This is a genomic window from Allgaiera indica (genome assembly GCF_900106675.1).
Lineage (GTDB): Bacteria > Pseudomonadota > Alphaproteobacteria > Rhodobacterales > Rhodobacteraceae > Acidimangrovimonas > Acidimangrovimonas indica.
In genome coordinates this window covers 1-57,311 of the sequence record NZ_FNOB01000003.1, presented here as the reverse complement: position 1 = coordinate 57,311, position 57,311 = coordinate 1, and the positions used below count along the sequence as shown (strand labels likewise).

Below are 57,311 nucleotides of genomic sequence, written 5' to 3'. Positions count from 1 at the left end.
GGCGCGGTGGCGGCGGCAACCGGTCCGAACGCCGCGGCGGGCAGGGTGGCCAGCATCATACCAAGGGCAAGCGGCTTGAGTGACTGGGTCATTCGTGGGTCTCGCTTCATCTGTGGTCGGTTGCGCCCCCCGGATATAGCGGTAACGCGCGCCACTTGCATCCCGCCGCGGAAAATCCCGCCACGACATTCGGCAAGAAGCCGCCCGACGATCACGTTTTCGTCATTTCGCCCCAAGACATGTCCTTTTGGCGACGGAGGCGGGCGCGCGACGCGTAGAACGCTGATCGGCGGGCGCGGTAGTCCCGGTGCGAACCATGATGAATTCCAGGGGGACAGGTGCCTGATATGTTGTTGACCCGCCGTCACGCGGCGCTGTGTGGCCGCGCCGCGGTTGTGTTTCTGTGCGCGGCCTCGCCCGTCCTGGCGCAGCAGCGTCCCGGCGGCCCCGGCCACCCTGTGGGGCCGACCAAGGTGGGGGTAGTGACATTGGCGCGATCCGATGTGCCCTATCGCGTCACCCTGCCCGGCCGCGCCGTGGCCTATGAACAGGTCGACATCCGCCCCCGGGTCGAGGGCGTGGTACAGGCGATCCCCTACGGGCCCGGGCATCGGGTGCAAAAGGGCGAGGTGCTGTTTCGCATCGACGGCGACGACTACAAGGCCCAGGCGGCCGCCGCCCAGGCCGCGGTGGCGCAGGCGCAGGCGTCCCTGGCCAATGCCCAGGCCACGCTGAACCGCTACAAGGCCTTGGAAAACAAGGGGATCACCGCAGAGCAGGTCAGCACGGCCCAGGTCGCGGTGGTGCAGGCGAAGGCCAGCCTGCTGTCGGCTCAGGCCAGCCTGCAAACGGCGCAGCTGAACCTTGACCGCACGGTGGTGCGCAGCCCGATCACCGGCGTCGCCGGGGTCGCGACGGTGTCCGTGGGCGCGCTGGTGACGGCGAACCAGACCACAGCGCTGACCACGGTGACGCGGCTGGATCCGATCTATGTCGATGTCGAGGAATCGATCCGCCGCATCAACGAAGTCCGCGACGCGATCGCCGCAGGGCGGCTGAAGGCGGGCGACAAGCTCGAGGCCAGCCTCGAATTCGATAGCGGCCAGGTGTTCAAGGGCAAGGGCACGCTGGTGTCGCCGGGGGCGACGGTCTCGGCCTCGACCGGCACCACGACCTTCCGCTTCCAGTTCGACAACCCCGACCGCCGGATCCTGCCGGGCATGTTCGTGCGGGTGAACGTGACGCTTGGCAGCGTGCGGGCGATCCTGGTGCCGCAGGGGCCGACGACGCGTGCCTCGACCGGGGCGCTGACCGCCTTCATAGCCCGGGACGGCACCGCGCATCAGGTGACCCTGACCACCAGCGGCACCTATCATAACGCCTGGATCGTGACCGGCGGGGTGAAACCCGGCGACGAGCTGATCGTCGACGGGCTGTCGCGGCTGCGCGCCGGCGCCAAGATCGCGCCGACGCCGGTGGCGATCACACCCGACGGGGTGGTCACCGACAAGGCCAGGCCTGCGGCCACGGGCGCGGCGGGCAACGGCGTGGCGGGCAAGGGCGTGGCGGGCAAGGGCGTGGCGGCCACGGCCCCGAAAGAGGCGCCTGCAAAGGCCGGGAATTGACGATATGGGCACGTTCTTCATCAGCCGACCAATCTTTGCCTGGGTGCTGGCGATTCTGACGGTTCTGGCCGGGGTCGCGGCGATCCGGCTTCTGCCGGTCACGCAATACCCCTCGATCGCCCCGACCGAGGTCCATATCAGCGCCAGTTACCCCGGCGCCTCGGCCCAGACGGTCGAGGATTCGGTGACCCGGGTGATCGAGAACGCGCTCACCGGCCTCGACGGCATGATCTACATGGAAAGCACCTCTTCGCAGGGCGCATCCGCGATCACGGTGACCTTCGACCAATCGGTCGATCCGGTCACCGCGCAAAGCGACGTGCAAACCCAGGTGGGCCAGATCGAACGGCAATTGCCGACCTCGGTGCAGACCCTGGGCGTATCAGTCACGCGGCGGTCGTCGTCGATCCTGATGGTGGGCTCGCTGGTGGCGGAAAAGGGCGGCTACAGCTCGGCCGAGCTGGGCAATATCCTGACCAATGTGGTGCAGCAGCCGATCGAGCGCACCCCGGGCGTCGGCGGCATCCATATCTTCGGCTCGGGCTATGCGATGCGGATCTGGCTGGATCCGATGGCGCTGCTGCGCTACCAGCTGACGCCCAACGACGTGGTCAGCGCGGTGACGGCGCAGAACACCAACGTCTCGGTCGGCGCGCTTGGCGACCAGCCGACGGTGAAGGGCCAGCAATTCACCGCCACGATCACCGCGCAAAGCCAGCTTCGCACCGTCGCGCAGTTCCAGAACATCCTGCTGAAAACCACCTCGGGCGGCGCCACCGTGCGGCTGGGCGACGTGGCGCGGGTGGCGATCGGGCAGGCAAGCTATGGCGTCAGTTCGCGCTATTCGGGCAAGCCCGCCGCGGGCTTCGGCGTGCAGCTGGAAACCGGCGCCAACGCCATCGCCACATCGGCCGCGGTGAAGGCGACGCTGGCCAAGCTGGCATCCGCCCTGCCCCCGGGGACCGCCTTTAAGGTGGCCTACGACACCTCTCCCTTCGTCGAGCTGTCGATCCAGCAGGTCTATCACACGCTGATCGAGGCGGTGGTGCTGGTGTTCCTGGTGCTGCTGGTCTTCCTGCACACCTGGCGCGCCACGCTGATCCCGCTGATCGCCGTGCCGGTGGTGCTGATGGGCACCCTCGCGGTGCTCTATGTCGCGGGCTTCAGCATCAATACGCTGACCATGTTCGCGCTGGTCCTGGCCATCGGCCTGCTGGTCGACGATGCGATCGTGGTGGTGGAAAACGTCCAGCGCCTGATGGAAGAGGAACATCTGTCGGCCATGGCGGCCACCCGCAAGAGCATGGGGCAGATCACCTCGGCGCTGCTGGGGATCAACGTGGTGCTGTCGGCGGTGTTCCTGCCGATGGCCTTCTTCGGCGGCGCGACGGGGGTGATCTACCGGCAATTTTCCATCACCATCGTCACCGCGATGACGCTGTCGCTGGCGGTGGCGATGATCCTGTCGCCGGCTCTTTGCGCGCGTCTCTTGAAATCCCATGGCGCCGCGCCGCGCTTTGCCCCCGCGCGCTGGTTCAACCAGGGCTTCGACGGGTTGCGCAATTTCTATCGCGGCACTGCCCGCAGCCTGGCGCGGCGGCTGATCGTCATGCCGCTGATCCTGGCGGTGATCCTGGGCGGCGCCTGGATGATCTACAGCCGGATGAATTCCTCCTTCCTGCCGACCGAGGACCAGGGCGTCTTGATGACCATCATCACCCTGCCCGAGGGTGCCACCAGCCAGCAGACCCTGGCCACCGTGAAGCAGGTCGAGCAATTCTATCTTACCAAGGAAAAGGACGCCGTCGCCTCGACCTTCGCGGCGCTGGGTTTCGGATTTTCGGGGTCGGGGCAGAACCACGCGATGCTGTTCGTGCGGCTAAAGCCGTTCTCGGTGCGCGCCGGCCACCCGGCGATGGCGGCGCCCGCGCTGGCGCGGCGCGCCAACATGTATTTCCACACGCTCCGCGCCGGCGAGATCTTTGCGGTTCAGCCCCCGGCGATCCGCGGGATCGGCAATTCCGGCGGCTTCGACATGTACCTGATCGATCAGGCCGGCAACGGCAGCGCCGCCCTTCAGGCCGCCGCCAAGTCCCTGGCGGACGAGGCCAACCGCGATCCCATGCTGTCCTCGGTGCGCGCCGACGCGACCGGCGATCAGGCCGCGCTGCAGATCAACATCGACCAGCAGAAGGCCGAAAGCTACGGGCTGTCGCTGTCGGATATCAACAAGATGCTGTCGGTGATCTTCGCCGGCGACACGGTGAACGATTTCCTGCTGGGCACCCAGTTGAACCCGGTGATCGTCGAGGGCGACGCGCCCTACCGGATGCAGCCCTCCGACGTGATGAACTGGTACGCGCGCAACACGACGGGAGAGATGGTGCCGTTCTCGGCCTTCGTCACCACCTCGTGGAAGCCGGTGCCGCCGCGGCTGGAACGCTATGACGCGGTCTCGGCGGTGCAGATCTCGGGCTCGGCGGGGGCGGGCTATTCCTCGGGGCAGGCAATGGACGAGATACAGAAGCTGGTGCAACGGCTGCCCGGCGGCTACGGCACCGCCTGGACCGGGATCAGCTATCAGGAACGCCAGTCCGGGGCGCAGGCGCCGCTGCTTTACGCGCTGTCGGTGCTGGTGGTGTTCCTGGCGCTGGCGGCGCTTTATGAAAGCTGGTCGATCCCCTTCGCGGTGATGCTGGCGGTGCCGGTGGGGATGCTGGGCGCGGTGGCGGCGGCCTATTTCCTGGGCCAGTCGAACGATGTCTATTTCAAGGTGGGCGTGCTGACCACGATCGGCCTGGCCTCGCGCAATGCGATCCTGATCGTGGAATTCGCCGAACGCCTGCGCCACGAAGGGCGCGACCTGTTGTCGGCGGCGATCGAGGCCGCCGGGCTGCGGCTGCGGCCAATCCTGATGACCTCTTTCGCCTTCATCCTGGGGGTGCTGCCGCTGGCCACCGCCACCGGCGCGGGGGCGGCGGCGCAGAACGCCATCGGCATCGGGGTGGTCGGCGGCATGATCGCCTCGACGGTGATCGGCGTCTTCCTTGTGCCCGCCTTCTATGTTCTGATCCGCAAGCTCACCCAGGCCCTGTCTTTCAAGCGCCCATCGGAGACCTCATGACCCCCACGCGACCTCTTGCCGCCCTGACGATGCTTGTGCTCGCCGGCTGCGCCGCGGGGCCACAGTTCAAGGCGCCCACGATCGCCCTGCCGGCCAGCTATGTCGGCGGCAGCGCCCGGACGGTGGGCGATGTCAGCACCCAGATGTGGTGGCGCGACTACCGCGATCCCATGCTCGATGGGCTGACCGCGCGGGGGCTGGCGCAGAACCTGTCGATCCGGACCGCGCTGGAGCGCGTCGTGCAGGCCGAGGCCACGCTGCGCACCACCGGGGCAGCGTCGCTGATCGGCGGCGGGGTGTCGGCCTCTGCCACGCGGGGGACGAACCTGACCGGCGGGGTCTCGAACACCGACAAGGCCAGCTTCAGCCCGTCGCTGGTTTTGGACCTGTTCGGCGGGGCGGCGCAGGCGCGCGAACAGGCGCTGGCCCAGCTGCAGGCGGCCAGGCTGGACGTGGGCACCGCCAGGCTGACCTTCCTGTCCAGCCTGGTGTCGAACTACATCAACGCCCGCTACTATCAGAACGCCGCGGCGATCACGCGCGCCACCATCGCGTCGCGCCGCCAGACGCTGCGCATCGTCCATGCCCAGCTGGACGCCGGCACCGCGACCGAACTGGACGTGGCCCAGGCCGACGCCGCGCTGGCGCAATCGCGCGCCACGCTGCCGGCGCTGGAAAATGGCTATGACGGCGCGGTCTATGCGCTGGCCACGCTGCTGGCCGAACCCGCGGGGCCGCTTCTGAAACAGTTCAGCCGCGGTGGCGCGCAGCCCGCGCCGCGCACCCATGCCGCGCCGGGCGTGCCCGCCGACCTGCTACGCAACCGCCCCGACGTGCGTTCGGCCGAACGCAGCTATGCCGCCGCCATCGCCGCGGTGGGCGTGGCCGATGCCGCCCGCCTGCCGCAGATCAGCCTGACCGGCACGATCACCACCGCCAGCACCCAAAGCTGGGGCTTCGGCGCCTCGCTGCTGGCGCCGATCCTGAACCAGCCCGCCCTGGCCGCCGCCGCCGCCGCCAAGCTGAGCGCCGCCAGACAGGCCGAACTGGCCTGGAAAAGCACGGTGCTGAGCGCGGTGCAGAACGTGCAGGCGGCGCAATCCTCCTATATCCGCGCCGGACAATCGGTCGCCCGCGCGCGCGATGCGGTTCGCGCATTCCAGAAGGTGGTTTCGCTGTCGCGCCAGACCTATCAGGCCGGCACGACCACCCTGATCGACCTGCTTACCAACGAGCGCTCGCTGGCCAGCGCCCAGCTCTCGCTGGCCAGCGCCCAGCAATCCCGCGCCGCCGGCTGGGCGCAGTTGCAGATTGCGGTCGGGCGCGGCTGGCGGATCGCCGCCCCGGCCGCCAATGGCCCCGCCGGCACCATCAAGACCAGGGCCAAGGATGGAACCAGGCCCGGATCGGCCGATTGACCCGCCCCACGCCAAAACGGATCCGCCCTTCGCGCGTCGCAATCTGCCGGGGCGGCTTGGCCTGTCGCTCCATTTCGGTGATCGCCGCCGATACCGAGCGCGGACGGCCATTCGCCACGCGCCGTACCCTGACGGCAAGCGAAACTCGAAGGGCTTGAAAATTTGCACTTGGCTGGCGCGGCACCGATGCACGATCCGGTCGCTGCGGGGGCCGGTCCGACCTGCCGCCGCGCCAGGCCGTGCCGCACGGCCGATCTGCCCCTGCCCCCCCGAAGGCCCGCCAGATCGTCCTTGCCGCAGCGCACAAGGTCGAAGTCCGTCACCGGTGGCCACATATATTTGGCCTGAAACGGGCCCCTCTTGTTTACCAATTTTTTACCAATTGGATACAAGCATGTATATTAAGCCAGCATTGACGCCAATTCGGAGACAATTAAATAGATATTGCAGCGCGAGACTCGCGAAGGGGTTGAAAACACGGCAATTGCTGTGCTTGAGTGGAACGAATTCCGGGATCACGCGTTATTCCCGTCAAGCAAGGGCGCGGCCATAGGTTTCGGCACCACGCTGAAAAATCTGTCGACCGCTCGGCTTGCAAGGCAGGTTCATATCGAGGCGCTGGGAACACAGCGCGTGAGCAGGTTTAGCTATGACAGATGCGAGCATGGTTCTGAGCAGGGATGAGGCGATCGGGACAAGCCTGGGCGTTCTTGTCCTCGAGGACGAGGCGATCGTGGCCCTCGACCTACAATTCATTCTGGAAGACATGGGGCTGGCGGTGATCGGCCCCTATCCATCGGTGGCCTCCGGGTTTGCGGCGATGGCAGGGCGCAAGCCCGACGTCGCGATCCTCGATGTCCAGTTGACCGATGGCGAGGTTTACGATTTGGCCGATGCGCTGCATGCCGCCAATGTGCCGATCATCTTCCATTCCGGCCACGCGGACCCCGGCGCGCTGGCGCGCCGCTATCCCGGGGCGCGAATCTGCCCCAAACCGTCCTCGCCGCTGGAAATCGAACGCGCCGTGCGCGCGGTGATTTCCTAACAAGGCCCCGGCGAGGGCGAGACGCGCGCCAGTCGGGGCGCGCGCCGGTCAGGACGCGCGCCCGATGGGTTCCAGACCTCAGCCCAATACTTCGCTCACGGCCTCTTGGGTCGCGGCGACGATGCGGTCGGCCTCGTCCTGAGTCAGACACAGGGGCGGCGCGAAGCCCAGGATGTCGCCCTGCGGCATCGCCCGGCCGATCACGTCGCGCTTCAGCAGTGCCGCGGCGATCTGCGGCCCCACCTTGCGCTCGGCCCCGAAGAAGCGTCGCGCGTCGCGGTCCTCGACGAATTCCACGGCGCAAAGCATGCCCTCGCCGCGGATGTCGCCGACGTGGGCGTGATCGCCCAGCGCCTCTTTCATCGCGCGGTTCAGGTAGGCCCCCACCGTCCCGGCGTTCTCGACCAGGCCAAGGCTATCGATCAGGCGCAGGTTGGCGACACCCGCCGCCGCGCCGATCGGATGGGCCGAATAGGTCCAGCCATGGCCGATGGCGCCGAATTCATCGGTGCCCTGCTCCAGCACCTTCCACACCTTGTCCGACACGATCGAGCCCGACAACGGCGCATAGGCCGAGGTCAGCCCCTTGGCGATGGTGATGATGTCGGCCTCGATCCCGTAATGGTCCGAGCCGAACATCGTGCCCAGACGGCCAAAGCCGGTGACGACCTCATCGGCGATCAGCAGGATGTCGTGCTTCTTCAAGACCTTCTGGATCGCTTCCCAATAGCCCGCGGGCGGCGGCACGATGCCGCCCGTGCCCAGCACCGGCTCGCCGATGAAGGCGGCGATGGTGTCGGCGCCCTCGGCCTCGATCAGTTTTTCCAGTTCGGCCGCGCAATGGGCGGTGAACTCGGCCTCGGTCATCGCGGCATCGGGGCGGCGGAAGTAATAGGGTGCCTCGGTATGGATCACCTGGGTCAGCGGCAGGTCGAACTTCTTGTGAAACAGCTCCAGCCCCGTCAGTGATCCGGTCATCAGGCCGGATCCGTGATAGCCGCGCCAGCGCGAGATGATCTTCTTCTTCTCGGGGCGGCCGAGGATGTTGTTCATGTACCAGACCAGCTTGATGTTGGTCTCGTTCGCGTCCGACCCGCCAAGGCCGAAATAGACCTTCGACATGTTCGCGGGCGCGCGGTCGAGGATCATCTTCGCCAGCGTGATCGAGGCCTCGGTGCCATGGCCGACATAGGAGTGGTAATAGGCCAGTTCCTTTGCCTGCGCGGCGATGGCGTCCGCGATCTCGGTGCGCCCGTAGCCCACGTTCACGCAGTAGAGGCCGGCGAAGGCATCCATCAGCTTATTGCCGTCACGGTCCTCGATGAACACGCCCGAGCCGCCGGTGACCACGCGCTGGGGCAGCTCGCCGCGGGCGAACTGGGCGAGATGGGTCGACGGGTGGAAGAAGTTCTCGCGGTCCCAGCTTTCAAGTTGATCGTTTCTCAGCATCTTGCGTCCTTTCGTTGAATTCGGTGTCAGGCCCAGTTGCGGCAGACGTATTTGACCTCGGTGAAGGCCTCCATCCCCAGCCGGGCGCCTTCGCGGCCGATGCCGGACTGCTTCATGCCGCCGAAGGGGATCGGCGCGCCGGTCACCTTGGTGCGGTTGACCGCCACCATGCCGAATTGCAGCGCCCGGCTGACCCGGTAGATCCGACGCGGATCAAGGCTGTGCAGATAGGCGACCAGCCCGTATTCGGTGGCGTTGGCGCGGGTGACGACCTCGTCCTCGGTATCGAACGGCAGGATCGCCGCGACGGGGCCAAAGGTTTCCTCGGCCAGGATCAGCGCCTCCTCGGGCACGTCGGCAAGCACCGTGGGCTGATAGAAAAGCGGCCCCAGCGGATGCCGCGCGCCGCCGCAGACAAGGCGCGCACCCTTCGCCAGCGCGTCGGCGACGTGTTCCTCCTGCTTGGCGACGGCGGCTTCGTTCATCAGCGGGCCGATGTCGGGGTCGTCCATCCCGGGACCGACGGTCAGCGCCTGCGTGGCCTCGGCGAAGCGCGCGCAGAAGGCGTCATAGATGCCGCGCTCGACAAAGATCCGGTTCGCACCCAGGCAATCCTGGCCCGAGGTGGCGAACTTGGCCTTCATCGTCTCGGCCACCGCGTGGTCGAGATCGGCATCGGCGAAGACGATCACCGGCGCGTGGCCGCCCAGTTCCAGCACCAGCCGCTTCACCGTCGCGGCACTTTGGCGGTAAAGAAGCTGCCCCACCCGGGTCGAGCCGGTGAACGACAGCGCGCGCACGCGGGTGTCTTCGGTCCACGGCTTGACGATCGTCGGTGCGTCGCCGGTGACCACGTTGAAGACACCCGGCGGAAAGCCCGCGCGTTCGGCAAGCTCCGCCAGCGCCAGGGCCGAGAACGGGGTCTCGGCCGAAGGATGCGCGACCACGGTGCAGCCCGCGGCCAGCGCCGCGGCGGCCTTGCGGGTCAGCATGGCGGCGGGGAAGTTCCACGGCGTGATCAGTGCCGCCACCCCCACGGGTTCGCGCCAGACCTCGACCTCGGCGTCGTGCAGATGGCTGGTGACGCCCTCGATATTGGGGCGCTTCGCCTCCTCGGCGTAGAATTCGATGAACGAGGCCGCATAGTCGATCTCGCCCCACGCCTCGGACAGCGGCTTGCCCTGTTCGAGCACCATGATGCGGGCCAGATCCTCGCGGGTTTCGCCCATCAGTTCGAACCAGCGGCGCAGCAGGGCCGAACGATCCTGCGGCAGCAGCGCCGACCAGGCGGGAAAGGCCGCCTGCGCCGCGTCCACCGCGTCGCGCGCCTGGGCCGCGGTCAGCGCCGCCACCTCGCCCACCTGGGCGCCGTTGGCAGGGTCGGTGACGACGAAGGTGGCGCCGTCCGCCGCCGCCGTCCACTTGCCGCCAAGATAGGAGAAATTGCGCACGAGGCGCTTGTCGGTGATGTCGCCGCGAAGCGAGAGGGCTGTATCGAGCATGGGAATCATCCTGATCGTTCGGCGCAAGACTGCGCCAAGGCGGTCAGACGATCGGGCCAAACTTGGGGCGCCAGGCAGGCGATTTCATCGCCCCACCCCGGGGTCAGGCAGAGGAATCCTCTGCCGCCCCCAGCCCCGCGATCAGCGCCAGCGGCGGCACGCCCGCGCCCTTCACCGGCTTGGTCACGATATAGGTGAAATATCGCGCCAGCCCGATATGGGCCTCTAGCAGATCATCGACCAGCCGCTGATAGGCGTCGATGTCGCGCGCGATGACCTGCAGCAGGTAATCATAGCCGCCGCCCAGCGCCCAGCACGCGGTGATCTCGTCACGCCGGCGCACCTCGTCCTCGAAGATGCGAAAGCGCGCGGCGGTGTGGTCGGCCAGTTCGGCGGCCATGAAGACGGTGACATGGGGGCCGATCCGCTTCAGCGCGATCTCGGCATGATAGCCCACGATGATGCCGGCACTCTCCAGCTTTTTCAGCCGCTCCCAGCAGGGCGTGGGCGACAGGCCCACCTTTTCGGCCAGCGCCGTCTTGGTGATCCGCCCCTCGCGCGACAGCACGCGCAGGATTTCGATATCGCGCCGGTCAAGCTGCATGGTTCACGCCCTGATCACGCTGCCGGCGTCCCCCAGCCGGGGAAGCGCGTGGCAGGCGATGGCGGTGTCCTGCACCCCGGTGCCGGTGAGGTCGGCGATGGTCACCTGATCCTCCGAACCCCGCCCCGGCGAGCGGCCCAGAACCACCGCGCCCAGCTCCGGCGGTGTGGCCCCGGTCCAGTCACCCGAGGCACGCGCGCTACGCAACTCTCCCAGCGTTTCACACTGGCTGACCCGGTCGCAGACATAGAGATCGGCAGCGGCCAGCGCGGTCGGCTGGATCTCGTTCTTGCCCGCCTGGTCAGCACCCATCGCGGTGATATGCAGGCCCGGATGCAGCCATTCGGCGCGCAGGATCGGTGTCTTCGCGGGCGTGGTAGTGACGACCAGCTGGCTGTCGCGGACCAGACGCGCCGGATCGGCCTCGGCCCGGGCCTCGACGCCCAGATCACGGGCGATGTCGGCCGCACAGGCCTGCGCGCGGGCAAGATCGCGGCCCCATACAAGGACGCGCGCGAAGGGCCGCACCAGATGCGCGGCGGCGATCTGCAGGCGCGCCTGCACGCCGGTGCCCATCACCCCCGCCGTCGTTACCCGCGAGGGCGCCAGATGCCGCGCGGCCACGGCGCCGGCGGCGGCGGTGCGCAGGTCGGTCAGATAGCCGTTGTCGAGAAACAGCGCCTGCACCAGACCGGTCCGCGCCGAAAACAGCACCATCAGCCCGTTCAGGCTGGGCAGCCCCAGCTTCGGGTTGTCGAAGAAACCGGGGCTGACCTTGATGGCGAAGCCGTCGTAGCCCGGGATATAGGCGGTCTTCACATCGACTTCGCCATGCGCGGCCGCCAGATCCATGGACATGACCGGCGGCATCACCACGCCACCCTTCGCCAGCGCGGCAAAGGCGCCCTCGACGGCCTCGACGGCGGCAAGATCCAGCGGCAGGGCCTGGCGTAGCTGGGCCTCGGTCACGATCCTTATGTCCTGCGCCATGGCGCCCCCTTCACGATCTTGCCGTCCAGTTCCACATCCGCCCCCGTCACGATCCGCGCCAAGACCCCCATGTCGAGGTTGCGCCCGGTCAGGATCGTGGCCACCGGCGCGCCCGCGTCCAGCTGGCCCGCCAGCTTGCCCGACAAGAGCGCCGCAATGCCGACGACAGCGGCACCTTCGGCAACCAGCCGGTCTTCATGGAAAAGCGCCTGCAGGGCGCGGTAGATCTCCTCTTCGGTGACCAGGACCACCGCGTCAAGCAGATCACGGCAAAGCGCGAAACTCAGCCGGTTGTCCAGCCCGATGCCGCCGCCCAGGCTATCGGCCAGGCTGGCCACTTCCTGTACCGCCACCGGGCGGCCCGCGGCGATCGAGGCCGCCATCGCCGCGCCGCGATCCATCGAAACGCCGATCACCCGGACGTCGGGCTTGATCGCCTTCGCCGCCAGCGCCACCCCGGCAGCCAGCCCGCCGCCCGACAGCGGCACCAGGAGCGTGCCGATATCGGGACGCTCGGCCAGGATCTCCAGCCCAAGCGTGCCTTGCCCCGCGATCACGGCGGGGTCGTCGAAGGGCGGGATCTCGGCCAAGCCCGCCTCGGCCATCAGACGGGTGGCCTCGGCCTGGGCGTCGTCCTGGCTGCGGCCGACGATGCGCAGCTCGGCGCCCAGCGTGCGAATACCCGCAAGCTTGGCCTCGGGCACCAGCGCAGACAGGCACACCACCGCACGAAGCCCGCGCCGCGCCGCCGCATGGGCGACCGCCCGGCCGTGATTGCCGGTCGAGCAGCACACGACACCAGGCGCGCCATCGGGCACGGCGGCGATGGCATTGGCCGCGCCGCGCAGCTTGAACGCGCCGATGGGCTGGGCGATCTCCAACTTCAGCAGAAAATCGGCGCCCAGCCGATCGGTGAGGAAGGGCGAAGGTACCAGTGGCGTGCGCGCCGCGATGCCAAGGATCCTTTGCGCTGCGGCCAGCACATCGGCCAGGCAGGGAACGCCGGTCTGGAATGTCATCTGTCGGCCTCCGTCACCCTTCGCATCCAACCGGGTCAGCATGGTCGGATCGGGCGGCACTGCCAAGGGGCGGATGGCCCAGGTAGCGCGGCCCCGGCATAGCCGGCCCGATGATTCCCCGGGCCCGGGTGGGCTCAGAGCTTGGCGAGGGCCTTGGCCGCGACAAGCGGCAACTGCACCTCTGCGGCGAAGCCGTCGGACCGGCCCGGCGCGGGCGAGACCAGGCGCAGCGCGCCACCGCTTTGCCCGACGATCGTCTGCACGATCGCCAGGCCCAGCCCGGCGCCGCTGGCCCCGGTCCGGCCACGCGCGAAGCGCCGGGTCAGCGTCGCGAGGACCTTCGCGGGCAGCACCGGGCCGCCGTTCTCGACACGCAACAGGCCGCCGGGGTCCAGCGTGACCTGCACCGCCCCGTCCCGGGGTCCATGGGCCAGGGCGTTGTCCAGCAGATTGCGCAGCACCAGCGCGAAAGCGTCGGGATCCATCGCGGCCCAAAGGCTTTCCACGCCCCCCGCCGCCACCTGCACCCGGGTGGCGGCGTTCCAGTGGGCCGCCGTGTCCATCACCACCACGTCGAAGATCGGTTTCAGATCGACAGGCGTGGTATGCAGCCCGATCCCGGCGTCGGCTCGCGCCAGTTGCATCAGCTTGTCCGAAAGACGGGCCAGCCGTTTCAAGGTGGCCTCGATCTCCTGCCCGCGCGCGCGCGCCGGGGGGTCCTGTGTCTCGGCCAGCAGACGCTGGGTCTGCGCCAGGGCGCCGGCGATGGGGGTGCGCAGTTCATGCGCGCTGTTGGCCGAAAGAGCGCGCTCGGCGTCCAGCGCGCGGGCAAGACGCTCGATCAGCCGCGCGACGGCATCGGCGATCGGCCGCAGTTCCCGCGGCTGGCCGGATTGGTCAAGGGGGGCGAGGTTGCGGCCGTCGCGGGCGGCGATATCGGCGCGCAGCCGCTCGATCGGGCGCAGCGCCCCGCGCACCCCCAGCCAGATCGCCAGGATGTTCAGCGGCACCAGCAGCAGCAAGGGCCCCAACATCGCGGTGATGCTGTCGTAAAGCGCGCGCCTGCGGTCGCGCATCGATTCGACGATGGTGATGGTCAGCCCCTTCACCGGATCGCGGCGGGAATAGATCCGGTAGCCGTGGGCAGTGGAAAACCCCGGCCTGCGGTCGTTCGAAAACGGGATCTGCGGCGCGCCGCGTTCGCGCAGCAACACCTTGCCGCTGTCGTCGCTGAGGACATAACTGATGTGCACCGCGCCACCGTCCATCATGCGGGCGATATCGCGCGCGTCGTCCGCCTCGTGCGAAATCGCGTCGTCGGCGGCCAGCGGCAGAATGCGCAGCGCGGTCTGGCGCAGCGCCGCGTCGAAGGCCGCGCTGACCTGCCGGTAAGAGGCATAACTGGCGTAACCCGCGCCCAGGCACCACATCACCACCGTCGCCAGCGTCAGGCTCAGCACCAGCCGCCGTGTGATCGAGGGTTCCGGCCGAAGCCCGCGCCGAAGATGCCCGGGCATGGCCCGGCTCAAGGCTCGACCCGGTAGCCGGCACCGCGCACGGTGGCGATGGCGCCGTGGCCCAGCTTCTTGCGCAGCCGGCTGATATAGACCTCGACCGCGTTGCTCTCGATCTCTGCCCCGAAGGCGTAAAGGGAATCCTCGATCTCGGGCTTGCCGACGATGGCGCCCGGATGGCGCAGCAGCCGCTCGAGCACCGCCCATTCGCGCGCCGTCAGGTCGACACGCGCCTCTCCCCTGCGCAGGATCCGCCGCGCGATGTCCACCTCGACCTCGCCGATCCGGGCCAGCGGATTGGGATTGCCGCTGTAGCGCCGCAGGACCGAGGCGATCCGTGCGGTCAGCTCATCCAGGTCGAAGGGCTTGACGATGTAATCGTCGGCACCGCTATTCAAACCCTCGATCCGCCGCGCGATCTGATCCACCGCGGTGACGATGATCACCCCCAGCTCAGCCCCGGCGCGGCGCTGGCGGCGCAGAAGGTCCAGCCCGTCGCCGTCGGGCAGGCCAAGATCGAGGATCAGCATCTCGTAACCGACCATGCCCAGCGCGGCCTCGGCCTCTTCCAGCGTCGGCGCCAGATCCACGCCATAGCCGAGGCTTGCGATGTGTTCGCGCACCGCCCCCCCCAGAGCGGGATCATCCTCAACCAACAGAACGCGCATCTGCCCCTCCCGCTTCACGCCCGGCGACGGCGGCCTTCCGCCCGATCACGCCGGTCTGATCGCCACGCCGCACCGCTTTCAGCTTCACGTCAGGCCAGGACGGTACCCGAAGCCCACGCAAAGCACGAAAAGATATGAGCCTATCATGAGCAGATGGAAAGAGAGTTGCCGAATTCTTGGCGCCGCCCTCGCGGTCAGTGCCGGCCTGGGGCTGGCCCCGGCCGTCGCGCGGGGGTTGCGCGACGGCGCCTATACCGGGCGCAGCTACAGCGCCTATTACGGCAGGGTGCAGGTCCGCGCCATCATCCGCCACGGCCGCCTTGCCCGGGTCGAGGTGCTGCGCGCGCCCCACGACCGGTCGACCAGCCGCTATATCGCGCGCCGCGCCCTGCCCCGGCTGGAACGCGAGGTGATCGCCGCGCAAAGCACCCATGTGCGCCACGTCTCGGGCGCCTCGCTTGACAGCCGCGCCTATCTGGAATCGCTGCAAAGCGCGCTCGACCGGGCGCTTTGACAAGATGCCTCGTCATGTCTGCCAGATCATGGGCATGCCCGTGATCGTCGAGATCCGCGACACCGCCGATTTCGCCCCCTTTGGTGCGGTCTTCAAGCTGCTTCAGGCGGCCGACGCGCGTTTCAGCCCCTATCGCCGGGACAGCGAATTGTGCCGCTTCGACCGCGGCGAGATCTCCGCCGGGGACCTGAGCGCCGAGATGCGCGACGTGCTGGACCTGGCGGACATGACCAAGACCCAGACCCACGGCTATTTCCGCATCCGGCGCCCAGACGGCGCGCTCGACCCGTCGGGCGTGGTCAAGGGCTGGGCGCTGAAGCGCGCGGCCGATCTGCTGCGTGGGCTGGGGCACCGGCATTTCTGCGTCGAGATCGCCGGCGACATGGAGCTGTCGGGCCTGGATGCCGAGGGCGGGCCTTGGCGCGTCGGCCTGTCGAACCCCTTCGCCCGGGACGAGATCATCAAGGTCCTGGGGCTAAGCGATTGCGGCATCGCCACCTCGGGCACCGCGGCCCGAGGCCAGCATATCTACGATCCCCACGATCCGGGCCGCGAGATCACCCGCATCGTCAGCTTGACCGTGATCGGCCCAGACGTGCTGGAGGCCGACCGCTTCGCCACTGCCGCCTTCGCCATGGAAGAGGACGGCATCACCTTCATCGAGGAAACCCCCGGACTCGAGGGCTACATGGTTGGCGCGGATGGCGTCGCGACCATGACCTCGGGCTTCAACGAATTGGTTGTGACATGACTGGATTTCTGGACGCGGCCTTGAACCGGATAACGATGTACCGCCTGGTGCTGTACTACGTCGCGGCGCTGGTCGCGGTGGCGCTGATCGGCGGCTTCTGGGGGCTCAGCCCCGCGGATCCGGCGCAGCTGGCGCTGTCGGTGATGATCGTCACCGCCACCTGCTGGGCGGTCAACCGCGCCTTTGCCTGGGCCTTACGGGTGCCGGTGAATACCGACTCGGTCCATATCACCGCGCTGATCCTGGTGCTTCTGATGCCGCCGGTGGCGGCGCGGGACCATATCGGCGTGCTGGGGCTGATGGTGGCCTCGGCTGCCGCGATCGCGTCGAAATTCCTGCTGACGGTGCGGCGCAGGCACCTGTTCAACCCGGTCGCGCTGGGTGCGGTCGCGGCGGCCCTCGCGGTGGGCCAGCCCGCAACCTGGTGGGTGGACGGCAGCCCGCTTTTGCTGGTGGTCGTCGTGATCGGCGGCGTGCTGGTGGTGCGCAAGATGCAGCGCTTCGACATGGTTGGCGCCTATCTTCTGACCAGTCTGGGCCTTGCGCTGGCGACTTCGCCACTGGCGATGATCGGCCAGACGCTGCAATTCTCGGTGCTCTATTCGCCGCTTTTCTTCGCCGGCTTCGCCATGCTGACAGAGCCGCAGACCGCCCCCCAGGCCCGCGCCCCACGCATCCTTTACGGCATTCTCGTGGGCGCGTTGTCATCGCCCAACACCCATTTCGGCAGCTTCTACCCGACGCCCGAGATGGCCTTGCTGGCCGGAAATCTGTTTGCCTTCGCGATCGGCCACAAGGGCGGCTACCGGCTGCGCCTGAAGCGGATCGAGCGCACCGCCGAGGCCTGCTATGATTACGTCTTCTCCCCGGACCGGCCGCTGCGCTTCCGACCCGGGCAATATCTGGACTGGACGCTGGACGTCCCGACCCCCGACAATCGCGGCAATCGGCGAACCTTCACCATCGCATCGGCGCCCGGCGACGCCGAGATTCGGCTGGGAGTGAAATTCCACCCCGCCCCCAGCGCCTTCAAACAGGCGTTGGCGCGGATGCGACCAGGTGACATGATCCATGGCGCGCGCGTTGGCGGCGGCTTCACCCTGCCGCCGCGCCGGACCGAAAAGCTGGTCTTCATCGCCGGCGGCATCGGTATCACGCCGTTTCGCAGCATGATCCAGCACATGATGGATACCGGCGACCTTCGCCCCGCCGTCCTGCTGTACGGCGCGACGCGGGCCGCCGACATCTCGTATTCCGAACTCCTCGACGATGCCCGCGCCCGGATCGGCCTGCGCACCGTCTACGCCCTGTCCGATCCGGAGCCCGAGGTCGACCCCGGTCATGCTGGCCGGATCGATTGCGCCTTGATCGCGCGGGAAGTGCCGGATTTCCGCGACAGGATCTTCTATGTCTCGGGGCCCCGAAGCATGGTGCGGCATTTCCAGAAATCGCTTGCCGAACTGGGCGTCGCCCGCCGCCGCATCCGTGTCGACTACTTTCCCGGCTTCGCCTGAAGCGCCCTGCGATGGCGGCTTGCACCGGCGCCGGCGCCCCCCCGGCCGTGGGCCCGCGCCCTTGATCGGCGTTTTGACAAACGGCTTCATTCTGCCGGATTGAAAGCGCCGGCCAGGCGCGGCATGCTGCGCCAACCGATGGGAGGGGCAGGTGACGTTTCCGACGCAGGCAAGGGCCGTGATCATCGGCGGCGGGGCAGTGGGGGCCTCGTGCCTCTACCATCTGGCGAAGGCCGGCTGGACAGATGCGCTGCTGCTGGAGAAGAGTGAACTGACGGCCGGGTCGACCTGGCACGCGGCCGGCAACGTGCCCACGTTTTCATCGTCCTGGGCGATCATGAACATGCAGCGCTATTCGGCCGAGCTTTACCGCGGCCTGGGCGAAGCGGTCGATTATCCGATGAATTATCACATCACCGGATCGGTCCGCCTGGGCCACACGCGCGAGCGGCGGCTGGAATTCGAGCGCGTGCGCGGCATGGGCCGCCATCAGGGCATGGAACTGGAGGTTCTGGGCCCCGAGGATCTGCGCGCGCACTACCCCTTCGTCGAGACGCATGACCTGACGGCGGCGCTGTATGATCCCCATGACGGCGATATCGACCCGGCGCAGCTGACGCAGGCACTGGCCAAGGGCGCGCGCGACCTCGGCGCCCGGGTCGAGCGCTTCTGCCCGGTGACCGGCGTGCGGCGCGCGGGCGGCGAATGGGTGATCGAGACCGCGAAGGGAGAGATCCGCTGCGAGGTGGTGGTGAACGCCGCCGGCTATTACGCGCGCGAGGTGGGCGCCATGTTCGGCCGCGCCGTACCGATGATGGTCATGAGCCATCAATACATGCTCTTCGACACGATCCCGGAACTGGAAGAATGGTCGAGATCCGAGGGCCGCAAGCTGCCGCTTCTGCGTGATGTCGACAGCTCCTACTACCTGCGGCAGGAGAAGATGGGTTTCAATCTGGGACCCTATGAGGCCGATTGCCGGGCGCATTGGACCGGCGGCGACGATCCCTTCCCCGACGATTTCAGCTTCCAGCTGTTTCCCGACGATCTGGACCGGCTGGAATGGCATATCGGCGACGCCATGGCGCGGGTGCCGCTGTTGTCCGAGGCGAGGCTGACCCGCGTGATCAACGGCCCGATCCCCTACACCCCCGATGGCAACCCGCTGATCGGACCGATGCCGGGCCTGCCCAACGCCTATGAGGCCTGTGTCTTCACCTTCGGCATCTGCCAGGCCGGGGGCGCGGGCAAGGTGCTGGCCGAATGGGTGACCGCGGGCGCGACCGAATGGGACATGTGGTCTTGCGATCCGCGCCGCTTCACCGGCTTCGAGGACGAAGATTACTGCATTGCCAAGGGGATGGAGGTTTATGGCCATGAATACGCCATCCACTTCCCCCATCACGCCTGGCCCGCCGGGCGCGGCCGCAAGCTGTCGCCCGTGCACGACCGGATGGCGGCGCTTGGCGGCGTCTTCGGCGCCTACAACGGCTGGGAACGGGCGAACTGGTATGCACGGCCGGGCGACAACACGTCCGAGGTCGCAAGCCGGACCTGGGACCGCGAGGGGCCGTGGTTCGGCGCCGTGGCCGAGGAATGCACCGCGGTGCGCGATGCCGCGGGGATCCTCGATCTGCCCGGCTTCTCGCGCTTCCGGCTGTCGGGGCCGGGCGCCGCGGCGTGGCTGGCGCGCCAGACCACCGGGCGGGTGCCGGGGGTTGGCCGTGTGGGCCTTGGCTATTTCGCCGACGATCGGGGCCGGATCGTCACCGAGATGTCGCTGGTCCGGCTGGCCGAAGACGAGATCTGGCTGATCACCGCCGCCGCGGCGCAATTGCATGATTTCGAGTGGCTGCGCGGCCATCTCGACCCCGGGCTGACGCTGGTCGACGAAACCGGGGACTGGACCTGTCAGATCGTCACCGGCCCGGCCTCGCGCAGGGTCCTTGCGGCGGCGAGCGACGCCGATCTGGGCCTGCCCTGGCTGAGCTGGCAGGCGGCCGCGATCGCCGGGGCGAAGGTGCGGCTCTTGCGCGTCTCGTTCGCCGGAGAGCTGGGCTGGGAGGTGCATTCGCGCCCTGCCGACACACCGGCGGTCTGGGATGCGCTGATGGCGGCGGGCGCCCCCCACGGCCTGCGCCCCTTCGGGATGTTCGCGTTGAACAGCTTGCGGATCGAGAAGGGGTACCGCGTCTGGAAGGGCGATCTTTCGACCGATTACACCATGTTGCAAGGCGGGCTGGAGCGGTTCGTGGATTTCGGCAAGCCCGACTTCCGTGGCCGCGCGGCGCTGCTGGCCGAGGCCCGGGCGGGCGTGGCGAGGCGCTTCGTGATCCTGCGGGTGGCGGCCGGGGCCTTTGACGCACCCTACATGTCGACGCTCTGGCAGGGCGAGCGCGTGGTCGGCGAGACCACCAGCGGGGCCTGGGGGCACCGGGTCGGCGCCTCGCTGGCGCTGGGGATGGTGCAGGCGGATCTGGCGGCGCCGGGGATGCGGCTGGAGGTGGAGATCTTCGGAAAGCGGTATCCGGCGGAGGTACTGGACGGGGCACCGTGGGATCCGCGGAACGAGCGGTTGCGGGGATGAGAGGGCGGGGCCGGGGCGCTGCCCCGGACCCCGGAGTATTTTTGCCAAGATGAAGGGCTGAAGGATGGAGCTTCCGAGACAGGCGCGGGTGGTGATCATCGGAGGCGGGGTTTCCGGCTGCTCGGTCGCCTATCATCTGGCGAAGCTGGGCTGGACTGATGTGGTTCTGCTGGAGCGCAGGCGGCTGACCTGCGGCACCACCTGGCATGCGGCGGGGCTGGTGGGGCAGTTGCGCGGATCGCAGAACATGACGCGGCTGGCGAAGTATTCGGCCGATCTCTACGCCGGGCTGGAGGCCGAGACGGGGGTGGCCACCGGCCTGCGGCAGGTGGGGTCGATCTCGGTCGCGCTGACGGCGGAGCGGCATGAGGAATTGCTGCGGCAGGCGAGCCTGGCGCGGGCCTTCGATGTCGAAGTGGCCGAAATCGGGCCTGCCGAGGTGAAGGCAATGTATCCGCATCTGGAGGTGGGCGATGTGGTGGGTGCGGTGCATCTGCCGGGCGACGGGCAATGCGACCCGGCCAATATCGCCATGGCGCTGGCCAAGGGCGCGCGGATGCGGGGCGCGCGCATCGCCGAGGGCGTGAAGGTGACCGCCGTGACGCAGGCGGGCGGCCGGGTCACCGGCGTCGACTGGCAGGCGGGCGAGACGCGTGGCCATATCGCCGCCGGGATGGTGGTGAATTGCGGCGGCATGTGGGGCCGCGATCTGGCCGCCAGCTCGGGCGTCAGCCTGCCGCTGCATGCCTGCGAGCATTTCTATCTGGTGACCGAGCCGATCGCGGGCCTGGGCCATCTTCCGGTGCTGCGGGTGCCGGACGAATGCGCCTATTACAAGTCCGACGCGGGCAAGATGATGCTGGGGGCCTTCGAGCCGAAGGCCAAGCCCTGGGGCATGGCCGGCATCCCCGAGGAATTCGAATTCGACGCCCTGCCAGAGGATTTCGCGCATTTCGAGCCGATCCTGGAGATGGCGACGGCGCGAATGCCGATGTTCCAGACGGCCGGCATCCATACATTCTTCAACGGGCCCGAAAGCTTCACCCCCGACGACCGCTATTATCTGGGCGAGGCGCCGGAATTGGGCGGCTACTGGGTCGCGGCGGGCTACAATTCCATCGGCATCGTCAGTTCAGGCGGCGCCGGGATGGCGCTGGCGCAATGGATGGAAGACGGGGTGCCGCCCTTCGATCTGTGGGAGGTGGATATCCGCCGCGCCCAGCCCTTCCAGCGCAACCGCCGCTATCTGCGCGAACGGGTAAGCGAGACGCTGGGCCTGCTTTACGCCGATCACTGGCCGAACCGGCAGATGGCGACGGCGCGCGGCGTGCGGCGATCGCCCATCCATGAACACCTGAAGGCCCGCGGCGCGGTGTTCGGCGAGGTCGCGGGATGGGAGCGGGCGAATTGGTTCGCGCGCGACGGCCAGGCCGCCGAATATCGCTATTGCTGGGGCAAGCCGAACTGGTTCGAGAACCAGCGCGCCGAGCATATGGCGGTGCGCGAGGGCGTGGGTCTGTTCGACATGACCTCGTTCGGCAAGATCCGGGTCGAGGGGCCGGGCGCGCTGCGCTTCCTGCAGCGGCTTTGTGCAAACCAGATCGACGTGGCGGCGGGGCGGATCGTTTATACTCAGATGCTGAACCTCCGTGGCGGGATCGAGAGCGACCTGACGGTGACGCGGCTATCCGAGGCCGCCTTTCTGCTGGTTGTGCCCGGCGCCACCTTGCAGCGCGATCTGGCCTGGCTGCGCCGGCATCTGGGCGGGGATCTGGCGGTGATCACCGATGTTACGGCGGCCGAGGCGGTGTTCTGCCTGATGGGTCCCGGGTCGCGCGAGGTGCTGGCCCGGGTCAGCCCCGACGATCTATCGAACGCCGCCCATCCCTTCGGGGTTGCACGCGAGATCGAGATCGGCATGGGGTTGGCCCGGGCCCATCGGGTTTCCTACGTCGGCGAGTTGGGGTGGGAGCTTTATGTTTCCACCGATCAGGCCGCGCATGTGTTCGAGGCGCTGATGGAAGCCGCGCCCGAGCTGACGCTTTGCGGGCTTCATGCGCTGGACAGCTGCCGGATCGAGAAGGGCTTTCGCCACTTCGGCCATGACATCACCGACGAGGATCATGTGCTGGAGGCCGGGCTGGGCTTTGCCGTGAGGGAGGACAAGGGCGATTTCATCGGCCGCGAGGCGGTGCTGCGCAAGCGCGCGGCGGGGCTGGGGCGGCGGCTGGTGCAGTTCCTGCTGGAGGATCCCGAAGCGATGCTGTTCCACAACGAGGCGCTGGTCCGGGACGGACGGATCATCGGCGTGGTGAGTTCGGGCAATTACGGCCATGCGCTTGGGGGCGCGGTGGGGCTGGGCTATGTCCCCTGTGCGGGAGAGAGCGCGGCGGAGGTGCTGGCCTCGGCCTATGAGATCGAAATCGCGGGGCGGCGGGTGGCGGCAACAGCAAGCCTTGCGCCGATGTATGACCCCAAGGCCGAACGGATGCGGATGTAGCAGGCCTCGGCGGCGGGGGCCTGCCCCCCGTCGTCATTGTCGCTCGGACCGCTGGCGCGACGATGCGCGCGCCCCCGTGGAGTATTTTTGCCAAGATGAAAGGGCAATCGGACGGAAGCGGCGAGCGGGTGCCGCGTTTCGCTCCGGGCGCGGCGGACCCACGGCAGGCGGCGCGACGCGATCCTGGCGCGGGCGCCCTGCATGGTGCCGCCCGATATCGACGCGCAGGTGCGAGCAGGCAGGAAGATCCACGTCGCGGGGTACGCCCCTGCCCGTTCAGGTCTTCGGGGCAAGGTGCTTCAGCGCGGCGCGGATCAGAGCGGCGGCCTCGGCCTCGGGGTCGGCGTCCGAGGCCAGCGCCACCGCCTCGGCCGCGTCGGACTGGTTGTACCCCAGGTTGACCAGCGCCGAGAGCGCATCCGCCGCCTGGATCGCCCGCGCCTGCGCCGCCGAGGGCACCGCCGGGGCCTGACGCGCAGGCTTGGCCGTGGGGGCCGCGGGCTCGATCACCTCGCCGTCGTCTGACGGCGCGGCCGCCGCCGCCAGCCCGCCCGCGCGCGCCATGACCGAAGGCGCCTTGGTCTTCAGCTCCATCACCACGCGCTGCGCGATCTTTGGGCCGACGCCAGGCGCGGCGGTGATCGCCTTGGCATCCCCCAGCGCGATCGCCCGCGCCGTGCCTTCCGCCCCCAGCGCCCCCAGGATCGCCATCGAGGCCTTGGCGCCGATGCCCTGCACGCCCATCAACAGGCGATGCCATTCCTTTTCCAAAAGCGTCGGAAAACCGAAAAGCTGCAATAGCTCCTCGCGCACCAGAAGGTCGGTATAAAGCGCGCAGGCCTCTCCCACCCCAGGCAGAGCCGCAAGCGTACGATCCGAAACATGGACGATATAGCCCACGCCGCGCACGTCGATCAGCACATGGTCGGTGCCGCGATATTCGATCCGCCCGGCGATGCGGCCGATCATCGCCCAGCCTCCGCCTTGGCCAGTGCGGCCACCAGACGGCCGGCAGATTGCAGGTGATGGGCGTGGCAGATGGCGATGGCCAGCGCATCCGCCGCGTCCGGCCCGTCGATCTGCACACCGGGAAGCTGCAGCCGCACCATGTGGTCGATCTGCGCCTTGGCAGCATGGCCGACGCCGACGACCGCCTTCTTCACGGCGTTCGGGGCGTATTCGCCCACCTCAAGGCCGAACTGCGCCGGCACCAAAAGCGCGATCCCCCGCGCCTGCCCCAGCTTCAGCGTCGCCACCGCGTCCTTGTTGACAAAGGTATGTTCCACCGCTGCATGGCCCGGCCCATATCGGTGCAGCACGTCGGAAAGCTGGGTATGCAACGTCAGCAGCCGCGCCGACAGATCGCCCGAATCGGAATGGCAGATGCCGTTCGCGACATGGCTGATACGGGTGCCGGCCACGTCGATCACCCCCCAGCCGAGGTTGCGAAGGCCGGGGTCGATCCCCAATACGCGCATTCTGCCCCCTCGATTTGTGTCTTTTTTCACGCACTAGCACGAATGGCGAACACCCGCCAGTGCCGCGCCATGCCGCACCGCCGATATTCGCAATGCCGCATCGCAGCATAAAGGAGGAGAAATACGCCGCTCCAACGCCTGTATGCGACTGTTTTGGAAGGCTACTGCTCGAATTGCCGCAGGTGCAAGAAACCGACCTGCGGGGGCATGCGAAAATTGCATAGAAGCCATGCGATTGCCCCGCTTGCCGCATCAAATCGGCTCGACTAATTGGCAGCCATCCAAAGGAGATGCCCGCTTCTCGGGCAGTTTGTGAAAGGAAACCGTCATGGCCGCCTATGAGACGACCCGCCCGGCGCCCCTTGGCGCCATCACCACCTTCCACCTGGTTCAGAGCATCTGGACCCTGGTGCATAAGCTGCGCGACTGGAATGACGTGCGTCTGACCCGCCACGCGCTGGACAAGCTGAGCGATCGCGAGCTGGAAGATATCGGCCTGTGCCGCGGCGATATCGACGGCCTCGGCAAGCAGCGCCTGTAAATCCTTCTTTCCGGCCTTCCATGCGCCGGACCATCGAACGCCGCACCGCAAGACCGGGGCGGCGTTCCGCATTTCAGAAGCCCGGCTCCAGCCCCCGGAACGGTAGCGACCGCAGGCCCCTGCCCGGCGTTCGCATTGCCACGCCGGCCCTCTTGGCGGCTGCGGCGCCAGTTCCCGCCCGGTCCCGATTAGTGCATATGTCCTTGAGGCTGCGGCACCACCCCCCGGAAGACCCCAAGGTCGGGCGGCCTGCCGGCCCCCGCCCGCCTAGCGCAGCAGTCGTTTCGTCGACGCGGCCAGAAAACGGGTGACCGGATCCGCCTGCATCAGCACCGCGCCATAATGCGTGAAACCGGTGGCGGCGCGCATCTCGGTCACGCGGGCCTGATAGGCGCTGGCGCCCAGATGGCTGTAAATCATGGTCTTGAGCCCGAAGACCGCCACCAGCACGATCAGCAAGGGCCGAAGGAGCGCCCCCCAGGGCCGGCGCGCCCGATGGCGGCGCTGATGACGGGCGGTGTCGGCGGTCTCGAACCTTGCACCGCGCTGATAGGCGTCGTGGATACGTTTCAGACGGCCATTGAAATTGGCAAGATTGGGATCTGCCATTCGTCAACTCCCGAAGCAGGCCCCATCCACAAGGACTGTTCTGCGTCGGGAAAGTGGCGGAATTAGGGCAAATTTCCCCTATTTTCCCCGCTTCAGTGTCAACGTGGTCCAATCCCCCAGGATTTGCCGCGTTTCGAGAACAATGCCCTGCTCCTGATAGGCATTGATCACCGTTTCGGCCTGGGTGTTGAGCAGCCCCGACAGAATCACCCTTCCGTCGGGGGCGACGTGATCGGCCATCGCGGGCGCCAGCGCGACCAGCGGCCCCATCAGGATATTGGCGAAGACAAGGTCGAACGGCGCAGCGGCGGCCAGGCGCGGATGGTCGAAGCCGGTGGCCTCGAGGCACAGAACCCGCCCGCCAAGCCCGTTCACCGCCACGTTGGCCTGCGCCACCTCGACCGCGACCGCGTCGATATCCGAGGCCAGCACCGGGTTCGGCCAGATCGAGGCCGCCGCCATCGCCAGCACCGCCGTGCCGCAGCCGATATCGGCGACGTTGCGGCCCACGAACCCCGCCCGGTCGAGCGCGCCGAGCGCCAGCAGGCAACCCAGCGTGGTGCCGTGATGCCCGGTGCCGAAGGCCATCGAGGCCTCGATCATCAGCGCGATCTTGCCCTGGGGAACCTTGTCGGCATCGTGGCTACCGTAGACGAAGAAGCGCCCGGCCTCGACCGGGGCCAGTTCACGCCGCACCTTGGCCACCCAATCGACATCGGGCAGTTCGGACACGCTGAAGGGCCTGGCGTCGAAGGCCGCGGCCAGAAGGGCAAGGTCGGCCTCGGACGGCGCGGCGTCGAAATAGGCGCCCACCTCCCACAGGCCCGACCCGTCCTCGATCTCGAAGACGCCGACGCCGGTGGGCGCGGGCTGCATCCGCTCCATCGCCTCCGAAAGCGCGGTGGCCGGGCCCTCTCCGGGCAGGGTGGTCAGGGCGGAAAAGGTGGGCATGATCGGTCACTCCTGGGTCGCCCCGGGGGTAAGGCGCGGCGGCACAGCGGTCAAGCGCAATGCCCCGGCGCAAGCGCCGCGGCGGCCCTAGCCGCCCTGCATGTAGGGCATCAGCACCACTTCGCTGTCGGGCTTGATCGGGGTGAACCAGGCTTCGCGGTAGATCTTGCCATCCACCGCCAGCGACACGCCGCGTTCGATCTGCGGCCCAAGGCCGGGGTAGTCGGCGGAAAGCCGGTCGAGCAGCTGCTTGAAATTCGTAGCCTCGACCTCGACCTCCGCCGCCCCGTCGGTGGCGTGGCGCAGGCTGCCCCAGATCGCCACCTTCACCATCGTCCTAGCCCTTCGCCATCATCGCCTTGAGGATCTTCGGCGGCGACATCGGCAATTCGCGCAGCCGCACCCTGGCCGCGCGGCTGACCGCATTCGACAGCGCCGCCAGGGGCGGCACGATCGAGGTCTCGCCCACCCCGCGCACCCCATAGGGATGGCCCGGGTTCGGCACCTCGACGATCACCGTGTCGATCGGCGGCAGATCCGAGGCCACGGGGATGCGGTAGTCCAGGAAGCCCGCGTTCTGCAGCCGCCCGTCCTCGCCGTAGATATATTCCTCGTTCAGCGCCCAGCCGATGCCCTGGGCGGCACCGCCCTGCATCTGGCCCTCGACGTAATCGGGATGGATCGCCTTGCCCGCGTCCTGGAACACCGTGTAGCGCAGCACCTTGGTGAAGCCGGTCTCGGGATCCACCTCGATGTCGCACAGATGCACGCCAAAGCTGACCCCCGCCCCATCGGCGGTGGATTCGCAATGGCCCGCGATCGGCCCGCCGGTCTTGAGGCTGGTGGCGGCGATCTCGGCCAGGCTCATGGGCGGGAACTTTCCGGCGTTGGGTCCGGCGGGCTGCGCCGCGCCATCGACCCATTCCACCGCGTCGGGTTCGATCCCCCAGATCTTCGCCGCCCGGGCGCACATCTTCTGGGTCGCCTCGCGCGCCGCGCGGATCGTTGCAAGGCCGACCATGAAGGTCACGCGGCTGCCGTCGGTGGTGTCGGAATGGCCGATGCTGGCGGTATCGGCCACCAGCGTGCGCACCCGCTCATAGGGGATGCCCAGTTCCTCGGCCGCGATCATCGAAATGGACGCGCGCGAACCGCCGATATCGGGGTTGCCTTCGGTCACGCTGACCGTGCCGTCGGTGTTGACCGACAGCGTCACCGAGGAATTGCCGCCGAAGTTGAACCAAAAGCCGCACGACAGCCCCCGGCCCTGGTTCGGACCAAGGGGGGCGCTGTAATGCGGATGTGCCTTGGCGGCCTCCAGCGCGGCCTTCAGGCCGATGTCCTGGAACGTCACGCCATAGCTTGACTTGGTGCCCTTGTCGGCGGCGTTCTGCAACCGCACGTCGATCGGGTCGAGGCCCAGTTCCTGGCACATCTCGTCGATCACGCTTTCCACCGCGTAGATCGCCGTCGGCGCGCCCGGCGCACGGTAGGAAATTTCCTTCGGGCGGTTGGTCAGCGCATTCCAGCCGACCGTCTTCACCGCCTCCAGATCGTAGGGGGCGAAAGCCGCCTGCGCGCCCATCATGCAGGTCGAGTTCGGATAGCAGCCGCCCGAATAGCGCAGCGTCGCCTCGGCGGCGGTGATGCGGCCGTCCCTGGTCATGCCGATCTTCACGTCGGTCGAGCTTTGGATCGTCGGGCCCGAGGCGCGGAACACCTCATCGCGGGTCATCACCAGCTTTACCGGGCGCCCGGCCTTGCGGCTTAGCGCCAGCGCCACGGGTTCGATGAACACCGTGGTCTTGCCGCCAAAGCCGCCGCCGATCTCGGAGGGCGTCACCTTCAGCTGGCTCGCGTCCATTTCCAGGATGCCGGCGCAGGTCTCGCGCACCATGTACTGGCCCTGGGTGCAGCACCACAGTTCGCCCCGCCCGTCGGGGCCGACCGAGGCCAGGCAGGCATGGGGTTCGATATAGCCCTGATGCGTCGCCTCGGTCTTGAAGCTGCGCTCGACGATCAGGTCGGCCTTGGCAAAGCCGTCCTCCAGATCGCCATGGCCGAATTCGCAATGGTTGGTGACGTTTTGCGACCAGCCTTCGGGCACTTCCTCATAGGCGCGGCCCTCCAGCACCACCGGCGCGTCGGCCTTCATCGCCGCGTCCACGTCGGTGACATGGGGCAGCTTCTCGTAGGTCACCTCGATCGCGGCCAGCGCGGCCTTGGCGGCCTGCGCGCTGGTCGCCGCCACCGCCGCCACCGGGTGCCCGTCGTAAAGCACCTTGTCATGGGCAAGGCAGTTGTCCTGCGTGTCGCGCAGCGCCTCGTCGGCGGGGCGGCCCAGATCGGCCGAGGTCACGACCGCCTTCACGCCGGGGATCTTCTCGGCCTTGGAGGTGTCGATCCTGACGATCCTGGCATGGGCATGGGGGCTGCGCAGCACGCGCGCCACCAGCATGCCCGGCGCCGACAGGTCCGCGCCATACATCGCCCGGCCGGTGACCTTGTCGATCCCATCGGGGCGCACCGGGCGAGTGCCGACAACCTTGAAGTCACGCTTCTTCTGTTCGTCGAAGGCCATGTTACGCACTCCTCAGTTTCTGGGCGGCATCCTGCACGGCGCGGATGATCTTGTCATAGCCGGTGCAGCGGCAAAGGTTCCCCGCCAGCCAGTAGCGTACCTCCTCATCCGTGGGCTCGGGGTGCTTTTCCAGCAGCGCCTTCGAGGCCACCAGGATACCCGGCGTGCAGATCCCGCATTGCAGCGCGGCATGGTCAAGGAAACTTTGCTGCAGCACATGCAGCTTGTCGCCGTCGGCGATGCCCTCGACGGTGCCGATCTCGGCGCCTTCGGCCTCGGCCGCCAGCACCAGGCAGGAACAGACCAGCCGGCCATTCAGCGTAACGCTGCAAGCGCCGCAATCGCCGGTGCCGCAGCCTTCCTTGGCGCCGGTCAGGCCCAGCCGGTCGCGCAGGGCGTCCAGCAGGGTCTCATCCGGGGCGCAGACGAAATCGGCCTCGTCGCCGTTTACCCGGGTCGATACATGGATCTTCTTCATGCGCGGCCTCCTGCGCGGTCATAGGCGATGCGAGCGGCGCGCTTGGCCAGCACGCCAGCCACATGGGTGCGGAACTCGGCGGTTCCGCGCTTGTCGTCGATCGGCTTGCACGCGGCCTCGCAGGCCCTGACAAGCGCGGCCAGCGCCGGCTCTTCCAGCTTGGAACCCACCAGCGCGGCGCCGGCCTCTTCCACCAATATAGCGGTCGGCGCGACCGCGCCCAGGGCAACGCGCGCCTCCTTGACCGTGCCGTCCTCGGCCAGCACCAGATTCACCGCGGCGCCGGCGACAGCGATGTCCATCTCGGTGCGCGGGATGAAGCGCAGATAGGCGTCACCCGACCGATCGGGCCGGGCCGGCAGCAGGATCGAGGCGATGAACTCTCCCCGGCCCAGAGAGGTCTTGCCAGGCCCGGTCGGGATCTCGGCCACCGGACAGTCGCGCTCGCCCTCGGGGCCTGCGATCCGCGCCACCGCCTGCGCCGCGATCTGCGCCGGCACGCCATCGGCGGCGGGCGATCCGTTGCACAGATTGCCCGCCATCGTCGCGCGGCCCTGGATCTGGGTCGATCCGATCAGATTCACCCCCTCGACGACGCCCGGCCAGGCCGCGACCAGTTCCGCATCTTCCTGCATCTCGGCGCCGGAAACGGCCGCGCCGATGCGAAAGCCCCCGCCTTCGCGGCTGATGTCGCGCAGCCCGGGCAGATGCTTGATGTCGACGATCACCTCGGGGCTGCGCACCCCGGATTTCATCTGCACCAGCAGATCGGTTCCACCGGCGAGGACGCGCGCGGCCTCCTCCATAAGCAAGGACGCGGCCTCGGCCGCGGTTTTGGGTATGGCGTATCGCATGAATCCGTTCCTCTCTGGCCCAAGCCGGGGCCGGTACGCGCAAAGCCTATCAGCGCTTTCAGGGGAAGAGCAACCGGGGCTGCGACATTTTGGCGAAGCCCCGCGCAGCCCTTTCATCGTTCGCCAAATACGCCGCGGCCCGTCGGGTCAGGCGCCGCCCCCGCCGCCTTCCAGCAGCGCGCGGATCTCGGCCACCTTGGTCGCCACCAACGCCCGGTCGCCACGCGATTCCACGTTCAGCCGCACCACCGGCTCGGTGTTGGACGAGCGCAGATTGAAGCGCCAATCCGCAAAGCTCACGCTGATCCCGTCCATCTCGTCGCGCGCTTCCGCGTCGCGTTCATAGGCCGCCACCACCCGCGTGATCGCCGCCTTGGGATCGTCGAGGCGAAAGTTGATCTCTCCCGAGGACGGAAAGGCCGCCATGCGCGCCTCGACCAGCGCCGCCAGCCCCTGCCCGCGCCGGCCGATCAATTCGGCCACCAGCAGCCAGGGAATCATCCCGCTGTCGCAATAGACGAAATCGCGGAAATAATGATGCGCCGACATCTCGCCGCCATAGATCGCGCCCGCGTCGCGCATCGCCTGCTTAATGAAGGCGTGGCCAGTGCGCGACTGCACCGCCTGCCCGCCCGCCCTGGCCACCATGTCCTGCGTGTTCCAGATAATCCGCGGATCATGGATCACCGTCTCGCCCGGGTTCTTTTCCAGGAAGGCCGCGGCCAGAAGCCCCACGATGTATTCACCGTCGATGAAGCGCCCATTCGCATCGAAGAAGAAGCATCGGTCGAAATCGCCGTCCCAGGCCACGCCCAGGTCGGCGCCCGCGGCGCGCACCGCATCCGCCGTGACCGGCTGGTTTTCAGGCAAGAGCGGGTTCGGGATGCCGTTCGGAAAGCTGCCATCGGGCGCATGATGCACGCGCACGAACTCCAGCGGCGCGCCCCGCTCGACCAGCGCCGCGGCGATCGCGTCGAACGTGGGGCCCGCCGCGCCGTTGCCCGCGTTCACCACGATCTTCAGCGGCCGCAACGCCCCGATGTCTACGAAGGACAGGCAGCGTTCCACATAGGCCCTGCGCGCGCCCTCGGCCGGGCGCCGCGTGCCTTGCCGCGCAGGGCCGAACTCGGCCCGCTCCGCCGCCGCCTTGATCGCGGCCAGCCCGTTTTCCGCGCCCAGCGGGGCCGAGCCGGCACGCACCATCTTCATGCCGTTGTAATCCATCGGATTGTGCGAGGCCGTCACCTCGATCCCGCCATCCGCGCCGAAATGGGTCGTCGCGAAATACATCTCTTCGGTGCCGCAAAGACCCAGATCCAGAACCTCGGCCCCGGCCGCCAGAAGGCCCCGCACCGCCGCCTCGGTCAGCGCCTCGGACGAGGCGCGGCAATCGCGCCCGATCACGACGCGCCGCGCGCCAAGCACCTGGGCAAAGGCCCGCCCGATGCGCTCGGCGATGCCCTCGTCCAGATCCACGCCAAGCCGCCCGCGGATGTCATAGGCCTTGAAACAGGTCAGTTCGCTCATCGCCGCCCCCTCTGCTGCCGGATGGCCCTGTTCTTGCATGCACGACGGCCCCGCACCAGCCTTCGGGCTTGCGGACGGGGCGGCAATCTTCATCATGGCCGCGAAAGGACGCGCCATGCCCGATGATGACCGCCTGATCTCCACCTGAAACCGCGCCCTCATCCGCAACACCGCCGGCCGCCCGGCGCCGCGCGCCGTCTCTAGCATACGCCAGCCGTCGCCCCGATCACCGCCGCCCTCACTGCCCTCGTCCAAGGAAAGATGCCATGAACGCCCCAACCGACCCCGCCAACATCACCCATTGGGACGCGCGCTGCGATCTGGCCGCCGCCTTCCGCTGGACCGCCCGGCTGAACCTGCACGAAGCCGTCGCCAATCATTTCAGCTATGCCGTGGATGACAGCGGCACCCGCTTCCTGATGAACCCGAACCTACGCCACTTCGCGCTGATCCGCGCCTCGGACCTGCTGGAAATCGACGCCGAGGATCCCGCGACGCTGACCCGCCCCGATGCCCCCGACCCCACCGCTTGGGGCCTGCACGGCGGCATCCACCGCGCCTGCCCGCAGGCACGCTGCGTGATGCATGTCCATTCGATTCACGCCACCGTCCTGGCCAGCCTCGCCGACTCGCGCCTGCCGCCGATCGACCAGAACTGCGCGATGTTCTTCAATCGCACGGTGATCGACAGCGCCTACGGCGGCCTGGCGTTCGAGGACGAGGGCGCCCGCTGCGCCCGCCTGCTGACCGACCCCAAGGTCAAGACGATGATCATGGGCAACCACGGCGTGCTGGTGATCGGCGACACGATTGCCGAAACCTTCAACCGGCTCTATTATTTCGAACGCGCTGCCGAAACCTACATCCGCGCCCTGCAAACCGGCCGGCCGCTGCGCATCCTGCCCGACGAGATCGCAGAAAAGACCGCGCGCGAGCTTGAGGACTACCCCGTCGACAGTGCAGCCGCCCATCTGCGCGACCTGCGCGAGATCCTCGACCGCGAAGGCAGCGACTACGCTACCTGATCCCCCTTTCATTGTTCCCAAAATACGCCGGCTGCACCCGCAACCAAAGCCCCAACTTCGCCTACGAAGGCCACGCCGCCTTGCAGCCGCTCGCGGCGCGCGGCCGAGGCGTCAGTGGCCCGCGCTTTCCATCCTGCGATGCGCGATCACCTCTTCCAGCCAGCCCAGCTTCATCTCGGGCACCGAAGACAGCAAAAGATCAGTGTAATCGTCGAACGGAGGCGCCAGCACCTCGGATTTCGTGCCGTAACGCACCACCTCTCCCTGATACATCACCGCGATCGAATCCGCGATCGCGCGCACCGTCGCCAGATCGTGGGTGATGAACAGATAGGCCACCTGCTCGATCTTCTGCAGGTTCAACAGCAGCTTCAGGATCCCGTCCGCCACCAGCGGATCAAGGGCCGAGGTCACCTCGTCGCAGATGATCATCTTCGGCTTGGCCGCCAGCGCCCGGGCAATGCAGACGCGCTGCTTCTGGCCGCCCGACAGCTCGGCCGGGTAGCGGTCGATGAAGCCCTCGCCCATCTCGATCTCGTCCAGCAGTTCCTGTACGCGGCGCCGCTTCGCCGCGCCTTTCAGGCCGAAGTAGAATTCCAGCGGCCGGCCGATGATCGTGCCGACCGTGTGGCGCGGGTTCATCGCCGTGTCGGCCATCTGGTAGATCATCTGCAGTTCGCGCAGATCCTCGCGCGTGCGGGACTTCAGATCGGGGCCGAGCCGGCGCCCGGCGACGACGATCTCGCCCTGCGAAGGCGGCAGCAGCCCGGTGATCACCCGCGCCAGCGTCGACTTGCCAGAGCCGCTTTCGCCCACCACCGCCAGCGTCTGGCCCGGCGACAGATCGACCGAGATGTCCCTGAGCACGTCGAAACGGGTTCCGCTGTAGCGCGCGGTCACGCCCTTCACGCTCAGCACCGGCTCGGCCGTGGGGGTCTTCTCTTCGTGCTCGACGCCGCGCACCGAGACCAGCGCGCGGGTGTATTCCTGCTGAGGCGCCTCGATGATCTGACGCACGGGGCCGTATTCCACCGTCTTGCCGCCGCGCAGCACCATGATGTCATCGCTGACCTGCGCCACCACCGCCAGATCGTGGGTGATATAAAGCGCCCCGACCCCGGTGTCGGCGATCGCCTCCTTGATCGCGGCCAGCACATCGATCTGGGTGGTCACGTCCAGCGCGGTCGTGGGCTCGTCGAAGATCACCAGGTCGGGTGCGGGACACAGCGCCATCGCCGTCATCGCCCGCTGCAACTGCCCGCCCGATACCTGGTGCGGATAGCGCCGGCCGAAGGTTTCGGGATCCGGCAGGCCCAGCTTGGCGAACAGCTCCACCGCGCGTGCCTCTGCGGCCGCGCGCGGCATCAGCCGATGCTGCAGCGTGGTCTCGATGACCTGATCCATCAGCCGTTTCGCCGGGTTGAAGGCCGCCGCCGCCGATTGCGCGACATAGGTGACCTCGCGCCCGCGCGCGGCGCGCATTCCCGCCGGGCGCAGCTTGCGCAGATCGCGCCCGTTCAGCACGATCTCGCCCCCGGTGATACGCACCCCGCCCCGGCCATAGGCCATGGCCGAAAGCCCGATGGTGGACTTGCCCGCGCCGGATTCGCCTATCAGCCCCAGCACGCGGCCCTTTTCCAGCGCGAGGGACACGTCATCGACAATGACGATCTCCTGCGGGGGCTCTCCGGGCGGGTAGGCGGTGGCCTCGATGCGCAGGTTTCGGATTTCCAGAAGCGTGTCAGCCACCGCGGCCCCCTTTCAGGCTGGTCGTGCGATTGAGGATCCAATCGGCCACCAGATTGACCGAAATCGCCAGCGCGGCGATCGCCACCGCCGGATACAGTGCCGCCGTCACCCCATAAACCAGCCCATCCTTGTTTTCCTTCACGATGCCGCCCCAGTCGGTCAGCGGCGGCTGCACGCCAAGGCCCAGGAACGACAGTGTCGACAGCAGCAGCACCTGGAAGATGAAGCGCAGCCCCATCTCGGCCACCAGCGGGCTCAGCGCGTTGGGCAGCACCTCGCGGAAGATGATCCACAGCCGGCCTTCACCGCGCAGGCGGGCGGCCTCGACGTAATCCATCACGGTGATGTCCACCGCCACGGCGCGCGCCACCCGGTAGGGGCGCGTGGCGTCGAGAAAGCCCATCACCAGGATCAGCACCGTGGTGCTGGGCGGGATCACCGTCAGCACCACCAGCGCGAAGATCAGCGACGGGATCGACATGACCAGATCGACGAAGCGCGAGATCGCCTGATCGACCCAGCCGCCCATGACGGCGGCAATGAAGCCCAGCGTGGCACCGGTGCCGAAGCTGAGGATGGTCGCGACGGTGGCGATCCAGATCGTGGTGCGCCCGCCCCAGATCATCCGGCTCAGCACATCGCGCCCGATGCCGTCGGTGCCCAGCCAGTGGCTGGCCGAGGCCGCCTTCCAGACGCCGCCCACCGCGGCGCCCAGGGGATAGGGGGCGATCCAGGGCGCAAGGATCGCGGCCAGGAAGAAGCCTGCGGTTATGATCAGCCCGACCAGGGCCGAAAGGGGGATGTTCCTCATTTCGGGTGCCTCAGCCTGGGATTGGTCAGGATCGAGATCACATCGGCCAGCATATTCAGCCCGATATAGACTGCCGCGAAGATCAGCGCGCTGGCCTGCACCACCGGGATGTCGCGCTTGGCGACGTGATCGACCAGGTACTGGCCCATGCCGGGATAGGTGAAGACGACCTCGGTCACCACGATGCCGACGACCAGATAGGCGAGGTTGATCATCACCACGTTGACGATCGGAGAGATGGCGTTGGGGAAGGCATGGCGCGCGATGATCAGGAAGGGGCGCAGGCCCTTCAGCTCGGCCGTCTCGATATAGGCCGATTGCATCAGGTTCAGCACCGCCGCGCGGGTCATGCGCATCATCTGGCCCTGCACCACCAGCACCAGCACCAGGGCCGGCAGGATCACCGCGTGAAGTTTCTGAAAAAGGCTCATCCCCGGATAGATCGTCGCCACCGAGGGCGCGATGCGCAGCTGCACCGCCAGGAAATAGATCACGATATAGCCCAGCAGGAATTCCGGCAGCGAAACCGAGGTCAGTGTCACCGCTGAGATCAGCTTGTCGGGCCAGCGATCGCGGTAGCGCACCGCGATCAGGCCCAGTGTCACCGCCAGCGGCACCGCGATCACCGCCGCGACCGAGGCCAGGAACAGTGTGTTCGCCAGCCGCCCCGCGATCGCGGTCGCGATATCTTGGCCATTGGTCAGCGAATGGCCCAGATCGCCGTGCAGCACACCCCCCAGCCATTCGAAATAGCGGATATAGGCCGGCTGGTTCAGCCCCAGCTCGGCCCGCAGGTTGGCCAGCGCCTGGGGCGTGGCCGATTGCCCCAGGATCGCCTGGGCCACGTCGCCGGGCAGGATGTTGGTGCCCACGAAGATCAGCACCGATGCCGCAAGCAGCAGCAGCAGGCCCAGCGCGATGCGCTGGGCAACCAGTTTCGCGACGACATTCATCGGCTTACGTCTGATAGCACAGCACGCCGGCCAGGCCGTTCATCATGTCGCCGTTGGGGTTCGCTTGCCACCCCGCGATCCTGGTATTGTCATAGGCATTGAGGAACTGATTGAACATCGGGTTGATCAGCCCGCCCTTGTCGCGGATGATCATGCCCGCCTCGCGGTAAAGCTCCTTGCGCTTCGCGCGATCCAGTTCCCCACGCGCCTCGACGATGATCTTGTCGAACTTCTTGTCGAAGAAACGCGTGTCATTCCAGGCCGCCGAAGAGATATAGGCGGTGGAATACATCTGGTCCTGGGTCGGGCGCCCGGCCCAGTACGAGGCCGAGAACGGCTTCTTGTTCCAGACTTCCGTCCAGTAGCCATCGTTCGGGGCGCGCTGCACCTTGATCTTGAGGCCCGCCTTGGCCGCGCTTTGCTGGAACAGCTGCGCGGCGTCCACCGCGCCCGAGAACGCGCCATCCGCGGTGATCAGCACGATCTCACCGTCATGACCCGATTTCTTCAGGTGGTGCCGGGCCTTGTCGGGATCATAGCTGCGCTGCGGAATGTCGTCCGAGAACAGCGGATAGGCCTTGTTCACCGGCATGTCGTTGCCGACCGAGCCATAGCCCGCAAGGATCTTCTTCACCAGCTCCTCGCGGTCGATGCCCAGCTTCAGCGCCAGGCGCAGGTGATTGTCCGAGAACGGCTTGGTGTTGCAGAACATGTTGAAGCAGTAAAAGCCGCGACCGCTGGTCACCGCCACCTCCAGATGCGGCGCCCGCTTCAGCAGATCGGCCACGCGCGGCTCGACCGAGTTGACCATCTGCACCTGCCCCGATTGCAGCGCCGCGTTGCGGGCGGTGGAATCGTTGATCACCAGCATCTGGATCTGGTCGAAATGCCCCACGTCCTTGTCCCAGTACTCCTGGAACTTCTCGAACTGGATCCGCACGCCGGGTTCGAAATGCGCGATCTTGTAGGGTCCCGCGAAGATCCCCGCGCCGGGATCGCCCATGCCGCCGCCGGGCTGGATGACAAGGTGATAATCGGACATCAGATAGGGCAGGTCGGCATTCGCGGTATTAAGCTCGACGATGAAGTTGTCGCCATCGACCTTCATCGACGCGATCCCCTTCATGATGCCCAGCGCACCGGATTTCGATTTCTTGTCCGAATGGCGCTGCATCGTCTTCATGACGTCATCGGGGGTCAGCGGCTTGCCGTTGTGGAACGTCACCCCCTTGCGGATCTTGAAGGTCCAGGTCTTCGCGTCCTTGGAGCTGGAAACCTCTTCGGCCAGCTTCATCATGACGGAGCCATCCGGCGCCACATCCGTCAAACGATCACCCGCCGTCTGCAGGTACATGTAGGGCACCTGGCTGGCCGCCAGCGCGGGATCCAGCGAATCCGTGCTTTGCCCGCCGCCAAGCCCCATCGTCAGCATGCCGCCGTTCTTCGGCCCCGCGGCTCGGGCGGCCCCGGACAGCATCGTGTTCGCAGCCACCGAGGTGACCCCCAGCGCGGCGGCGCGGCCCAGGAAAGCGCGGCGGTTCAGCCGGCCGGCGGCCGCCCGGGCCGCAAGGTAACGCAGTTCGTCGTTCATCTGAAAGTCCCTCCCATGGTCGAATTCGTTTTTTGTTGACTATCCGATCAATAACCCGCCTGGCGGCGTTGCGGCAACGATTTCCTCCCCCCCGACTGCCAGGGCGCGTTGCACGGGCCGAGCCATCGGGCCGCGCGGGGCTGGATCAAGGTCAACATGGTGTGGCCGCACTATCGGGGCCTCATCCCTTCATGTCCACAGTACCGGACGCATTTTTTACCAAAGCTTCACGCTCGGCCCCGGAAGTCGACGGCGCGCAAAGCGGCATTTCCGCCCCGCGGCGCCCGGCGGCGAAAAAAGCCCTTCGTGTCGGCGAACGGGCCCGGCCGCCTGACGCGTCTTGCAACGCCGCCCGAACCCTGCGGCCCCTTCCCTTCGAAGGGCTTTGCGCCTATAGGGGCCGCGAACCGAAGGAGCCGGACGATGAGCACGCAGCAGGGCAGCGCCAACCTCAACCTGATGATCAAGGCCGCGCGCCGTGCGGCCCGCAGCCTGGTCAAGGATTTCCGCGAGGTCGAAAACCTGCAGGTGTCCTCGAAAGGCCCGGGCGATTTCGTCAGCCGCGCCGACATCGCCGCCGAGAAGATCATCCGCGAGGAGCTGATGGGAGGCCGTCCCACCTATGGCTGGGTCGGCGAGGAAAGCGCCCCGGTCGAGGGCGAGGACCCGACCCGGCGCTGGATCGTCGATCCGTTGGACGGCACGACGAACTTCCTGCATGGCCTGCCGCACTGGGCGATCTCGATCGCGCTGGAGCACAAGGGAGAGATCACCGCCGGCGTGGTCTACGACGCCGCCAAGGATGAACTGTTCTGGGCCGAGAAGGGCGCCGGCGCCTGGATGAACGACCAGCGGCTGCGGGTCTCGGGCCGGCGCAACATGCTGGAATGCATCTTCGCCACCGGCGTGCCGTTCGGCGGGCGCTCGACCCTGCCGGCGACGCTGGCCGACCTGGGCCGCCTGATGCCGGTCTGCGCCGGCGTGCGGCGCTGGGGGGCGGCAGCGCTCGACCTCGCCTATGTCGCGGCGGGACGGTATGACGGCTATTGGGAGCGCGGGTTGAACAGCTGGGACATGGCCGCCGGGCTGATCCTGGTGCGCGAAGCCGGCGGCATGATCGGGCCGCTGCGCGAGAGCGACGACATCCTGGGCAAGGGCGCGGTGATCGCCGCGAACAACCAGATCTTCGCCCCCTTCGCCAAGGTGCTCCGCGCCGGCTGACCGCGCCGTGCGGTCAGCGCTTCCCCTCAGCAAGGTTACCGCCGCAGAGACGCGCGCCAAAGCTGTTATGCGGGCAGGAATGGCACCAGCACCCCGACCCTACCCCCCCTGCCGGAACATTCCCGGCAGGTGCGCCAATCGTCAGGAAGCGATCACCGTACACCCTTTCCTGGCCCAAGCGAATGCAGTTGGGTGGCGGCCACGAGCAGCTTGCGGGGCCCGCTTCTGGCCCCGCCGCAGCGGTCACAGCTGCGCGGCCACCTCTTCGGGCACGTCGAAATTCGCCGTGACGTTCTGCACGTCGTCGTCGTCTTCCAGCGTGTCGATCAGCTTCATCAGCTTTTGCGCGGTCTCCAGATCCACCTCGGTCCGGGTCTGCGGGCGCCACACCAGCTTGGCCGTGTCGCTTTCGCCAAGCGCGGCCTCCAGCGCGGCCGACACGTCGTTCAGATCGGTATCCGCACAGTAAATGTAATGACCCTCGGCGTCGCTCTCGACATCCTCGGCCCCGGCCTCGATCGCGGCCATCATCACGGTATCCGCATCGCCGGCCTCGGGCTTGTAGACGATCTCGCCCACCCGGTCGAACATGAAGGAAACCGATCCGGTCTCGCCCAGATTGCCGCCATGCTTGGTGAAGTAGCTGCGCACGTTCGACGCGGTGCGGTTGCGGTTGTCAGTCATCGCCTCGACGATGATCGCGATGCCATTGGGGCCGTAGCCCTCATAGCGGATCTCGTCGTAGTTCTCGGCATCGCCCCCTGTCGCCTTCTTGATGGCGCGGTCGATCACGTCCTTGGGCATCGAGTTCGACTTGGCTTCCTTCACCGCAAGACGCAGGCGCGGGTTCTTTTCGGGATCCGGGTCGCCCATCTTGGCGGCCACGGTGATTTCCTTGGCGAATTTCGAGAACAGCTTCGAGCGCGCGGCATCCTGCCGACCCTTGCGATGCTGGATATTGGCCCATTTGGAATGGCCTGCCATGACCTTCTCCGTCCCACGACTTCATGAATTCGGGCTTCTATACGGCAGGCCCGGGGGGCGGGGCAAGCCCGGGCGCCCGGGCTTGCCGGAGCAGGGCGCCCTCAAAGTCTAGCCGCGCGGCGCGGCGGCGCGGCGCAGGCGGTCGTTGATCGCGCGGCCAAGGCCATGATCGGGCACCGGCGCCACGGCGATGGTGCGCCCCTTCGCCATTGCATCAGCGCGGTGCAGCAGATGGAAAAGCTTTGCCGCCGCCTCGACCATGTCCCCCAAGGGCGACAGGTTCAGCGCCGCGCCCGCGCAGTCCGGGCCAAAGCCAAGCCACAGCTCATCTTCCGCCGGGGTGGTCACGTTCAGCCGCACCGCCGCCCCCGGCGCGTAATGCGAGGCCAGCTGGCCCGGCGCGTTGGGCCTGTCGCCGGCGCCCTCGGCCCCGATCAAAAGCGCCGCGCCAAGGCAGGCCTCCAGCGCCTCCAGCGGCAGCCCACCCGGGCGCAGCAGGCGCGCAGCCCCCAAAAGGCTCACGATGGTCGATTCCACCCCCACCGGGCAGTCGCCGCCATCCACCACCGCCTCGATCCGGTCTGACAGGCCCGCCAGCACATGCGCGGCGCGCGTCGGGCTGATCCGCCCCGAGGGATTGGCCGACGGCGCCGCCACCGGCCCGCCGAAGGCGCGCAACAGGGCCCGCGCCGTGGGATGTTCCGGCACCCGCAGCGCCACGCTGTCCAGCCCCGCCGTGACCAGCGGCGACAGCCCCGCGCCCGCGCGCAGCGGCAGCACAAGCGTCAGCGGTCCGGGCCAGAAGGCATCGGCAAGCCGCTCGGCGCGGTCGTCGAAGACGGCGATCTCGCGCGCCGCGGCGATATCGGGCAGATGGGCGATCAGCGGATTGAAGCGCGGACGGCCCTTGGCCTCGAAGATCCGCGCGACCGCTTGATCCGAGCGCGCGTCACCGCCCAGGCCATAGACCGTCTCGGTCGGGAAGGCGACGAGGCCGCCCTCGGACAACAGCCGGGCGGCATGGGCCAGCCCCTCGGGGGTGTCGGGCAGGGTGTGGGTGGCAATCGGGTCGGACATGGCGCGAAAACTTGACGGGACGGCGGGGCGACGGGGCGGCTGTGACGTGGCGTTGGGCTTGAAGGCCGCTGCCCTTGCGTTAGGTTGGCGCGGCACTGCCCACATACGCGTGCGGCGCGCCCATCACAAGCCGCACCGCGGTCCGCACCAAGGAGAGCCCCATGCCCTATCGCGCGCCGGTCAGCGAATACCGCTTCATCCTGGACCATGTCGCGGGCTTCGGCCGCGTCGCCGCGACGGACCGCTTCTCCGAAGCCGGCGGCGACACCGTCGAGGCCATCCTGACCGAGGCCGGCAAGCTGTGCGAAACCGCACTTGCCCCCCTGCAACGCACCGGCGACCTGCAGCCTGCGGTGCTGGAAAACGGCGTCGTGCGCACCACCCCGGGCTTCGCCGAGGCCTATGCCCAGATCGCGACGGGCGGCTGGGTCGCGATCTCGGCCGATCCTGCGCATGGCGGCATGGGCCTGCCGCTGACCGTGACCACCTGCGTCAACGACATGATGAGCGCAGCCTGCCTGTCGCTGCAGCTCAACCCGCTGATGACCCAGGGCCAGATCGAGGCGCTGGAACACCACGCCTCGGACGCGTTGAAGGCGATCTACCTGCCCCGGCTGGTGTCGGGCGAATGGTGCGGCACGATGAACCTGACCGAACCGCAGGCCGGATCGGATGTCGGCGCGCTTTCCACCAAGGCGGTGCCGAATGGCGACGGGACCTATGCGATCACCGGGCAGAAGATCTTCATCTCCTGGGGGGACAACGACTTTTCCGGCAATGTTTGCCACCTGGTGCTGGCCCGCCTGCCCGACGGCGCGCCGGGCACCAAGGGGATCAGCCTGTTCATGGTGCCGAAGTTCATCCCCGACGAAAACGGCAATCCGGGCAAGCGCAATTCCCTGTCGGTGGTCAGCCTGGAACACAAGATGGGCCTGCACGGCAGCCCCACGGCGGTGATGGCCTACGAGGGAGCGACCGGCCGGCTGGTGGGCGAGGAACATGGCGGCATGAAGGCCATGTTCACCATGATGAACAACGCCCGGCTCGGCGTCGGCGTGCAGGGCATCGGCGTGGCCGACGGCGCCTATCAGCATGCGCTGGCCTATGCGGGCGAACGCCGTCAGGGCCGCACACCGGACGGCAGCGCGACGATCCTGGGCCATGCCGACGTGCGCCGGATGCTGGCGACAATGAAGGCCCAGACATTCGCCGCCCGCGCCATCGCGCTGAACTGCGCCGTCGCGCTGGACATGGCGCGCGCGACGGGCGAGGCCGACTGGGCCGCCCGCGCGGCCCTGCTGACCCCGATCGCCAAGGCCTTCGGCACCGATACCGGCATCGAGGTGGCAAGCCTGGGGATGCAGGTCCACGGCGGCATGGGCTTCATCGAGGAATCGGGCGCGGCGCAATATCTGCGCGACGTGCGAGTGACGGCGATCTATGAGGGCACCAACGGCATCCAGGCGATGGATCTGGTGGGCCGCAAGATGATGGACGGGGGCGAGGCCGCCTTCCACCTGATCGAGGAGATCCAGGAAGGCGTGGAAGCCGCCCGCGCCGCCCTGCCCGAACTGGCCGGCGCCGTCTGGGAGGCCGCGGAATCGCTGCGCGAGGGGGTCGAGGCGCTGATCGGCGCGGACATGCAGGACCGTTTTGCCGGCGCCGTGCCGTTCCTGCGCGCCTTCGCGCTGGTGCTGGGGGCCGATGCCCATCTGCGCGCCGCGATGGCCGAGGGCGCAGACGGGCCGCGCCGACGCCTGGCGCGGGTCTTCATCCGGCGGCTGTTGCCCGATCACGCCGCGCTGCTGGCGCAGGCCGGCGCCGGGGCCAAGGATCTGTACGCGCTGAGCGCCGAGGATCTGGGTGCATGACCGATCTGCAGCCCCTGCAGATCCGCACCCCCTGGCAAGATCCGCCCGCGGACGGCGGCGCGATCGAGGTTGCCGAGGGCGTGCTGTGGCTGCGCCTGCCGCTGCCGATGCGCCTCGATCACGTCAATGTCTATGCACTGGACGAGGGCGACGGCTGGACCCTGGTCGACACCGGCTTTGACACGCGTCACGCGCGCAAGATCTGGGCCCGGCTGCTGCAAGGGCCGCTGGCCGGGCGCCCGGTGCGCAGGGTGATCGCAACCCATCACCACCCCGACCACCTGGGCCTGGCGGGCTGGTTCCAGACCGAACACGGCGCGGAACTGGCGATGCCCCGGCTGGGCTGGTTCATGGCGCGGATGCTGCTGCTGGACGAAGAGGCCCTGCCCAGCCCGCAGACCCTGGCCTTCTGGCGCGCGCTGGGGATGGACCCCGAGGTTTATGCCAGGCGCGCCGCCGAACGGCCCTACAATTTCTCCGATGTGGTGGCACCGATGCCGTCCGGCTTCACCCGCATATCGGACGGCGATGTGATCGAGATCGGTGGCCGGCGCTGGGACGTGCGCTTCGGCCATGGCCACGCCCCCGACCACGCCACCTTCTGGAGCCGCGACGACGACCTGGTGCTGGCGGGCGATCAGCTGCTGCCCTCGATCTCGCCCAACCTCGGGGTGCACACGACCGAGCAGGGCGCCGATCCGGTGGGCGAATGGCTTGACAGCTGCGCCCGTCTTGCCGCCTTCGCCGAGGATCGGCATCTGGTGCTGCCCGGCCACAAGCTGCCGTATCGCGGCCTGCCGCTGCGGATGCGCCAGCTGGCGGAAAACCACATCAACGCGCTGACGCGGCTGCTTGACCACCTGGAAACGCCGCGCAAGGCGGGGGAATGCTTCGTGCCGATCTTCAAGCGCGAGATCGGCGGCGATCAATACGGGCTGGCACTGTCCGAGACGGCCGCGCATCTGAACCATCTGTGGCGCCGCGGGCAGATTCGGCGCGACACGGACCCGGACGGTGCCTGGATCTGGCGGCGGGCCTAGGCAGCACCTTCTGGTGCGGCGCTGCACGGCGCCGCCCACCGTATGCCAAGCTGGTGACAGAGGCTTGCAAATCGGCTATCCAAGGATCAGGACGGGACGCAACGGAGAACCGAGGAATGGGCGAGTACAAGCGCGGTACCATGGATATCCGCAGTCATGAGAAAACCTTCGAAGGCTTCGTCAAGCTGGCCACCTGGGCCGGCGGCATCGCCATCCTGGCCCTGATCTTCCTGGCGCTGGTCAACAGCTGATCCCCCGACATCCGCCTGCCATGAGAAGGAGCGCCGATGCGCCGCCTCCTGTTGAGTATGCTGCTGCTTGCCAGCCTGTCCGCCTGCGGGGCCGAATCGCTGTGGGCCCCGAATGCCGAAGTCGCGCGCTACCGCTATACGGCGCCGGGACCGCGCACGTTGACGCTGATCACGGTGATCAACAACCGCTCCGGCGCGGGCGGGCATTCGGCGCTGATGATCAACGATACGCAGCGGGTGATGTTCGATCCCGCCGGCACCTGGACCAACCCGCGCGCGCCGGAACGCAATGACGTGCATTTCGGCATGACGCCGGCGGTACTGGACAATTTTCTCGACTACCACACGCGGATCACCTGGCACACGGTCGAGCAGACGATCGTGGTACCGCCCGCGGTGGCCGACGAGGCACTGAAGCTGGTCGAGACCAACGGCGCCGTGCCCAAGGCGTTCTGCGCCGACAACACCTCGAAGATCCTGCGCCAGCTGCCGGGTTTCCAGTCGCTGCCGCAGACCTTCTTCCCGGTGACCTTGATGGACGCCTTCGCCAAGCTGCCGGGGGTGAAGACGCGGGTCTATTACGATACCGACCCCGACGTGAACACCGAAAAGCTGGAGCCCGAGACCCCGGTCAAAGCCAGGGTCGACGGCTAGTCCGGCGCCCGGCCCGGCATCCTGCCCGCCGCCCGGCGTGCTGCCCTGTCCAGCCGCTTGTCCCGCGCCTTTTCGGGCGACACCCGCCACCGCATGGAACGAATCCCGCCGGCGCCGATGGCCGCGCCGAGGTCACCAAATCCCCGCCCCGCGCGGGTCGGCAAGGAATTGCGCAATCTCGACCGGCCTCGGCATCGGGGACGTTCCGGCACCGGAACCTCTGGACTGCGGCCGGGCTTCGACTTAGGCAATCGTCGGGGGTGAAGGGACCCCGTGTCCCGCGGGAGCCGACCGATTGCACGACATGGCCGAGATCTACATTCGCCGGGGCCTGGCTTCGGCCCACCGCGCCGAGGCCGCGCGGCTTTACTGGCAGGCCTTCGCGCCCAAGCTGGGCCGGGTGATGGGCCCGGAAGACCTGGCGCTGACCTATCTGGCCCGGGTCATGCGCGCCGATCAGGCGCTTTGCGCGATCGGCACCAATGGCGTGCTGCTGGGGCTGGCGGGCTTTCGCACCCGGGCCGGGGCCTTCGCCCATGGCAACCGCCACGACATGGCCGCGATCTATGGGCCTTTCGGCGCGATCTGGCGCATCGCCGCATGGCGCCTTCTGGGCCCCGAGCGCGAGCCCTGGTTCTTCCAGATCGAGGGCCTGTGCGTCCGCGAAGAGGCCCGCGGCTGTGGTGTCGGTTCGGCGCTGGTCGAGGCCGCCTGCGCCGAAGCCCGTGCCCGGGGGCATTCCGAAGTTCGCCTTGACGTCAGCGATGACAACCTTCGCGCCCGGGCGCTTTACGAACGCGCGGGCTTCACCGCCACCGGCGGCGAGCGCCTGGGCGCGCGCGCCGTGCTTTTCGGCTATCGCGAAGCGACGCGGATGGTGCGCCGGCTGGGCTAGCGGGCCAAGCGCGCCGGGGCGTCGCGAAATTCGACGCCGGGGGTTTCACCCCCCCGGACCCGCCTGAGATATTTGGACCAGTAAGAAGGCAAGGAAAGTTCCCTGGCGTCGTTTCGGTTCCGGGGCCGCGGGGGCGTCCGCCCGCCAGCCTAGCACCACGAGGCCCGAGCCCCCGCCCTACCGCCGCCGCCCTTCGCGCAGCCAGGCGCCCAGCGCGAAGAAGGCCGCGAGCGCCAGAAACGCCCAGGCGGGCAGGAACGGGCTGACGCGTAGATCGCGCGTCACATAGGCGTGACGCGGGGTGATCCCGATCCAGCCCCGGCCCGATGCCGCGCGTCCCGCGGCGACCCGACGGATGCCGGGGATGCCATCCTCGACCCGGTGCGCCCCGCCGCGATGCACCGCCAGCAGCGGTTGCAGCTTGGCCGGCGTCGCGATGGTTTCCTCGAATTCCTTGGGCGCGCTGGGGCCGACCGCGACCACCGCCTTCTTGCCGCCCTCCTCCAGCCGATAAAGCCCCAGTCCCGGCGCCGTCCAGCTGCCCGTGAAGCGACCCGGTTCGGTTTCCGTCAGCGGCGCATGGTAAAGCTTGCCGTCCGGGCCGGTGATCGTCACCCTGTCGTGTCCCTCGCTAAGCGAGCGGCGCACGATCTTGATCGTGGCGCCCTCGGAGGTGGCGGTCAGCGCCTCTTCCTCCAGTTCCGGCTCCTTCATCAGCCAATGCGCCAGCCGGCGCAGCAGCTCCAGCTGCGGACCGCCGCCCTCGTAGCCGCGCGACCAAAGCCAAGCCTCGTCCGAGGCAAGCAGCGCGACGCGGCCCTTGCCCTCGCGCTTGAGGATCAGAAGCGGGTCGTGGTCATAGCCGGTCATCAGGACCTGGCCGCCGCGGTTCTTGACCTCGACCTGGCGGAACCAGCGGCCCCAGCCGGGGCCCTTCTCGCCCGGTTTCGGTTTCGGCCCGAAGGCCGCCAGCCCCTCGGTCACCGGGTGGCGGTCGCCAAGCTTGGTGATCTCGGGTTTGAAGCCGCCGACCAGCACCTGGCTTGTCGGCACCACCGGCAGGATCGACCCCAGCGGCGAGCGCCACAGGCTATCGACCGAGCCGAATTCCGGCCCCGCCGAGACCAGCACGGCGCCGCCATTTTCGACATAGTCCTTGACGTTTTGCAGATAGGCCGATGGCAGGATGCCGCGCCGCCGGTAACGGTCGAAGATGATCAGGTCGAAATCCTTGATCTTCTCGACGAACAGCTCGCGCGTCGGGAAGGCGATCAGCGACAGCTCGGACACCGGCACGCCGTCCTGCTTTTCCGGCGGTCGCAGGATGGTGAAATGCACCAAGTCCACCGAAGGATCGGATTTCAGCAGGTTGCGCCAGACGCGTTCGCCGGCATGCGGTTCCCCCGACACCAGCAGCACCCGCAGCCGGTCGCGCACGCCGTTGATCTGCACCACGGCGGCGTTGTTGCGATCGGTCAACTCGCCCTTCTGCGCGGGCACGTTGAACTGCAGCACATTCATCCCGCCATGCGGAAGCGTCACCGGCAGATCAAGCGGCTTGCCCACCGGCACCCGCACGCTCTGCGTCTTGCCGCCGTCGACCGAGATTTCCAGCGTCGCGGTCTTGCCCGCGCTGGCCGGCACCGCGCCCTGGTCGGCGACTTCCAGCGTCAGCTTCACCGGCTCGCCCATGATCGCATAGGCCGGCGCGTCCTTGACGATCAGCCGGCGGTCCCAATCGTCCCGGTGGCCGGTCAGCAGCACGTTCACCGGCGCGGGCACATCGGGGGCCTGGGCCATGTCGTCGATCTGGCCGTCGGTGATCAGGATGGCGCCGGCGACCCGGGCGCGGGGTTCTTCGGCCAGCGCGTCCGACAGCGCCCCCATCATCAGCGTGCCACCATCCCCCGGCGCGTCGCCGACCGAGACCTCGCGCACCTCGGTATTGGGCAGGTCCTTCAGTTCGGCCTTGATCTGCGCTTCGGCGGCGGCGGTCTGGGCGGGCCGGTCACCGATCTTCTGGCTGGAGGAATGGTCGGTGACCAGCAGCACGATATCCGACAGCGGCGCGCGATCCTCGGTCTGGATCGAGGGGTTGGCGAGCGCCAACAGCAAGACCGCCGCCGTCAGCCCGCGCAGCCACCAACCTGACAGCCCACGCCACAGCGCCAGCGCCACCGCCAGCACCGCGACACCCGCCGCGACCCAAAGCACGGGCCAGGGGATCAGCGGCGCGAAGACGACCTGGCCGATATCCGCCCCCAGGTTCATTGCCCCAGCCTTTCCAGAAGTGCCGGCACATGGACCTGGTCGGATTTATAGTTCCCGGTCAGCACATACATGATCAGGTTGACGCCGAAGCGGTAGGCGATCTCGCGCTGGCGCTCGCCGGCGTAGCCGCTGCCGACCGGAAACATCGGCAGGCCATGCGCGTTCACGGCCCAGGCCGCCGCCCAGTCGTTCGATCCGATCACCACCGGCGTCACCCCGTCGTTGAGGTTGCGAAACGGCATGCCCTCGACCTTCTTCGCATCGGGGGGCGCGGCCTCGACCCAGGTGATGCCGCTGTCGTAGCGGCCCGGAAAATCCTGGATCAGATAGAAGGTGCGGGTCAGCACATGGTCCTTGGGCACCGGCGACAGCGGCGGGATGTCCAGCCCCAGCGCGATCTGGCGAAGCCGCCGCTGGTTCGGCGTCACGACGCCGCCGACGGCAAGGTCGGCATCGCGGGTGTCGAAGACGATCATGCCGCCGGTGCGCAGATATTCGTTCAGCTTGGCATAGGCCCCGGCAGATGGGATCGGCTCATCCGCAGTGATCGGCCAGTAGAGGAACGGAAAGAACGACAGATCGTCGGTCTCGATATTCACGCCCATCGGGGTTTTCGGCTCGACCGAGGTGCGTTCGGTCAGCACGTCGGACAAACCCTGAAGCCCCGCCTGTGCGATCGCATCGACACGGGCGTTGCCGGTCAGCACATGGGCCAGAACCATGCCTGCGGTGGCCTGGATCGCGAAGGCGTCCCCCGGTTTGGTGATGTTCTGCGCCCGCCCCGGCCCCGGATAGGCGGCCAGCGCGATCAGCACCAGCGCCGCCGTCGCCCCGCCCCGCACCCCAGCCCGCGCGCTGCGACGCAGATGGCCCGACAGCGCCATCGAGGCGAGAATGTCGAACAGGAACAGGATCAGCGCGGCGCACAGCAGGATCCAGGCCAACGGGGTTTCATGCGTGGCGTTCAGCCCCTCCACCACGACGCCCGGCGGCCAGGCGGCGGGTTTCAGCACGGTCTTGGCATCGGTCACGTTCAGCGCCAGGCGCCGGTCACCGCTGCGGTAAAGGCCCGGCGGCGTCTCGGGCCCGGCCCGCGCCGCGATCAGGCGCTCGCCGGCAAGGCCCGCCATCTGGCCCGCGTCGCTTGTGGCGCCAAAAGCGTCCAGCAGCCGCACCGGCACCCAGGTGGTGCCCTTCATCTGTGTGGCGTCGGGCCGCTCGGGGCGGGTCGAGACCGCCAGCCGGTTCAGCATCTGCACGAAGAGGCCCGACAGCGGCAGCGTCGACCATTCGGCATTGGCGGTGACGTGGAACAGCACCACCTGCCCCTTGCCCACCGCCTTGCGGGTGACCAGCGGCGTGCCATCGGCAAGGCTGGCGATGGTGCGCTTGGAAAGCGTCGGGTCGGGCTGGGCCAGCACCTGGGCCTTGACCGTGACATCCCCGGGGATCGCCAACCCGTAGAACGGCGAATCCTTGGGAAAGGGCGCCAGCTTCTTGGGCTGGCCCCAGCTCATGGCGCCGCCCACCGTGCGCCCGCCCAGCCGCAGCCGCACCGGCATCAGCGGGTCCTCGGTCTCGCGCGACAGATCGCTGGCCGCCAGCCGCGGCCCGGCGAACCGTACCAGAAGGCCGCCCTTGCGGGTCCAGGCCAGCAGCGCCGTTTCCTCGTTCGGGCTAAGCTTGGCGATATCGGCCAGAATGATCACATCCGGCGCCGCCAGCAGGATGTCGTCGAAGGAGCCGTCGATCAGGTCGGTCGTCGGCGCCAGCGCCTCGCGCAGGTAAAACAGCGGCGACAGCAGTTGCAGCCGCTCGCGGTCCGGCGGCCCCAGAAGCGCCACCTTGCGCCGCTTGAGCGCATCGTCGGTCAGGCTGATGGCCCCGGCGGTGCGGCTGCCGTCGATCTGGAACCGGGTGACGCGGTTGCGCAATTCGGGTTGCATCTGCAGCCGCGCGGTGGCTTCCGAGGCGCCCGGCGCGAAGGTCAGCGCGGTCTGCGCCAGGACCCGCTCGACCCCCGAGGGCCCGGGGCCGCGGGCCATCACGTCGATCCGGGCGCGGGGGCCGGCCGCGGCACGCAGGGCGGTCACCTCGATCGCACCGTCGCGAAAGATCGGCGGGCGCAGCGCATAGACCGGGCGGCGGCTTTCGATCACCCGCACCGGGCCATGACGTTCCAGCGCCTCCAGCAGCGCCGGGTGGCTGTCCCGGGCCAGCCCGTCCGACAGCCAATAGGTCTGGAACCGGCCGCTGAGCCCCGCGGCCCAACGCGCGACCGCCCTGGCATCGGGCGCCCAGGGTTTGGGCTGGATGTTGGGCAGCCGGCTTTCCCAGGCGCGGGCCTCCATGAACTGCGGCCCGCCCGCGCCGTCCCGCGCCTGTGCCGGCAGGTCGGTCAGCGACACCACGGCCACCGGGCGGCCGGCACGCCCTGCCTCCTGCAAGAGCGCGACGATGCGGTCGGTGCGGCGCGACCAATCGCGCGCCGAGGCCCAACTGCCATCCGTCAGGATCAACAGCGGGCCGCGCCCGGCCTCGTCCTGGCGGGGGTTCAGGACCGGCCCGGCGAAGGCCACGATCACCGCCGCCAGCGCCAGCATGCGCAACAGCAGCAGCCACCACGGGGTGCGGTCGGTCTCGGGGCGGTCGTCGCGCAGGCCCAGAAGCAGCGCGACGCCGGGAAACCGCCGCCGGATCGGCGCCGGCGGCACGGCGCGCAGCAACAGCCACAGGGCCGGCAGCGCCAACAGCCCCAGCAAAAGCCAGGGCATGCCAAAGCCGATCGGACCCAGCACCCACATCAGCGCCCGCCCTCCAGCGCGTGGTACAGCCACAAAAGCGCACCCAGCGGTGGCTCTGCGCTATGATGGCAGAGGTATTGCCAGCCGGTCAGCCGGGCCAGCGCCATCAGCCTGTCCTTGCGCTCGGCCAGACGTTCCAGATAGCGGCCGCGCAGATCGCCCGCGCGCAGGGTTTCATGGCGCAGCGCGCCCGACATCGATTCGAAGATCGTTCGTCCGTCGAAGGGAAAGGCCTCTTCCACCGGGTCGAGCACCTGGACCAGCGCGCCGCGCACGCCGGCATCGGCGGCCCGCGTCAGCGCGGCCTCCACCTCTGCCGGATCGCCCAGGAAATCCGACAGAAAGACCGCCCGGCCATTCGGGGCCAGACTGTCGGCCCGGGGAACGCCGTAATCGGGGATGTCCCGGTCCCCAGCCGGGTCATCGGCGTCTTCCTTTGCGCCCAGCCCGCCCAGTGCCAGCGCCAGCCGCAGGACCTGCGCGTTGCCCGAACGCGGCGCGACCTCGGGCGCGGTCAGGCCCACGCGTTCTCCGCCCTTGACCAGCAGCACCGAGGCGGCCAGCGCCAACAGCCGCGCGCGGTCGGCCTTGGGCGGGCGGGTCCGATCGCCCGAGAAATCCATCGCGCGCGATCCATCGACCCAGAACACCACCGATTGCGCCGCCTGCCATTCCTTTTCACGCACGAAATGCGCATCCGACCGGGCCGAGCGGCGCCAGTCGATCACGCGCGCCTCATCGCCCGGATGGGCGGGGCGGTATTGCCAGAATTCATCGCCCAGCCCCGCCCGGCGCCGGCCATGGGCGCCCAGCATCACCGAGGCCGCCAGCCGTTCGGCCTCGGCCAGCAGCGGCGGCAGGCTGCCGGCGAGCGTTTCCGCCCGGCCCCGAAGACGGGCAGAGGCGGCGGGGTCTATCACGCGGCGGCCTCGATGCGGGTGACGCGGGCGGTGACGGCGTCGATCACGCCCTCCAGCGTCTCGCCCCGCGCCCGCGCCGCGAAGGTCAGTGCCATGCGGTGGCTGAGCACCGGGCGTGCCATGGCGGCCACGTCCTCGGCATTGGGGGCAAGACGGCCCTCTTGCAGCGCCCGCGCGCGCACCGTCAGCATCAGCGCCTGCGCGGCGCGCGGCCCCGGCCCCCAGGCGACGGCATCGGCCACTTGCGGGCCGGCCTCGGCCTCGCCCGGGCGGCAGGCGCGCACCAGATCAAGGATCATCTCGACCACGGCCTCGCCCACCGGCATCCGGCGCAGCACCGCCTGGGCGGCAAGCAGTTCCTCGGGGGTGAAGACCTGATCGGATTGCGCCTCTTCCAGCCCGGTGGTGGCGATCAGGATGTCGCGCTCGGTCCGGCGTTCTGGGTAGGGCACGTCGACGCGCACCAGGAAACGGTCAAGCTGGGCCTCGGGCAGGGGATAGGTGCCCTCCTGCTCGATCGGGTTCTGGGTGGCCAGCACATGGAAGGGCCGCCCCAGGGGCCGCGGCTGGCCCGCGATCGTCACTTCGCGTTCCTGCATCGCCTGCAGCAGGGCGGATTGGGTGCGGGGAGATGCGCGGTTGATCTCGTCCGCCATCAGAAGCTGGCAAAACACCGGCCCTTGCAGGAAGCGAAACGACCTGCTGCCATCGGAGGCGGTTTCCAGCACTTCCGAGCCCAGGATATCGGCGGGCATCAGGTCGGGGGTGAACTGGATGCGGTTGGAATGCAGCCCCATCACCTTCGACAGCGTCTCCACCAGACGGGTCTTGCCCAGGCCTGGCAGGCCGATCAGCAGCGCATGTCCCCCGCACAAAAGCGCCGAAAGCGTCAGCCCGACGACCCTGTCCTGACCGATGAAGCGCTTGTCAACCGAAGCGCGGGCAAGGGCAAGGCGCTCTCCCAATGTTTCGATCTCGGCGACAAGTCCGGCATTCTCGGTCATGACATCCCTCCGTGAGACTCTATATAGGTCATTAGACCGGACAATGCCCCACGGTACAAATGACAAAAGAGCCCACCTCGGAAAACGCACCCGCGGGAAACCGGCCCGCCCCCTCGGCCGAAAGCCTGGCCTCGGCTGCGGGCAAGGCCGCAAAGAAGGGCCCGCCGCCGGTGCATCTGTGGAATCCGCCGTTCTGCGGCGACCTGGACATGCGCATCGCGCGCGACGGCACCTGGTTCTACCTCGGCACCCCGATCGGGCGGCACGGGCTGGTAAAGCTGTTCTCGTCGATCATCCGCAAGGACGGTGACGATTACTTTCTGGTCACCCCGGTCGAGAAGGTGGGCATCACCGTCGACGATGCGCCCTTCGTCGCCGTGGATTTCGAAACCGAGGGCCTGGGCCGCGACCAGAACCTGATCTTCGTCACCAATGTCGAGGACGAGGTGACGGCCGGCCCCGACCATCCGATCCGCGTCCAGCGCGATCCGCAAACCGGAGAGCCCGCGCCCTATGTGCTGGTGCGCGCGAATCTGGAGGCCCTGATCGATCGCAAAAGCTTCTACCGGTTGGTCGAGCTTGGCGCGCATTCCTCCGAGGGCACCCCGGATGGCGCCAACTGGTTCGGCCTGTGGTCGGGGGGGCGGTTCTTTCCGATGATCCCCTCGGCGGAATTGCCTTGACGGCCGGGCCGGGTCGCGAATTCTGCGTCGCACCGTCGCGGCGCGCAGGCACCTTGGGGTGATTTGAGGCAAAAGCGCTTGACCTTTGCTTCTCGCGACTGTTGAACCACGGCTGACTTTCGCACAGGACAGGCGCCGGCCACTCATGGACGATCAGAACAAGAACCTCATCCTCGCCACCGCCCTTAGCCTCGCGGTGATTCTGGCATGGTTCTGGCTGTTCCCGCCCCCCGAGAACACCCCCAAGCCGCAAGACAAGGGTCAGGCTGCGCAGACCACGCAGGATCAGGCAAAGGCGCCAAGCCTGGCCGCCACCGCGCCGACCGCCGAGGCGCCGCAGACTGGCGCGGCCCCCGCGCCCGACAAATCCGTCGCCGCGCGTGTCGCCAAGCTGCCGCGCATCCGCATCAATACCCCGACGCTCGAAGGCTCGATCTCGACGCTGGGCGGGCGGATCGACTCGCTGAAGTTGAAGAATTACCGTCAGACTGTGGCCAAGAATTCGCCGCTGGTGGATCTGCTGAAACCGGCAGGCACAGAGGACCCCTATTACGCGCTTTACGGCTGGGCCCCAGGCGGCAGCTTGCAATCGTCCGACGTGCCCGGCCCCAACACCGTCTGGACCGCGCCCAAGGACGCGGTGCTGAGCCCCGGCCACCCGGTCACCATGACCTGGACCAACAGCAAGGGCCTGACCTTCAGCCGCACGCTGAGCATCGACGACAAGTACATGTTCACCGTAACCCAGAAGGTGCAGAACACCGGTGCCGCGCCGGCGCGGCTGGCGCCCTATGGCATCGTCGCGCGCCACGGCATCCCCAAAGGCAAGATGTATTATCTGCTGTTCGAGGGCGTCTACCAGATGGCCAACGGCAAGCTTGAGGAGGTCTCCTACAGCGACCTGAAGAAGGCCGGGCCGGTTCAGAACGTGGGCGACCACGCCAAGATGCAGCCGGGCGTCAGCACCGGGTGGACCGGGATTACCTCGAAGTACTTCATGACCGCGCTGGTGCCCGAGCAGGGCGCGAAGGCGACCCAGACCGCGCAATATGTGCCCGGCAGCGACATCTACCAAGTCAGCGTGCAGGAACCCACGGTAACCGTGGCCCCTGGCGCCAGCGTCGAGACCAAGACCCGGCTGTTCGCCGGTGCCAAGGTCTACGACATCCTGAAGGGCTACGAGAAGCAGGGTGTTCCGCGCTTTATCGACGCGATCGACTGGGGCTGGTTCTTCTTCCTGACCAAGCCGATCTTCCTGGTCCTGGATTTCATCCACTCGCTCGTCGGCAACATGGGCGTCGCGATCATCCTGCTGACCGTGTTCCTGAAGGTCCTGGTCTTCCCGCTGGCCTACAAGTCCTACGTCTCGATGGCGCGGATGAAGGAGCTTCAGCCCGAGATCGAGAAGCTGAAGGAACGCGCCGGCGACGACCGCGCGATGATGCAGAAGGAGATGATGCAGCTTTACAAGGAGAAGAAGGTCAATCCGGCGGCGGGCTGTCTGCCGATCCTGATCCAGATCCCGATCTTCTTCTCGCTGTACAAGGTGATCTACGTCACCATCGAACTGCGCCAGGCGCCGTTCATCGGCTGGATCCGCGACCTGTCGCAGCCCGATCCCTCGTCGATCCTGAACCTGTTCGGGCTGTTCCCCTGGCCGACGCCGGGCATCGATTCGCCGCTGCACATCATCTCGTTGGGGCTGTTGCCGATCCTGCTGGGCATCTCGATGTGGCTGCAGCAGAAGCTGAACCCCGCCCCCGCCGACGCGACGCAGAAGATGATCTTTGCCTGGATGCCCTGGGTGTTCATGTTCATGCTGGGATCGTTCCCCTCGGGGCTGGTGCTGTACTGGATCACCAACAACACGATCACCTTCTCCCAGCAGTACATCATCATGCGCAGCCACGGGCACAAGCCCGATGTCTTCGGCAACATCATCTCGGGCTTCCGACGCAAGAAGAAGGCCAGTAGTAAATGACGCCGACACTGGCCGGGATCTGGCGCCACCCGCTGAAATCTCACGGACGCGAGGAACTCGCGTCCGTTTCCCTTTCCGAAGGGGCCTGCCTGCCCTGGGACCGGCACTGGGCCGTCGCGCATGAGGCCGCCAAGCTGCCCGAGCCGATGACCTGGGCACGCTGTGTCAATTTCAGCCGCGGCGCCAAGGTGCCGGCGCTGATGGCGATCTCGGCCACGTTGGACGAGGCTTCGGGACGGCTGACCCTGACCCATCCAGACCTGCCCGTCCTGACCTTCGATCCCGAAACCGACGATCGCGCCTTCCTGGACTGGATCACGCCGCTGATGCCCGACGATCGCGCCGCCCCGGCCCGCATCGTGCGTGCCCCGGGGCGTGGCATGACCGACAGCGCCTTTCCCTCGATCGCGATCCTGAACATGGCCTCGAACCGGGCGCTCGGCGCGGAGCTGGGACAGGATCTCAGCCCGCACCGTTGGCGCGGAAACCTCTGGGTCGAAGGGCCCGAGCCGTGGGAAGAGGTCACATGGTTGGGCCGCGATCTGCGGATCGGCGACGCGGTTCTGCGGGTCGAGGAACGCATCACCCGCTGCAAGGCGACCACCGCGAACCCCCAGACCGGCCGCATCGACGCCGACACCCTGGGCGGGCTTTCGCGCATCGGCCAGGGGCAGGAGTTCGGCCTTTACGCCCGCGTCGTCCGCTCTGGCCGCATCGCACGCGGCGACCGGATCGAGGTATCGTGATGCTGCAATTCCCGCTGGCGGAAGATCCTGACGAGGCCACCCGCGAAAAGGGCCGGCTGCTGTTCGCGGGTGAGGTGACGTTTCTGAAGGGCGTGGTGGCGATGTCCGGCCTGCCCGCGGCGGACCGGGTCGAGGTGTGCTTTGCCGGGCGTTCGAACGTGGGCAAGTCGAGCCTGATCAACGCGCTGACGGGGCGCAAGGGGCTGGCGCGGGCCTCGAATACGCCCGGACGCACGCAGGAGATCAACTATTTCGCCCTGGGCGCGCAGGGCTATCTGGTGGACCTGCCCGGTTACGGCTTCGCCAATGCGCCGGTGGCGGTCGTGGCGAAGTGGCAGGCGCTGCTGAAAAGCTATCTGGCGGGGCGGGCGACCCTGCGCCGGGCCTTCATGCTGATCGATGCGCGCCATGGGGTGAAGCCGGTCGATGCCGAGATCATGGACCTGCTCGACCGTGCGGCGGTGACCTTCCAGGTGGTGATGACAAAGGCCGACAAGATGAGCGCGGAAGGCCTTGAAAAGACCCTTGCCCAGACTCGCGCGGCCCTGGCCCGGCACCCTGCCGCCTATCCCGAGATCGTGCTGACCTCGGCCGAGAAGGGCATAGGCCTGCCGACCCTGCGCGCGATCATCGCCGGGCTTGACTGACGGCGCGGGCCTTCACCGGAGCCGGGGTCTTGAATTGCCGTGTCGGCGGCGGGGGCGCTGCCCCCTGCCCCCCCGGCGTGTTTGTCGAACGATGAATGGGAAGGGCGCCGTTTGCTCTTCACCTTGGGAGATAGGCTTCCCGGGATCGTCGAACTTGCGACGGCGCCGGGACTGCGTGGCAGAGTCGGGGAGTAGTGAGCTACTCCCCGTCTCTTGGACAGGATCTGGCGTAAATTAAGCTACTCGTTGCACCTGCTGATCGGGTTGATTGATATCATTTCTCTGCCAAT

48 protein-coding genes (1 of these 48 running past the window's edge) are annotated in these 57,311 nt (G+C 68.0%); 21 read left to right on the top strand and 27 right to left on the bottom strand.

Features of this window, described 5'->3' with window-relative positions:
* Positions 1-92, bottom strand: the beginning of a protein-coding gene (locus BLV97_RS03520) for a DUF5333 domain-containing protein (RefSeq protein WP_143037488.1). It extends 343 nt beyond the left edge of the window; only the first 92 of its 435 coding nucleotides appear in the window; its start codon is at positions 90-92; its stop codon lies off the left edge, out of view.
* A 255-nt stretch (positions 93-347) separates the two neighbouring features.
* Here BLV97_RS03520 and BLV97_RS03515 point away from each other — a divergent pair, with 255 nt between their 5' ends.
* From BLV97_RS03515 to BLV97_RS03500, 4 genes are all read left to right on the top strand, one after another.
* The gene (locus tag BLV97_RS03515) at positions 348-1,625 is read left to right on the top strand and encodes an efflux RND transporter periplasmic adaptor subunit (RefSeq protein WP_081825046.1); all 1,278 of its coding nucleotides are present in this window, start codon (positions 348-350) and stop codon (positions 1,623-1,625) included.
* A gap of 4 nt (positions 1,626-1,629) precedes the next feature.
* Positions 1,630-4,749: an efflux RND transporter permease subunit gene (locus tag BLV97_RS03510; RefSeq protein WP_035841925.1), complete on the top strand. Its 3,120-nt coding sequence runs from the start codon at positions 1,630-1,632 to the stop codon at positions 4,747-4,749.
* The gene (locus BLV97_RS03505) at positions 4,746-6,167 is read left to right on the top strand and encodes an efflux transporter outer membrane subunit (RefSeq protein ID WP_051646034.1); all 1,422 of its coding nucleotides are present in this window, start codon (positions 4,746-4,748) and stop codon (positions 6,165-6,167) included. Before BLV97_RS03510 ends, BLV97_RS03505 begins: the two co-directional genes overlap by 4 nt.
* A 664-nt stretch (positions 6,168-6,831) precedes the next feature.
* Positions 6,832-7,212 carry a response regulator gene (locus tag BLV97_RS03500; RefSeq protein WP_051646033.1) on the top strand — a complete coding sequence of 127 codons (381 nt, stop codon included), beginning with the start codon at positions 6,832-6,834 and terminating at the stop codon, positions 7,210-7,212.
* Between the two features lie 78 nt (positions 7,213-7,290).
* Here the strand turns inward: BLV97_RS03500 and BLV97_RS03495 are convergent, their stop codons facing one another.
* The 7 genes from BLV97_RS03495 to BLV97_RS03465 form a co-directional block, all read right to left on the bottom strand.
* On the bottom strand, positions 7,291-8,661 hold the full coding sequence (locus BLV97_RS03495) for an aspartate aminotransferase family protein (protein ID WP_035841923.1): 1,371 nt from the start codon (positions 8,659-8,661) through the stop codon (positions 7,291-7,293).
* 26 nt (positions 8,662-8,687) lie between these two features.
* Positions 8,688-10,163, bottom strand: a complete 1,476-nt coding sequence (locus BLV97_RS03490; RefSeq protein ID WP_035841922.1) for an NAD-dependent succinate-semialdehyde dehydrogenase — start codon at positions 10,161-10,163, stop codon at positions 8,688-8,690.
* 103 nt (positions 10,164-10,266) lie between these two features.
* Positions 10,267-10,767, bottom strand: a complete 501-nt coding sequence (locus BLV97_RS03485; protein ID WP_035841920.1) for an Lrp/AsnC family transcriptional regulator — start codon at positions 10,765-10,767, stop codon at positions 10,267-10,269.
* A 3-nt stretch (positions 10,768-10,770) separates the two neighbouring features.
* Positions 10,771-11,757: a cyclodeaminase gene (locus tag BLV97_RS03480; protein WP_035841918.1), complete on the bottom strand. Its 987-nt coding sequence runs from the start codon at positions 11,755-11,757 to the stop codon at positions 10,771-10,773.
* Positions 11,742-12,776, bottom strand: coding sequence for a hydroxyectoine utilization dehydratase EutB (gene eutB / locus BLV97_RS03475; RefSeq protein ID WP_035841916.1), 1,035 nt, complete (start codon positions 12,774-12,776; stop codon positions 11,742-11,744). Before eutB ends, BLV97_RS03480 begins: the two co-directional genes overlap by 16 nt.
* 134 nt (positions 12,777-12,910) lie before the next feature.
* Positions 12,911-14,293 carry a sensor histidine kinase gene (locus tag BLV97_RS03470; RefSeq protein ID WP_035841914.1) on the bottom strand — a complete coding sequence of 461 codons (1,383 nt, stop codon included), beginning with the start codon at positions 14,291-14,293 and terminating at the stop codon, positions 12,911-12,913.
* 8 nt (positions 14,294-14,301) lie between these two features.
* Entirely contained in the window at positions 14,302-14,958 is a 657-nt protein-coding gene (locus BLV97_RS03465; RefSeq protein ID WP_035841912.1) for a response regulator, read from the bottom strand.
* 145 nt (positions 14,959-15,103) lie between these two features.
* Between BLV97_RS03465 and BLV97_RS03460 the strand changes: the two genes are divergently transcribed.
* The 5 genes from BLV97_RS03460 (at position 15,104) to BLV97_RS03440 (ending at position 22,824) form a co-directional block, all read left to right on the top strand.
* Complete coding sequence (locus BLV97_RS03460; RefSeq protein ID WP_051646032.1) at positions 15,104-15,472, top strand: FMN-binding protein; 369 nt, start codon at positions 15,104-15,106, stop codon at positions 15,470-15,472.
* Between the two features lie 34 nt (positions 15,473-15,506).
* The gene (locus tag BLV97_RS03455; RefSeq protein ID WP_210184761.1) at positions 15,507-16,223 is read left to right on the top strand and encodes an FAD:protein FMN transferase; all 717 of its coding nucleotides are present in this window, start codon (positions 15,507-15,509) and stop codon (positions 16,221-16,223) included.
* Positions 16,220-17,737 carry an RnfABCDGE type electron transport complex subunit D gene (locus tag BLV97_RS03450; protein ID WP_035841908.1) on the top strand — a complete coding sequence of 506 codons (1,518 nt, stop codon included), beginning with the start codon at positions 16,220-16,222 and terminating at the stop codon, positions 17,735-17,737. Before BLV97_RS03455 ends, BLV97_RS03450 begins: the two co-directional genes overlap by 4 nt.
* A 151-nt stretch (positions 17,738-17,888) precedes the next feature.
* Positions 17,889-20,324 carry a GcvT family protein gene (locus BLV97_RS03445; RefSeq protein WP_035841906.1) on the top strand — a complete coding sequence of 812 codons (2,436 nt, stop codon included), beginning with the start codon at positions 17,889-17,891 and terminating at the stop codon, positions 20,322-20,324.
* A 64-nt stretch (positions 20,325-20,388) separates the two neighbouring features.
* Positions 20,389-22,824: a GcvT family protein gene (locus tag BLV97_RS03440; RefSeq protein WP_035841905.1), complete on the top strand. Its 2,436-nt coding sequence runs from the start codon at positions 20,389-20,391 to the stop codon at positions 22,822-22,824.
* Between the two features lie 276 nt (positions 22,825-23,100).
* Here BLV97_RS03440 and ruvA read toward each other — a convergent pair whose 3' ends face one another.
* Together ruvA and ruvC are read right to left on the bottom strand one after the other, a co-directional pair.
* Positions 23,101-23,793, bottom strand: a complete 693-nt coding sequence (gene ruvA, locus BLV97_RS03435) for a Holliday junction branch migration protein RuvA (protein ID WP_035841904.1) — start codon at positions 23,791-23,793, stop codon at positions 23,101-23,103.
* Complete coding sequence (ruvC, locus tag BLV97_RS03430) at positions 23,790-24,302, bottom strand: crossover junction endodeoxyribonuclease RuvC (RefSeq protein ID WP_035841903.1); 513 nt, start codon at positions 24,300-24,302, stop codon at positions 23,790-23,792. The genes ruvA and ruvC overlap by 4 nt, the downstream gene beginning before the upstream one ends.
* Positions 24,303-24,630: 328 nt before the next feature.
* Here ruvC and BLV97_RS03425 point away from each other — a divergent pair, with 328 nt between their 5' ends.
* The gene (locus tag BLV97_RS03425; RefSeq protein ID WP_035841901.1) at positions 24,631-24,843 is read left to right on the top strand and encodes a DUF1127 domain-containing protein; all 213 of its coding nucleotides are present in this window, start codon (positions 24,631-24,633) and stop codon (positions 24,841-24,843) included.
* A gap of 267 nt (positions 24,844-25,110) precedes the next feature.
* On the opposite strand, the gene BLV97_RS03420 is transcribed toward BLV97_RS03425, so the two are convergent.
* From BLV97_RS03420 to BLV97_RS03390, 7 genes are all read right to left on the bottom strand, one after another.
* The gene (locus BLV97_RS03420) at positions 25,111-25,452 is read right to left on the bottom strand and encodes a hypothetical protein (protein WP_035841899.1); all 342 of its coding nucleotides are present in this window, start codon (positions 25,450-25,452) and stop codon (positions 25,111-25,113) included.
* 78 nt (positions 25,453-25,530) lie between these two features.
* The gene (locus BLV97_RS03415) at positions 25,531-26,403 is read right to left on the bottom strand and encodes a 50S ribosomal protein L11 methyltransferase (RefSeq protein ID WP_035841897.1); all 873 of its coding nucleotides are present in this window, start codon (positions 26,401-26,403) and stop codon (positions 25,531-25,533) included.
* Positions 26,404-26,490: 87 nt separating this feature from the next.
* Positions 26,491-26,736: a MoaD/ThiS family protein gene (locus BLV97_RS03410; RefSeq protein WP_035841895.1), complete on the bottom strand. Its 246-nt coding sequence runs from the start codon at positions 26,734-26,736 to the stop codon at positions 26,491-26,493.
* 4 nt (positions 26,737-26,740) lie between these two features.
* Positions 26,741-28,984, bottom strand: coding sequence for a xanthine dehydrogenase family protein molybdopterin-binding subunit (locus tag BLV97_RS03405; protein WP_035841892.1), 2,244 nt, complete (start codon positions 28,982-28,984; stop codon positions 26,741-26,743).
* A gap of 1 nt (position 28,985) precedes the next feature.
* Positions 28,986-29,462: a (2Fe-2S)-binding protein gene (locus tag BLV97_RS03400; RefSeq protein ID WP_035841890.1), complete on the bottom strand. Its 477-nt coding sequence runs from the start codon at positions 29,460-29,462 to the stop codon at positions 28,986-28,988.
* Complete coding sequence (locus tag BLV97_RS03395; RefSeq protein WP_035841888.1) at positions 29,459-30,316, bottom strand: FAD binding domain-containing protein; 858 nt, start codon at positions 30,314-30,316, stop codon at positions 29,459-29,461. The genes BLV97_RS03400 and BLV97_RS03395 overlap by 4 nt, the downstream gene beginning before the upstream one ends.
* Before the next feature lie 147 nt (positions 30,317-30,463).
* Positions 30,464-31,843 (bottom strand): phosphohexomutase domain-containing protein, encoded by a 1,380-nt coding sequence (locus tag BLV97_RS03390; protein WP_035841886.1) that lies wholly within the window; start codon positions 31,841-31,843, stop codon positions 30,464-30,466.
* 266 nt (positions 31,844-32,109) lie between these two features.
* On the opposite strand from BLV97_RS03390, the gene BLV97_RS03385 reads away from it, so the two are divergent.
* A complete protein-coding gene (locus tag BLV97_RS03385; RefSeq protein ID WP_035841884.1) occupies positions 32,110-32,868 on the top strand; it encodes a class II aldolase and adducin N-terminal domain-containing protein in 759 nt (252 codons plus the stop codon).
* Between the two features lie 111 nt (positions 32,869-32,979).
* Here the strand turns inward: BLV97_RS03385 and BLV97_RS03380 are convergent, their stop codons facing one another.
* Genes BLV97_RS03380 through BLV97_RS03365 form a run of 4 tightly spaced genes read right to left on the bottom strand, consistent with a single transcriptional unit; the run spans position 32,980 to position 37,972 of the window.
* The gene (locus BLV97_RS03380; protein WP_035841881.1) at positions 32,980-34,617 is read right to left on the bottom strand and encodes an ABC transporter ATP-binding protein; all 1,638 of its coding nucleotides are present in this window, start codon (positions 34,615-34,617) and stop codon (positions 32,980-32,982) included.
* A complete protein-coding gene (locus BLV97_RS03375; protein ID WP_035841879.1) occupies positions 34,610-35,428 on the bottom strand; it encodes an ABC transporter permease in 819 nt (272 codons plus the stop codon). The genes BLV97_RS03380 and BLV97_RS03375 overlap by 8 nt, the downstream gene beginning before the upstream one ends.
* Positions 35,425-36,381 carry an ABC transporter permease gene (locus tag BLV97_RS03370; RefSeq protein WP_035841877.1) on the bottom strand — a complete coding sequence of 319 codons (957 nt, stop codon included), beginning with the start codon at positions 36,379-36,381 and terminating at the stop codon, positions 35,425-35,427. The genes BLV97_RS03375 and BLV97_RS03370 overlap by 4 nt, the downstream gene beginning before the upstream one ends.
* 4 nt (positions 36,382-36,385) lie before the next feature.
* Entirely contained in the window at positions 36,386-37,972 is a 1,587-nt protein-coding gene (locus tag BLV97_RS03365) for an ABC transporter substrate-binding protein (RefSeq protein WP_035841875.1), read from the bottom strand.
* Positions 37,973-38,395: 423 nt separating this feature from the next.
* On the opposite strand from BLV97_RS03365, the gene BLV97_RS03360 reads away from it, so the two are divergent.
* A complete protein-coding gene (locus BLV97_RS03360) occupies positions 38,396-39,193 on the top strand; it encodes an inositol monophosphatase family protein (RefSeq protein ID WP_035841873.1) in 798 nt (265 codons plus the stop codon).
* A gap of 243 nt (positions 39,194-39,436) precedes the next feature.
* Here BLV97_RS03360 and BLV97_RS03355 read toward each other — a convergent pair whose 3' ends face one another.
* Together BLV97_RS03355 and BLV97_RS03350 are read right to left on the bottom strand one after the other, a co-directional pair.
* Positions 39,437-40,177: a YebC/PmpR family DNA-binding transcriptional regulator gene (locus tag BLV97_RS03355; RefSeq protein WP_035841871.1), complete on the bottom strand. Its 741-nt coding sequence runs from the start codon at positions 40,175-40,177 to the stop codon at positions 39,437-39,439.
* 108 nt (positions 40,178-40,285) lie between these two features.
* The gene (locus BLV97_RS03350; RefSeq protein WP_035841869.1) at positions 40,286-41,254 is read right to left on the bottom strand and encodes an L-threonylcarbamoyladenylate synthase; all 969 of its coding nucleotides are present in this window, start codon (positions 41,252-41,254) and stop codon (positions 40,286-40,288) included.
* 161 nt (positions 41,255-41,415) lie between these two features.
* Between BLV97_RS03350 and BLV97_RS03345 the strand changes: the two genes are divergently transcribed.
* From BLV97_RS03345 to BLV97_RS03325, 5 genes are all read left to right on the top strand, one after another.
* Positions 41,416-43,125 carry an acyl-CoA dehydrogenase gene (locus BLV97_RS03345; protein ID WP_035841867.1) on the top strand — a complete coding sequence of 570 codons (1,710 nt, stop codon included), beginning with the start codon at positions 41,416-41,418 and terminating at the stop codon, positions 43,123-43,125.
* The gene (locus BLV97_RS03340; protein WP_035841865.1) at positions 43,122-44,165 is read left to right on the top strand and encodes an MBL fold metallo-hydrolase; all 1,044 of its coding nucleotides are present in this window, start codon (positions 43,122-43,124) and stop codon (positions 44,163-44,165) included. The genes BLV97_RS03345 and BLV97_RS03340 overlap by 4 nt, the downstream gene beginning before the upstream one ends.
* Positions 44,166-44,281: 116 nt before the next feature.
* Positions 44,282-44,416, top strand: a complete 135-nt coding sequence (locus BLV97_RS03335) for an aa3-type cytochrome c oxidase subunit IV (RefSeq protein ID WP_035841863.1) — start codon at positions 44,282-44,284, stop codon at positions 44,414-44,416.
* Between the two features lie 36 nt (positions 44,417-44,452).
* A complete protein-coding gene (locus tag BLV97_RS03330) occupies positions 44,453-45,070 on the top strand; it encodes a hypothetical protein (RefSeq protein ID WP_035841861.1) in 618 nt (205 codons plus the stop codon).
* 304 nt (positions 45,071-45,374) lie between these two features.
* Positions 45,375-45,965: a GNAT family N-acetyltransferase gene (locus BLV97_RS03325; RefSeq protein WP_035841859.1), complete on the top strand. Its 591-nt coding sequence runs from the start codon at positions 45,375-45,377 to the stop codon at positions 45,963-45,965.
* Between the two features lie 177 nt (positions 45,966-46,142).
* Here the strand turns inward: BLV97_RS03325 and BLV97_RS03320 are convergent, their stop codons facing one another.
* From BLV97_RS03320 to BLV97_RS03305, 4 genes are read right to left on the bottom strand one after another with little or no spacing between them, the layout of a single operon-like run.
* Positions 46,143-48,236 carry a membrane protein gene (locus BLV97_RS03320; RefSeq protein ID WP_035841857.1) on the bottom strand — a complete coding sequence of 698 codons (2,094 nt, stop codon included), beginning with the start codon at positions 48,234-48,236 and terminating at the stop codon, positions 46,143-46,145.
* Positions 48,233-51,040 carry a DUF4159 domain-containing protein gene (locus BLV97_RS03315; RefSeq protein WP_035841854.1) on the bottom strand — a complete coding sequence of 936 codons (2,808 nt, stop codon included), beginning with the start codon at positions 51,038-51,040 and terminating at the stop codon, positions 48,233-48,235. The genes BLV97_RS03320 and BLV97_RS03315 overlap by 4 nt, the downstream gene beginning before the upstream one ends.
* A complete protein-coding gene (locus BLV97_RS03310) occupies positions 51,040-51,960 on the bottom strand; it encodes a DUF58 domain-containing protein (protein WP_035841852.1) in 921 nt (306 codons plus the stop codon). The genes BLV97_RS03315 and BLV97_RS03310 overlap by 1 nt, the downstream gene beginning before the upstream one ends.
* The gene (locus BLV97_RS03305) at positions 51,957-52,964 is read right to left on the bottom strand and encodes an AAA family ATPase (protein WP_035841849.1); all 1,008 of its coding nucleotides are present in this window, start codon (positions 52,962-52,964) and stop codon (positions 51,957-51,959) included. The genes BLV97_RS03310 and BLV97_RS03305 overlap by 4 nt, the downstream gene beginning before the upstream one ends.
* Positions 52,965-53,023: 59 nt before the next feature.
* Here BLV97_RS03305 and BLV97_RS03300 point away from each other — a divergent pair, with 59 nt between their 5' ends.
* The 4 genes from BLV97_RS03300 to yihA all read left to right on the top strand — a co-directional run bounded on the left by BLV97_RS03300 (position 53,024) and on the right by yihA (position 57,021).
* On the top strand, positions 53,024-53,647 hold the full coding sequence (locus BLV97_RS03300) for a DUF1285 domain-containing protein (RefSeq protein ID WP_035841847.1): 624 nt from the start codon (positions 53,024-53,026) through the stop codon (positions 53,645-53,647).
* 145 nt (positions 53,648-53,792) lie between these two features.
* Complete coding sequence (gene yidC / locus BLV97_RS03295) at positions 53,793-55,628, top strand: membrane protein insertase YidC (RefSeq protein WP_035841845.1); 1,836 nt, start codon at positions 53,793-53,795, stop codon at positions 55,626-55,628.
* On the top strand, positions 55,625-56,374 hold the full coding sequence (locus BLV97_RS03290; RefSeq protein WP_035841843.1) for an MOSC domain-containing protein: 750 nt from the start codon (positions 55,625-55,627) through the stop codon (positions 56,372-56,374). Before yidC ends, BLV97_RS03290 begins: the two co-directional genes overlap by 4 nt.
* Positions 56,371-57,021, top strand: a complete 651-nt coding sequence (gene yihA / locus BLV97_RS03285) for a ribosome biogenesis GTP-binding protein YihA/YsxC (RefSeq protein ID WP_035841841.1) — start codon at positions 56,371-56,373, stop codon at positions 57,019-57,021. Before BLV97_RS03290 ends, yihA begins: the two co-directional genes overlap by 4 nt.
* The last annotated feature ends 290 nt before the right edge of the window (positions 57,022-57,311 follow it).

Bases quoted from the DNA above. Each gene is read 5' to 3' on its own strand.
- BLV97_RS03460 (WP_051646032.1), top strand. From the start codon at position 15,104: ATGAGCAGATGGAAAGAGAGTTGCCGAATTCTTGGCGCCGCCCTCGCG.
- BLV97_RS03485 (WP_035841920.1), bottom strand. From the start codon at position 10,767: ATGCAGCTTGACCGGCGCGATATCGAAATCCTGCGCGTGCTGTCGCGC.
- BLV97_RS03515 (WP_081825046.1), top strand. From the start codon at position 348: ATGTTGTTGACCCGCCGTCACGCGGCGCTGTGTGGCCGCGCCGCGGTT.
- BLV97_RS03355 (WP_035841871.1), bottom strand. From the start codon at position 40,177: ATGGCAGGCCATTCCAAATGGGCCAATATCCAGCATCGCAAGGGTCGG.
- BLV97_RS03315 (WP_035841854.1), bottom strand. From the start codon at position 51,040: ATGTGGGTGCTGGGTCCGATCGGCTTTGGCATGCCCTGGCTTTTGCTG.
- BLV97_RS03490 (WP_035841922.1), bottom strand. From the start codon at position 10,163: ATGCTCGATACAGCCCTCTCGCTTCGCGGCGACATCACCGACAAGCGC.
- yidC (WP_035841845.1), top strand. From the start codon at position 53,793: ATGGACGATCAGAACAAGAACCTCATCCTCGCCACCGCCCTTAGCCTC.
- BLV97_RS03470 (WP_035841914.1), bottom strand. From the start codon at position 14,293: ATGCCCGGGCATCTTCGGCGCGGGCTTCGGCCGGAACCCTCGATCACA.
- BLV97_RS03500 (WP_051646033.1), top strand. From the start codon at position 6,832: ATGGTTCTGAGCAGGGATGAGGCGATCGGGACAAGCCTGGGCGTTCTT.
- BLV97_RS03325 (WP_035841859.1), top strand. From the start codon at position 45,375: ATGGCCGAGATCTACATTCGCCGGGGCCTGGCTTCGGCCCACCGCGCC.
- eutB (WP_035841916.1), bottom strand. From the start codon at position 12,776: ATGACATTCCAGACCGGCGTTCCCTGCCTGGCCGATGTGCTGGCCGCA.
- BLV97_RS03415 (WP_035841897.1), bottom strand. From the start codon at position 26,403: ATGCCCACCTTTTCCGCCCTGACCACCCTGCCCGGAGAGGGCCCGGCC.
- BLV97_RS03480 (WP_035841918.1), bottom strand. From the start codon at position 11,757: ATGGCGCAGGACATAAGGATCGTGACCGAGGCCCAGCTACGCCAGGCC.
- BLV97_RS03340 (WP_035841865.1), top strand. From the start codon at position 43,122: ATGACCGATCTGCAGCCCCTGCAGATCCGCACCCCCTGGCAAGATCCG.
- BLV97_RS03320 (WP_035841857.1), bottom strand. From the start codon at position 48,236: ATGAACCTGGGGGCGGATATCGGCCAGGTCGTCTTCGCGCCGCTGATC.
- BLV97_RS03410 (WP_035841895.1), bottom strand. From the start codon at position 26,736: ATGGTGAAGGTGGCGATCTGGGGCAGCCTGCGCCACGCCACCGACGGG.
- BLV97_RS03370 (WP_035841877.1), bottom strand. From the start codon at position 36,381: ATGAATGTCGTCGCGAAACTGGTTGCCCAGCGCATCGCGCTGGGCCTG.
- BLV97_RS03375 (WP_035841879.1), bottom strand. From the start codon at position 35,428: ATGAGGAACATCCCCCTTTCGGCCCTGGTCGGGCTGATCATAACCGCA.
- BLV97_RS03305 (WP_035841849.1), bottom strand. From the start codon at position 52,964: ATGACCGAGAATGCCGGACTTGTCGCCGAGATCGAAACATTGGGAGAG.
- BLV97_RS03450 (WP_035841908.1), top strand. From the start codon at position 16,220: ATGACTGGATTTCTGGACGCGGCCTTGAACCGGATAACGATGTACCGC.
- BLV97_RS03440 (WP_035841905.1), top strand. From the start codon at position 20,389: ATGGAGCTTCCGAGACAGGCGCGGGTGGTGATCATCGGAGGCGGGGTT.
- BLV97_RS03385 (WP_035841884.1), top strand. From the start codon at position 32,110: ATGAACGCCCCAACCGACCCCGCCAACATCACCCATTGGGACGCGCGC.
- ruvA (WP_035841904.1), bottom strand. From the start codon at position 23,793: ATGATCGGCCGCATCGCCGGGCGGATCGAATATCGCGGCACCGACCAT.
- BLV97_RS03395 (WP_035841888.1), bottom strand. From the start codon at position 30,316: ATGCGATACGCCATACCCAAAACCGCGGCCGAGGCCGCGTCCTTGCTT.
- BLV97_RS03505 (WP_051646034.1), top strand. From the start codon at position 4,746: ATGACCCCCACGCGACCTCTTGCCGCCCTGACGATGCTTGTGCTCGCC.
- BLV97_RS03330 (WP_035841861.1), top strand. From the start codon at position 44,453: ATGCGCCGCCTCCTGTTGAGTATGCTGCTGCTTGCCAGCCTGTCCGCC.
- BLV97_RS03365 (WP_035841875.1), bottom strand. From the start codon at position 37,972: ATGAACGACGAACTGCGTTACCTTGCGGCCCGGGCGGCCGCCGGCCGG.
- BLV97_RS03510 (WP_035841925.1), top strand. From the start codon at position 1,630: ATGGGCACGTTCTTCATCAGCCGACCAATCTTTGCCTGGGTGCTGGCG.
- BLV97_RS03465 (WP_035841912.1), bottom strand. From the start codon at position 14,958: ATGCGCGTTCTGTTGGTTGAGGATGATCCCGCTCTGGGGGGGGCGGTG.
- ruvC (WP_035841903.1), bottom strand. From the start codon at position 24,302: ATGCGCGTATTGGGGATCGACCCCGGCCTTCGCAACCTCGGCTGGGGG.
- BLV97_RS03300 (WP_035841847.1), top strand. From the start codon at position 53,024: ATGACAAAAGAGCCCACCTCGGAAAACGCACCCGCGGGAAACCGGCCC.
- BLV97_RS03495 (WP_035841923.1), bottom strand. From the start codon at position 8,661: ATGCTGAGAAACGATCAACTTGAAAGCTGGGACCGCGAGAACTTCTTC.
- BLV97_RS03360 (WP_035841873.1), top strand. From the start codon at position 38,396: ATGAGCACGCAGCAGGGCAGCGCCAACCTCAACCTGATGATCAAGGCC.
- BLV97_RS03290 (WP_035841843.1), top strand. From the start codon at position 55,625: ATGACGCCGACACTGGCCGGGATCTGGCGCCACCCGCTGAAATCTCAC.
- BLV97_RS03345 (WP_035841867.1), top strand. From the start codon at position 41,416: ATGCCCTATCGCGCGCCGGTCAGCGAATACCGCTTCATCCTGGACCAT.
- BLV97_RS03425 (WP_035841901.1), top strand. From the start codon at position 24,631: ATGGCCGCCTATGAGACGACCCGCCCGGCGCCCCTTGGCGCCATCACC.
- BLV97_RS03420 (WP_035841899.1), bottom strand. From the start codon at position 25,452: ATGGCAGATCCCAATCTTGCCAATTTCAATGGCCGTCTGAAACGTATC.
- BLV97_RS03350 (WP_035841869.1), bottom strand. From the start codon at position 41,254: ATGTCCGACCCGATTGCCACCCACACCCTGCCCGACACCCCCGAGGGG.
- BLV97_RS03405 (WP_035841892.1), bottom strand. From the start codon at position 28,984: ATGGCCTTCGACGAACAGAAGAAGCGTGACTTCAAGGTTGTCGGCACT.
- BLV97_RS03400 (WP_035841890.1), bottom strand. From the start codon at position 29,462: ATGAAGAAGATCCATGTATCGACCCGGGTAAACGGCGACGAGGCCGAT.
- BLV97_RS03390 (WP_035841886.1), bottom strand. From the start codon at position 31,843: ATGAGCGAACTGACCTGTTTCAAGGCCTATGACATCCGCGGGCGGCTT.
- BLV97_RS03335 (WP_035841863.1), top strand. From the start codon at position 44,282: ATGGGCGAGTACAAGCGCGGTACCATGGATATCCGCAGTCATGAGAAA.
- BLV97_RS03455 (WP_210184761.1), top strand. From the start codon at position 15,507: ATGCCCGTGATCGTCGAGATCCGCGACACCGCCGATTTCGCCCCCTTT.